General features: G+C 52.1%; 55 protein-coding genes and 1 pseudogene (2 of these 56 only partly in view). 31 read left to right on the forward strand and 25 right to left on the reverse strand.

Features of this window, described 5'->3' with window-relative positions:
• Positions 1–496: the 3' portion of an acyl-CoA desaturase gene (locus ACYVI1_RS18480; protein WP_460912340.1), read on the forward strand. Its footprint begins 254 nt before the window's first position; only the last 496 of its 750 coding nucleotides appear in the window; its start codon lies off the left edge, out of view; the stop codon is at positions 494–496.
• A 187-nt stretch (positions 497–683) separates the two neighbouring features.
• On the opposite strand, the gene ACYVI1_RS18485 is transcribed toward ACYVI1_RS18480, so the two are convergent.
• From ACYVI1_RS18485 to ACYVI1_RS18520, 8 genes are all read right to left on the reverse strand, one after another.
• Positions 684–1,205: a hypothetical protein gene (locus tag ACYVI1_RS18485; protein ID WP_460912348.1), complete on the reverse strand. Its 522-nt coding sequence runs from the start codon at positions 1,203–1,205 to the stop codon at positions 684–686.
• A complete protein-coding gene (locus ACYVI1_RS18490; protein ID WP_460912218.1) occupies positions 1,139–2,404 on the reverse strand; it encodes an ATP-dependent nuclease in 1,266 nt (421 codons plus the stop codon). Before ACYVI1_RS18490 ends, ACYVI1_RS18485 begins: the two co-directional genes overlap by 67 nt.
• Positions 2,405–2,522: 118 nt before the next feature.
• The gene (locus ACYVI1_RS18495; RefSeq protein WP_460912219.1) at positions 2,523–4,967 is read right to left on the reverse strand and encodes a heavy metal translocating P-type ATPase; all 2,445 of its coding nucleotides are present in this window, start codon (positions 4,965–4,967) and stop codon (positions 2,523–2,525) included.
• 623 nt (positions 4,968–5,590) lie between these two features.
• Positions 5,591–5,761: a two-component regulator propeller domain-containing protein gene (locus ACYVI1_RS18500; protein WP_460912341.1), complete on the reverse strand. Its 171-nt coding sequence runs from the start codon at positions 5,759–5,761 to the stop codon at positions 5,591–5,593.
• 146 nt (positions 5,762–5,907) lie between these two features.
• Entirely contained in the window at positions 5,908–7,542 is a 1,635-nt protein-coding gene (locus tag ACYVI1_RS18505; RefSeq protein ID WP_460912220.1) for a two-component regulator propeller domain-containing protein, read from the reverse strand.
• Between the two features lie 321 nt (positions 7,543–7,863).
• Positions 7,864–8,709: an NmrA family NAD(P)-binding protein gene (locus tag ACYVI1_RS18510; RefSeq protein WP_460912221.1), complete on the reverse strand. Its 846-nt coding sequence runs from the start codon at positions 8,707–8,709 to the stop codon at positions 7,864–7,866.
• A 45-nt stretch (positions 8,710–8,754) separates the two neighbouring features.
• Complete coding sequence (locus ACYVI1_RS18515; protein ID WP_460912222.1) at positions 8,755–9,849, reverse strand: response regulator; 1,095 nt, start codon at positions 9,847–9,849, stop codon at positions 8,755–8,757.
• The gene (locus ACYVI1_RS18520; RefSeq protein WP_460912223.1) at positions 9,827–11,443 is read right to left on the reverse strand and encodes a sensor histidine kinase; all 1,617 of its coding nucleotides are present in this window, start codon (positions 11,441–11,443) and stop codon (positions 9,827–9,829) included. The genes ACYVI1_RS18515 and ACYVI1_RS18520 overlap by 23 nt, the downstream gene beginning before the upstream one ends.
• Before the next feature lie 179 nt (positions 11,444–11,622).
• On the opposite strand from ACYVI1_RS18520, the gene ACYVI1_RS18525 reads away from it, so the two are divergent.
• The 11 genes from ACYVI1_RS18525 to ACYVI1_RS18575 all read left to right on the forward strand — a co-directional run bounded on the left by ACYVI1_RS18525 (position 11,623) and on the right by ACYVI1_RS18575 (position 22,042).
• Positions 11,623–11,955, forward strand: coding sequence for a thioredoxin domain-containing protein (locus ACYVI1_RS18525; RefSeq protein ID WP_460912224.1), 333 nt, complete (start codon positions 11,623–11,625; stop codon positions 11,953–11,955).
• Between the two features lie 98 nt (positions 11,956–12,053).
• A complete protein-coding gene (locus ACYVI1_RS18530) occupies positions 12,054–12,494 on the forward strand; it encodes a 5-fold beta-flower protein (RefSeq protein WP_460912225.1) in 441 nt (146 codons plus the stop codon).
• A 39-nt stretch (positions 12,495–12,533) separates the two neighbouring features.
• Entirely contained in the window at positions 12,534–13,352 is an 819-nt protein-coding gene (locus ACYVI1_RS18535; protein ID WP_460912226.1) for a universal stress protein, read from the forward strand.
• 33 nt (positions 13,353–13,385) lie between these two features.
• Positions 13,386–14,381 carry a 2-hydroxyacid dehydrogenase gene (locus ACYVI1_RS18540; protein ID WP_460912227.1) on the forward strand — a complete coding sequence of 332 codons (996 nt, stop codon included), beginning with the start codon at positions 13,386–13,388 and terminating at the stop codon, positions 14,379–14,381.
• Positions 14,382–14,440: 59 nt separating this feature from the next.
• Positions 14,441–15,436, forward strand: a complete 996-nt coding sequence (locus ACYVI1_RS18545) for a PstS family phosphate ABC transporter substrate-binding protein (RefSeq protein ID WP_460912228.1) — start codon at positions 14,441–14,443, stop codon at positions 15,434–15,436.
• Positions 15,433–16,317 (forward strand): phosphate ABC transporter permease subunit PstC, encoded by an 885-nt coding sequence (gene pstC, locus ACYVI1_RS18550; protein WP_460912229.1) that lies wholly within the window; start codon positions 15,433–15,435, stop codon positions 16,315–16,317. Before ACYVI1_RS18545 ends, pstC begins: the two co-directional genes overlap by 4 nt.
• Entirely contained in the window at positions 16,314–17,156 is an 843-nt protein-coding gene (gene pstA / locus ACYVI1_RS18555; RefSeq protein WP_460912230.1) for a phosphate ABC transporter permease PstA, read from the forward strand. Before pstC ends, pstA begins: the two co-directional genes overlap by 4 nt.
• Before the next feature lie 3 nt (positions 17,157–17,159).
• On the forward strand, positions 17,160–17,912 hold the full coding sequence (gene pstB / locus ACYVI1_RS18560) for a phosphate ABC transporter ATP-binding protein PstB (protein WP_460912231.1): 753 nt from the start codon (positions 17,160–17,162) through the stop codon (positions 17,910–17,912).
• A 90-nt stretch (positions 17,913–18,002) separates the two neighbouring features.
• Positions 18,003–18,842 carry a universal stress protein gene (locus ACYVI1_RS18565; RefSeq protein ID WP_460912232.1) on the forward strand — a complete coding sequence of 280 codons (840 nt, stop codon included), beginning with the start codon at positions 18,003–18,005 and terminating at the stop codon, positions 18,840–18,842.
• 15 nt (positions 18,843–18,857) lie between these two features.
• The gene (locus tag ACYVI1_RS18570; RefSeq protein WP_460912234.1) at positions 18,858–19,361 is read left to right on the forward strand and encodes a hypothetical protein; all 504 of its coding nucleotides are present in this window, start codon (positions 18,858–18,860) and stop codon (positions 19,359–19,361) included.
• 41 nt (positions 19,362–19,402) lie between these two features.
• Complete coding sequence (locus ACYVI1_RS18575) at positions 19,403–22,042, forward strand: cation-translocating P-type ATPase (protein WP_460912235.1); 2,640 nt, start codon at positions 19,403–19,405, stop codon at positions 22,040–22,042.
• Between the two features lie 30 nt (positions 22,043–22,072).
• On the opposite strand, the gene ACYVI1_RS18580 is transcribed toward ACYVI1_RS18575, so the two are convergent.
• The 6 genes from ACYVI1_RS18580 to ACYVI1_RS18605 all read right to left on the reverse strand — a co-directional run bounded on the left by ACYVI1_RS18580 (position 22,073) and on the right by ACYVI1_RS18605 (position 27,271).
• On the reverse strand, positions 22,073–22,654 hold the full coding sequence (locus tag ACYVI1_RS18580; RefSeq protein ID WP_460912236.1) for a DUF1003 domain-containing protein: 582 nt from the start codon (positions 22,652–22,654) through the stop codon (positions 22,073–22,075).
• 64 nt (positions 22,655–22,718) lie between these two features.
• On the reverse strand, positions 22,719–23,168 hold the full coding sequence (locus ACYVI1_RS18585) for a hypothetical protein (RefSeq protein ID WP_460912237.1): 450 nt from the start codon (positions 23,166–23,168) through the stop codon (positions 22,719–22,721).
• Between the two features lie 106 nt (positions 23,169–23,274).
• Positions 23,275–24,660, reverse strand: a complete 1,386-nt coding sequence (locus tag ACYVI1_RS18590; protein ID WP_460912238.1) for an alpha/beta hydrolase fold domain-containing protein — start codon at positions 24,658–24,660, stop codon at positions 23,275–23,277.
• Between the two features lie 250 nt (positions 24,661–24,910).
• Positions 24,911–26,026, reverse strand: a complete 1,116-nt coding sequence (locus tag ACYVI1_RS18595) for an Acg family FMN-binding oxidoreductase (protein ID WP_460912239.1) — start codon at positions 26,024–26,026, stop codon at positions 24,911–24,913.
• Positions 26,023–26,655, reverse strand: coding sequence for a hypothetical protein (locus ACYVI1_RS18600; protein ID WP_460912240.1), 633 nt, complete (start codon positions 26,653–26,655; stop codon positions 26,023–26,025). Before ACYVI1_RS18600 ends, ACYVI1_RS18595 begins: the two co-directional genes overlap by 4 nt.
• 10 nt (positions 26,656–26,665) lie before the next feature.
• Positions 26,666–27,271, reverse strand: coding sequence for a hypothetical protein (locus tag ACYVI1_RS18605; protein ID WP_460912241.1), 606 nt, complete (start codon positions 27,269–27,271; stop codon positions 26,666–26,668).
• Positions 27,272–27,457: 186 nt separating this feature from the next.
• On the opposite strand from ACYVI1_RS18605, the gene ACYVI1_RS18610 reads away from it, so the two are divergent.
• Positions 27,458–27,802 carry a hypothetical protein gene (locus ACYVI1_RS18610; RefSeq protein ID WP_460912242.1) on the forward strand — a complete coding sequence of 115 codons (345 nt, stop codon included), beginning with the start codon at positions 27,458–27,460 and terminating at the stop codon, positions 27,800–27,802.
• Between the two features lie 3 nt (positions 27,803–27,805).
• Here ACYVI1_RS18610 and ACYVI1_RS18615 read toward each other — a convergent pair whose 3' ends face one another.
• Positions 27,806–28,633 carry a DUF6544 family protein gene (locus ACYVI1_RS18615; RefSeq protein ID WP_460912243.1) on the reverse strand — a complete coding sequence of 276 codons (828 nt, stop codon included), beginning with the start codon at positions 28,631–28,633 and terminating at the stop codon, positions 27,806–27,808.
• Positions 28,634–29,015: 382 nt separating this feature from the next.
• Here ACYVI1_RS18615 and ACYVI1_RS18620 point away from each other — a divergent pair, with 382 nt between their 5' ends.
• Positions 29,016–29,885, forward strand: coding sequence for a universal stress protein (locus ACYVI1_RS18620; protein WP_460912244.1), 870 nt, complete (start codon positions 29,016–29,018; stop codon positions 29,883–29,885).
• A complete protein-coding gene (locus ACYVI1_RS18625) occupies positions 29,875–30,825 on the forward strand; it encodes a universal stress protein (protein WP_460912245.1) in 951 nt (316 codons plus the stop codon). The genes ACYVI1_RS18620 and ACYVI1_RS18625 overlap by 11 nt, the downstream gene beginning before the upstream one ends.
• A gap of 73 nt (positions 30,826–30,898) precedes the next feature.
• Here the strand turns inward: ACYVI1_RS18625 and ACYVI1_RS18630 are convergent, their stop codons facing one another.
• Positions 30,899–31,777: a universal stress protein gene (locus ACYVI1_RS18630; RefSeq protein ID WP_460912246.1), complete on the reverse strand. Its 879-nt coding sequence runs from the start codon at positions 31,775–31,777 to the stop codon at positions 30,899–30,901.
• 94 nt (positions 31,778–31,871) lie between these two features.
• A complete protein-coding gene (locus ACYVI1_RS18635; RefSeq protein ID WP_460912247.1) occupies positions 31,872–34,457 on the reverse strand; it encodes a cation-translocating P-type ATPase in 2,586 nt (861 codons plus the stop codon).
• Positions 34,458–34,589: 132 nt separating this feature from the next.
• Here ACYVI1_RS18635 and ACYVI1_RS18640 point away from each other — a divergent pair, with 132 nt between their 5' ends.
• From ACYVI1_RS18640 to ACYVI1_RS18650, 3 genes are all read left to right on the forward strand, one after another.
• A complete protein-coding gene (locus ACYVI1_RS18640; RefSeq protein WP_460912248.1) occupies positions 34,590–34,745 on the forward strand; it encodes a hypothetical protein in 156 nt (51 codons plus the stop codon).
• Between the two features lie 246 nt (positions 34,746–34,991).
• Positions 34,992–35,399, forward strand: coding sequence for a hypothetical protein (locus ACYVI1_RS18645; RefSeq protein WP_460912249.1), 408 nt, complete (start codon positions 34,992–34,994; stop codon positions 35,397–35,399).
• Between the two features lie 120 nt (positions 35,400–35,519).
• Positions 35,520–36,170 (forward strand): BON domain-containing protein, encoded by a 651-nt coding sequence (locus tag ACYVI1_RS18650; RefSeq protein ID WP_460912250.1) that lies wholly within the window; start codon positions 35,520–35,522, stop codon positions 36,168–36,170.
• Positions 36,171–36,593: 423 nt separating this feature from the next.
• Here the strand turns inward: ACYVI1_RS18650 and ACYVI1_RS18655 are convergent, their stop codons facing one another.
• Positions 36,594–37,730, reverse strand: coding sequence for a L,D-transpeptidase family protein (locus tag ACYVI1_RS18655; RefSeq protein WP_460912251.1), 1,137 nt, complete (start codon positions 37,728–37,730; stop codon positions 36,594–36,596).
• Positions 37,731–37,927: 197 nt separating this feature from the next.
• On the opposite strand from ACYVI1_RS18655, the gene ACYVI1_RS18660 reads away from it, so the two are divergent.
• From ACYVI1_RS18660 to ACYVI1_RS18695, 8 genes are all read left to right on the forward strand, one after another.
• The gene (locus tag ACYVI1_RS18660) at positions 37,928–38,737 is read left to right on the forward strand and encodes a universal stress protein (RefSeq protein ID WP_460912252.1); all 810 of its coding nucleotides are present in this window, start codon (positions 37,928–37,930) and stop codon (positions 38,735–38,737) included.
• Positions 38,738–38,773: 36 nt separating this feature from the next.
• Positions 38,774–39,676, forward strand: a complete 903-nt coding sequence (locus ACYVI1_RS18665; RefSeq protein WP_460912253.1) for a universal stress protein — start codon at positions 38,774–38,776, stop codon at positions 39,674–39,676.
• 26 nt (positions 39,677–39,702) lie between these two features.
• Positions 39,703–39,846 carry a hypothetical protein gene (locus ACYVI1_RS18670; RefSeq protein WP_460912254.1) on the forward strand — a complete coding sequence of 48 codons (144 nt, stop codon included), beginning with the start codon at positions 39,703–39,705 and terminating at the stop codon, positions 39,844–39,846.
• On the forward strand, positions 39,843–41,048 hold the full coding sequence (locus ACYVI1_RS18675; protein WP_460912255.1) for an acetate/propionate family kinase: 1,206 nt from the start codon (positions 39,843–39,845) through the stop codon (positions 41,046–41,048). The genes ACYVI1_RS18670 and ACYVI1_RS18675 overlap by 4 nt, the downstream gene beginning before the upstream one ends.
• 17 nt (positions 41,049–41,065) lie before the next feature.
• Complete coding sequence (locus tag ACYVI1_RS18680; RefSeq protein ID WP_460912256.1) at positions 41,066–43,495, forward strand: phosphoketolase family protein; 2,430 nt, start codon at positions 41,066–41,068, stop codon at positions 43,493–43,495.
• Positions 43,496–43,583: 88 nt separating this feature from the next.
• Positions 43,584–45,569, forward strand: a complete 1,986-nt coding sequence (locus tag ACYVI1_RS18685) for a heavy metal translocating P-type ATPase (protein ID WP_460912342.1) — start codon at positions 43,584–43,586, stop codon at positions 45,567–45,569.
• Positions 45,570–45,692: 123 nt separating this feature from the next.
• Positions 45,693–46,706, forward strand: a complete 1,014-nt coding sequence (adhP, locus tag ACYVI1_RS18690; protein WP_460912257.1) for an alcohol dehydrogenase AdhP — start codon at positions 45,693–45,695, stop codon at positions 46,704–46,706.
• A 278-nt stretch (positions 46,707–46,984) separates the two neighbouring features.
• Positions 46,985–48,352: an IS110 family RNA-guided transposase gene (locus ACYVI1_RS18695; protein WP_460912258.1), complete on the forward strand. Its 1,368-nt coding sequence runs from the start codon at positions 46,985–46,987 to the stop codon at positions 48,350–48,352.
• 204 nt (positions 48,353–48,556) lie between these two features.
• Here ACYVI1_RS18695 and ACYVI1_RS18700 read toward each other — a convergent pair whose 3' ends face one another.
• Entirely contained in the window at positions 48,557–48,733 is a 177-nt protein-coding gene (locus tag ACYVI1_RS18700; RefSeq protein WP_460912259.1) for a hypothetical protein, read from the reverse strand.
• A gap of 478 nt (positions 48,734–49,211) precedes the next feature.
• On the opposite strand from ACYVI1_RS18700, the pseudogene ACYVI1_RS18705 reads away from it, so the two are divergent.
• Positions 49,212–49,676 (forward strand): annotated as a pseudogene (locus tag ACYVI1_RS18705) (MBL fold metallo-hydrolase); the annotation flags it as partial.
• Between the two features lie 255 nt (positions 49,677–49,931).
• On the opposite strand, the gene ACYVI1_RS18710 reads toward ACYVI1_RS18705, so the two are convergent.
• The 6 genes from ACYVI1_RS18710 to ACYVI1_RS18735 all read right to left on the reverse strand — a co-directional run bounded on the left by ACYVI1_RS18710 (position 49,932) and on the right by ACYVI1_RS18735 (position 53,906).
• On the reverse strand, positions 49,932–50,384 hold the full coding sequence (locus ACYVI1_RS18710) for a YHS domain-containing (seleno)protein (protein WP_460912260.1): 453 nt from the start codon (positions 50,382–50,384) through the stop codon (positions 49,932–49,934).
• A gap of 12 nt (positions 50,385–50,396) precedes the next feature.
• Positions 50,397–51,314: an alpha/beta fold hydrolase gene (locus tag ACYVI1_RS18715; protein WP_460912261.1), complete on the reverse strand. Its 918-nt coding sequence runs from the start codon at positions 51,312–51,314 to the stop codon at positions 50,397–50,399.
• Between the two features lie 240 nt (positions 51,315–51,554).
• Positions 51,555–52,187 (reverse strand): LysE family translocator, encoded by a 633-nt coding sequence (locus ACYVI1_RS18720; protein WP_460912262.1) that lies wholly within the window; start codon positions 52,185–52,187, stop codon positions 51,555–51,557.
• Positions 52,188–52,216: 29 nt separating this feature from the next.
• The gene (locus ACYVI1_RS18725) at positions 52,217–52,717 is read right to left on the reverse strand and encodes a DinB family protein (RefSeq protein ID WP_460912263.1); all 501 of its coding nucleotides are present in this window, start codon (positions 52,715–52,717) and stop codon (positions 52,217–52,219) included.
• 49 nt (positions 52,718–52,766) lie between these two features.
• Positions 52,767–53,201, reverse strand: a complete 435-nt coding sequence (locus ACYVI1_RS18730; protein ID WP_460912264.1) for a DoxX family protein — start codon at positions 53,199–53,201, stop codon at positions 52,767–52,769.
• 231 nt (positions 53,202–53,432) lie between these two features.
• Positions 53,433–53,906, reverse strand: coding sequence for a YHS domain-containing (seleno)protein (locus tag ACYVI1_RS18735; RefSeq protein WP_460912265.1), 474 nt, complete (start codon positions 53,904–53,906; stop codon positions 53,433–53,435).
• Between the two features lie 647 nt (positions 53,907–54,553).
• On the opposite strand from ACYVI1_RS18735, the gene ACYVI1_RS18740 reads away from it, so the two are divergent.
• The 4 genes from ACYVI1_RS18740 to msrA all read left to right on the forward strand — a co-directional run.
• Entirely contained in the window at positions 54,554–55,330 is a 777-nt protein-coding gene (locus ACYVI1_RS18740; protein WP_460912266.1) for an NRDE family protein, read from the forward strand.
• Positions 55,317–56,432 carry a hypothetical protein gene (locus ACYVI1_RS18745; RefSeq protein ID WP_460912267.1) on the forward strand — a complete coding sequence of 372 codons (1,116 nt, stop codon included), beginning with the start codon at positions 55,317–55,319 and terminating at the stop codon, positions 56,430–56,432. The genes ACYVI1_RS18740 and ACYVI1_RS18745 overlap by 14 nt, the downstream gene beginning before the upstream one ends.
• Before the next feature lie 160 nt (positions 56,433–56,592).
• On the forward strand, positions 56,593–57,099 hold the full coding sequence (gene msrB / locus ACYVI1_RS18750) for a peptide-methionine (R)-S-oxide reductase MsrB (protein WP_460912268.1): 507 nt from the start codon (positions 56,593–56,595) through the stop codon (positions 57,097–57,099).
• A 16-nt stretch (positions 57,100–57,115) separates the two neighbouring features.
• Positions 57,116–57,671: the 5' portion of a peptide-methionine (S)-S-oxide reductase MsrA gene (gene msrA / locus ACYVI1_RS18755; protein WP_460912269.1), read on the forward strand. It continues 89 nt past the right edge of the window; only the first 556 of its 645 coding nucleotides appear in the window; the start codon lies at positions 57,116–57,118; its stop codon lies off the right edge, out of view.

Below are 57,671 nucleotides of genomic sequence, written 5' to 3' on the forward strand. Positions count from 1 at the left end.
GTTCGACATGATGTGGAAGACGCGGATTTTCTACAACGACATCACCAATAACCGCGACCATATCCCGGCGAATTTCAAAAAAGAGGTGCCCAACTGGGAATGGATGGAACGGTTTGGTGGTAGCTGGCCGGTGCGACTGGCCTGGGGAACGGCCTACACGCTGTTTTACCTCCAGTTTGCCCCGTCGCCCTGGTTCTTTTTGCTGTTACCGATACATTTTCTGATGGGACCCATCCACGGGGCCATCATCAACTGGTATGCCCACCGCTACGGCTATACCAACTTTGCCGTGGGCGATACGGCTAAAAACCTGCTGCCGTTCGATTTTCTTATGATGGGTGAATCATATCACAACAACCACCACAAATTTGGCGGTCGCCCTAACTTCGGCGGTTTCAGATGGCACGAGTTCGATCCGGCCTATCCCTTGCTAAAAGTGCTCAATGCCCTCCATATCGTGAAGCTACGATTTGGCCGCGACGAAGCGTATATGTGAAAAGGGCAAAAAAGAAACAGTGTTTTGTGGGGAAACCATAGTCTGAACGGAACACTTATAGAGTCATGTCAGGTTAAGGACTGTTTTCTAACATCAGTCGGCCCATCATGTTAAGCTTCTTAACATGATGGGCCGACTGATGTACAATTATCAGCAATTTTTTAACATGAATGGCATCAGGATGGCATCATTGGAGGGTAGTAACAATTGCGTTCAGTTTCTCTGCTATTTCCGGGTCAATCTCGTTGGGCCGTAACAAGCTGATAAGCTGGTAGTAATCTCGTTTGTAAAAGTTTTGTGGCAGGCTTAAGCGTTTGTAAAACTCAGGAAATATTATATCCAGCCAATCGTCGGATAGCTTGGTCGAGTTCCAGAAATTGTTTGATAAATCACGAAGCGCAACCGGTGCCGTATTTTCGTCAATTACGTCCTTCATTGTTTCTTTTAACTGTTCGCTACTAAATGACGGGTGTTTGACAGCGAGTAATCCGGCGTGTCGAATAAGCACATCCGGGCGGGCAAAGTAGTTTTCTAACTCTCGTTTCTGCCACCATTGTACCACAAGTGGTCCGGCGGGCATTTGCTTATCAACATTGTCGAACAGAGCAAACCCTTTCAAGTCAGGTATAAATTCTTTCAGGGCTAAAAAGCTATTGACTGCCGTTCCCGGTACGTTGTGAGCTGTGTATTGCACATTCGCTTTTTCCAAAAGCTTAGCGCATTGACATTGACCTTTTCGGCAAACCTCTTGAGCATCTCCAAATCTGTTGAACCTTCCAGATACAAAACATGCTTTTTTAACCGCGCCAGATAGTAGCGTTCCCAGCCTATTTCGGTCAAGGCTTTTTTGAGATAACCAACCTGCCTGCGTTTTTGACTCTGAGAAGGATTTAGTTCAATAGCCTGACTATCAATAATGGCGATAATATTCGAAGCCTCAGCGGCTTCATCGAGTACAACCTCAGAGTGAGACGCAATAATTAGCTGCGACTGCGTTTCGTTGGCAACCGTATTAATTAATTGAAACGCTTCGCGCTGCCTGATTACTTCGAGGTGAGCGTCCGGCTCGTCCAATAGCAAGGTGGTGCCGGGGTGAGCGTACATGTACGCTAACAACAGAAGCGTTTGTTGAAAGCCCCGTCCGCCGGACGAGATGTCATAACGAATATTGTTTTCGGTGTATTCAAATTGAAGCAGGCCCGTTGTCCGAATGTACTCCGGCTCTTGCAGTGAAGCACCAAACATTTTTTTGATAGCCGTACTCAAACTCTTCCAACTCGTTTGAGCAATTTCAGCGGCCTGCACTCGACTTTCAGGATGCAGAATGCTGTAGCAAATATTTCGTAATACCTCTGCTGTTCGTCCTTCACCTAATCGGCGGTCAACAGCACCTGTGGGCAAAAGGAATTCTTCGGTAGCCAAACCAGACATAGGTTGCAGAAAACCAAAATGAACGCCTTTATCCTGTTCATAAAATAGGGTAAGTTCTTTTAGACCACTAATCACCCGGCAACCGATTGATTCCGTATTAGACCAAGTAAAGACTGCTTTACATGACCATTTGGTGCCATCAGTTTCGCCTGATAATTCTACATTTAATCGAACATGATCAGTCCCTCCTTTATCGTTTTTCTTAGTTACTTGTCTGTTACGCCATAGAAACCGAGCATCAGCTATTGGACTGTTTAATAAGTCTTTCCGGTTGATTGTTACATACTCATCTTTCTTCAATGTACCCTTTTGCTGAGCCTCAATAAAATTAGTGACGCCAATTTCCCAGAGGCACAATGCCTGAAATATGGTTGATTTCCCTGCATTATTCGGCCCAATCAACACCACCGATTGAGAGAGCGAAAACTCAACCCGTTCTAATTTTTTAAAGTTTTGTATGGTAACCTTCGTAATCATGATGGGAGCCAACGATTAGTGCAGGAAGCATTGATTGGCCGTCCAAATTACAACCTGTAGGTGAAATAAGTGGTATTGGTATCCGACTACGTCATTTTCATTCCGGCATCACCATTGCCTATACTTTTACCAATCGCATCCCTACTGTTGCAATCAACAGCATCGTAGCGGAACTGATTGGCATCAGGATGGCGGCTATGACCGGCGATAAGTTGCCGGTCAGGGCGTAGGACAGGCCAACGAAATTGTACAACAGTGAAACGACGAAACTGCACCAGATTAGGCGCATTCCGAAGCGGCCATACCGCAGCATACCGGGTAGCTGACACAGTGATGACGCTTCCAGAATGGCATCACTGGCGGGGGTAAACTGGATGGTATCGTCGGTGATGGCGATGCCCACGTCGGCCTGTTTCAGGGCACCCGCATCGTTCAGCCCGTCGCCAATCATCAGCACGCGGTGGCCCTGCGCCTGTAACTGCCGTACCCGGTCGAGTTTTTGCTGTGGCTGGCAGTCGAACGTCATAGTGTCGGCGGCAAACCAGCGGGTCAGTTCGGGCCGGGCGGTGTCGTTGTCGCCCGACAGCAGGTAGGTTGTGTATGTGGCCCGGAGTTCGTCAAACAGCGCGTCGAGGCCGGGTCGGTACTGGTTCGGAAAGTTAAAATAGCCCCGATATTGCTGCTCGATGGCGACATGAACGGTGGCCCCGGCGGAATTAGCAGGCTGTGTCGTTTCCGTGGTCTGTGTCCCCACAGACCACGGAAACGACACAGCCCACGAACTCACAAACGAGCGGGACCCAATCCTGACTGTCCAGCCGTCTACCAGTCCCTGTATGCCCTGGCCGGGAACTTCCGTGAATGCTTCAACCGGCAAGGGTTGGTCGATGGCCAGATAACCAGTCAGTTGACGACTAAGCGGGTGGGCCGACTGCTGCACCAGCGATGCGATTAGCGAACGTTCGTAGGCGGTCAGTGGCTGAGTAAATAATTCCTGTACTGCCAGTTGCTTTGGGGTGGTCAGCGTACCGGTTTTGTCGAACACAATCGTATCGCAACCGGCCATCCGCTCAATCACGTCCGCATTTTTGAGGTATAGCTTCCGCTGACCAAGTTTCCGAAGGCCATTCCCCAGCGCAAACGGATACGACAACGAAAGCGCACAGGGACAGGCGATGATGAGTACCGCCGTAAACGCGTTGACGGCGCGGGACGGGTCGTGGGCGTACCAGTAAAGCCCGACTGCCGTAGCTAACGTAATCACGGTCAGCGTGAAATAGGTACCGATACCGTCGGCAAAGGTGCGAATATGGGAGGTATCGCCCTTGCGAAAGGCATCGTTGTTCCAAAGCTGAGTCAGGTAACTTTGCGACATCTCGCGCACCACTTCCAGTTCGATAGCCCCGCCAAGCTGCCTGCCCCCTGCGTAGAGTAGCGCACCCGGCTCCTTAGCCTCCGGCGCTGACTCACCCGTCACAAAACTGTAGTCGATATGGGCTTTGCCTTTGTAGAGTACGCCATCCGCTGGAATCAATTCGTGATTACGGACCCGGATGCGGTCGCCTTTGCGGAGTTGCCCCACCGGTAGGGCATGCTCTCCTTCCGATTTCAGCACTGTTACAGCAAGTGGGAAATACGCTTTATAATCCCGCTCGAACGACAAAAAGGCGTGGGTCCGCTCCTGAAACCATTTACCGCACAACAGAAAGAAAATCAGGCCCGTCAGCGAATCGAAGTAGCCCGCGCCGTTCAGAAACAGTACTTCATACGTTCCCCGGAAAAAAGCAACCAGAATACCCAGCAACACCGGCCCGTCGATGTTAACAATCCCTTTCCTCAAACTCATCCACACGGACTCGAAATAGCCCGACGCGGAGTAGAACACAACCGGAATTGCCAGCAAAATGTTGAGCAGCCCGAAGACCTGCCGAAAAGACGGGTCGTCGAGGCCGAGGTATTCGGGGAAACTGAACAGCATGATATTGCCCGAACAAAACCCCGCCACCGCCAGCCGGTACAGCAACGGGCGATACGACGGTTTTCGTTGATTAGTAACAACGTCGCTGAGACTGATGAGCGGTTCGTAGCCGATGGAACTGAGCAATTCGACAACCTGTCGGAGTGTCAGCTTGTCGGGTTGGTAGGTCAGGTGAACCTGCTTTTTAAGAAAGTCTACCCGCGACTGCCCAATGGCGGGGTGAATGCGGTAGAGGTGTTCGAGCAACCACAAACACGAGCTGCAATGAATCGTGGGGATGTAAAACGTAATCGTTGCCACGGACTCACTGCTAAATTCGAGCAACTGCGCGATGATGTCCGGGTGATCCAGAAATTCGAGTCGTGCGGGGTTTGCATGGCCCGGTTTTAGGCTACTGCCCGACCGGCCGCGTTCGTTGCCCGGCTCAATGGCGTAGTATTGACAGAGCTGGTGCTGACTCAGAATGCTGTATACTGTTTTGCAGCCCTCACAGCAGAAATGGTTGGTTTCGTATTGAATGGTATGTTCAGTGCAATCGTCGCCACAATGGTAGCACTTCGTTAATGAACTCGTTACCGTGGGCATACCATAAAATTTCGGGGCAAGTTGGCAACGGATAAGCTCATCTGCCCTGACGAGCGTCAGCGGTTGCCCTGATTAGGCTCATGAATAGACTCTTGTGGCTGGAAAACTGTAGTACTCTGCTCAGGCGATGCAGTGAAAATGAGACAGTGCGGCTGCCGCATTGATTGTTGAGACGACGATTTGATCGGACGGCACAGGCCGCTCTGCCCCGAAGCGGACAGTTTTTAAGGTATAGTGAAAGTGTCTACGAAAGCCTGGCCACCATCTTACAAAACGGGCGTTTAAAGCGACAGCTATACACCTTATTTCTGACCCTCTTTACGTTTAAAGTCCGTGATGGTTTTTCCATCATAACGATACACGCCACTTGTAGGCCCTAAAGCGCCAAACCAAATGCTTCCATCGTTCGCTTCCAAAAGCCCCAGAAAAGCCTTTCCTGACATAATTTCGGTTACCGTGGGCTTTTCATTGTACAGCGACTTTTGATCGTACCGTGAAAGTGCCCAGACCATTCCATTAGGAGGATTTACCGGACCAGTAGTCCAGATGTTTCCTTTTTTATCTTCGATTATTGCATAAGCACCTCTCTCTGATACCTTCGTAAAGCTACTGCCGTTATACCGCTAAAGACCATCATTGTCACCAAGCCAAATATGGCCTTTTTTATCTTCGATTATCGACCAAAGGTTGTTAAAGGCTTTACCATCTTTATTTCTGAAAACAGTAAATGTCTTTCCATCATAAAAACAGGGATCACCCCTTGTGCCAAACCATAATTTCCCGGTTTTGTCCACAGGAAGTAAGAAAAACAAACATCAAGAACAAAGTATAGACGGGAAAGTATTTTATCGTTTTAATTATTTAAGAATTTCAAAAACCTAAAAGCTCTTGTAACAGAATGACATGATCTGATCTAGTTGAAGTCTAATGGATTCAGATGTTATTTTTTTGCTACGATTTTCATAAAGAGTTTAAAGTCGTCCGAAATTCCATCACCAGACCGATAAAAGTGCTTTTCTGATCCATAATCGATACCCCAATCTGTTCGATCAAGGATCAGCGTACCATTAATCTCGACAGTTCCGTCCATTCCGTCCTTAAAATATAGTTGGGCTGGAAAAGTAACTGCCTTCGTGATACCTTCCATGGTCAGATTCCCTGTAACTTTTATATTTCCTTCATTAACTCTTATACTTCCATCATTCGGAACTTTTGTATTTCCATCATTACCTGTTTCAACCTTCGTAATTGCGAATGTAGAAACAGGGAATTTTTTGACATCAAAAAATGCAGGTAATTTATTGTATGAACGTTGATTATCAAATTTTTGCTCAATCGTATTCATGTCGACTTCAACGGCACCGCCCACCAGATGACGGTTTTCGATCAACAACTCTCCTTTTACTATATCGACGTCCCCTTTGAAGGAACCATCACTAACTAACTTAGAACCCTCCCAATAACCAAGTAGATAAGAACCTTTCCAGATGACAACACTTTGCTTCGTATCTATGCTATATTTTTTCTGGCCCTCTTTATTGTAAAAGTCCGTGATGGTCTTGCCATCATACCGATACACGCCGGTCGCATCGCCAAACCAAACACTTCCATCGTTCGCTTCCAAAAGCCCCAGAAAAGCCTTTCCTGACATAATTTCGGTTACCGTGGGCTTATTACTATACAAAGACTTTGCATCATAACGGGAAAGTGCCTGGACCGTCCAATTAGCAGGATTTACCGGACCAGTAGTCCAGATGTTTCCTTTTTTATCTTCGATTATTGCATAAGCACCTCTCTCTGATACCTTCGTAAAGCTACTGCCGTCATAGCGATAGAGGCCACCGGGTCGACGGCCTCCTTTAAAGCCGTTGTAACCGCTGAGCCAAATAGTACCTTTTCTATCTTCCATTATACCCCAAACGCCGAGAAAGGGTTCGCCTTCATGGATTAACGTGGTAAATTTTTTCCCGTCATAAACAAAGGCGTCGCCCCTTGTGCCAACCCACAATTTCCCTGTTTTATCTTCAATGATTGTATTAATTTCATTATTCCAATGCCCTTCTTTATAAAAAAGCGGAGCGTTCGGAGAGGTAAAATTTCGAAAAGATTTCCCATCGTAACGGCTTAGTCCATTTCCAGTGCCCAACCAAATAATGCCTGCCTTATCTTCATAAACAGACATAACCCGATTATCGGCAAGGCCCTCCGTAGTAGTGAAATGTTGAAAGGATTTTCCGTTGTAATAAAAAGCACCTGAATCAGTAGAAGCGAACCAAATATTTCCTCGTCGATCTTCCAGCACATCCTGGAATATGTGCTGACCTATTTTACTGGTAAGATTAGTAAACGATTTTCCATCGTATCGAAACACATCACCAAATGATACGTTGTTCGGGCCAGCAATCAAAATGGTGCCATTTCTGCCTTTTTTTATATTACGAACCATTATGTTAGGTCCTATATCTTTAATTTCGGACTTGATGTTATCTTTTGGTACGTTTGTTTGGTTTTGTCCACAGGAAGTGAGAAAAACAAGCATCAAGAACAAAGGATATACGTGCACGAGTTTATTCATTTCAATTTTTTGTTTTCAAGGATTTTAACAAAGCTAAAAGCTTTTATCCTGCCCTCTGTTAAGGACCTGTAAAAGAAGGTTAACGAAATGTAAAAGCATCTTTTACTGACTGCTGGGAATTTTTGCTCCTAAGTCGTTGGCCATATTGTACAAAAATGTTGCCTATACAACTGTCTTATAAAACCCTCCTTTCGTGAGACTATGGATCGTAACTCTTAAAGGCAAGTGACGGATTTTCGGGGCTACCCGTGCGGTACGATTCGGCCGGGCCGCGTTCGGCAAAACTACTCAGCTTTGATTAATAGGAAACGGCGATTATCCTCATTGCCAGCAAGATATATACTGGTCAATAAACTGAGTTAAGGTATTGGGTTGCCGTCCTGTCATGCGGGTGAAGTCAGGGCTTAGCAGGGGAACCTTCTGGAACCGGGGCAGAAAATGCAGCAGCAGCATCACCAGGATCAGCCTCGACGCGATGCCTTCCCGTCGTTTGGCAAAATAGTACCGGATAGGGTTGGGACTCTCGTAACGCACTTCATACCCAATGCGCTCACTGAGCAGCCTACTCACTTGAGCGAATGTCAGTAACTCGCTACCCGTAATCGTATACGCTTTGTTCTGGTGTTGTGTCCAATTGGTGAGAACCACCCCGATTGCCCGGCCAATGTCGGCTACGTCCACCCATAGAAATGGAGCCTGACCGGCGGGCAAAAACAGACGATGATGCCGCACAATGTCGTCTTTGAGCGTCGTTGTCAGATTTTGCATAAAATAAGACGGACGCATAAAGGTGTAGGCTATACCACTCCGGCGAATGAGCTTTTCCAGTTTGGCGTGGGGGATGAAGGACATTTGGTCGGCTCCCTGAACCGACAGAAAAACAATATGCCTGACGGTTGCCCGCTGACAAGCCGCAATAAACGGAGCAAAATAGGTGTTCACATCGGCCAGTTGGGGGGGTCTTAACAGAAAGACGACATCAATTTCCCGCAAAGCCGTGGCGAACGAATCAGGCTGCTCAAAATCAAGCCATCGCCCAGTTTCGGTGACCGAATCCTTGTGATACTCAGCCGTATAAATACAGTGATTTACATCCGCAGGGAAATGGGCAAGAACAGCAGCCCCCACATTGCCGGTAGCCCCCGTTATGAGGTAAGACGTGATCATGGTTATTAAAGAAAATCCGAAGCTTGCCTTATTCGCTTTGTTGGTTTACCAGTTGCCCCGGCGTAGCTTTTCGGGTTGCATAACCTGGATGCCGCCCGATGCGCTCATCTCAATCAGGCCGTCGTGTTTAAATTCGCTTAGGGTACGGATTAGCGACTCGGTCGCCGTACCGATCATGGCCGCCAGATCGTCGCGCGAAAGTTGAATGATGCCTTCGGGCTGTTGCCCATGCAGCCGCAGGAGCGTATCGGCCACCCGTCGCCGGAGGGAGTTGTAGGCCATGCCCAGCAATTGTTCTTCCCTTTCGGCCACCCGCCCCGCCAGCAACTTGATGAACTGGGTGCTCACCGCCGGATTGGCCAGCAGCAACTGCCGAAAGTCATCTTTGGGAATATAGATCAGTTCAGCATCATCCAGGGTCACCGCCGAGTCGGTGTAGTCGCTATTTTCAAGCAGGGCTAAATAGCCAAAAAAATCACCGGGGTTATACAGTCCCGTGACAAACTCTTTGCCATCGGCATTGGAACGCAGGGTTTTAACCTTGCCCGATTTGAGGAAATAAAGCCGGGTGGGTTCGTCGCCTTCCGAATAGACGTACTGCTTTTTACGAACGGCGTGGAGCTTTCGGTCGGCCGACAGGCTCTGCAGATTGCCCACCTGACGGGCGTCGTTCATGAACTGATCCAACCATTCTGCTGAAGCCGGGCTGCCGGAACGGTCGTACTCAGGGGATTGCCACACCCCTGGCGTTTCGGGTTGCGGGCGGACATTTTGGAAACGATTCAGGCGCCCTTCGATGGCGCTGAGCAGTTCCGACTCATCGAAGGGTTTGGTCAGGTAGTCGTCGGCGCCCAAATCCATGCCTTTGCGGAAGTCGGTTCGCTCGATTTTGGCGCTCAGGAAAATAAACGGCACGCCCGTTAGCTGCGGGTTTTTGTTGAAAATATGCAGCACCCCGTAGCCGTCCAGCACCGGCATCATAATATCGCAAATGACCAGATCGGGCTTCTCAGTAAGGGCACATTCCACGCCGATCTTTCCGTTTTCGGCCGTATGGACCGTATAGCCAGCCAATTCCAGAATCTCAGCGGTATTTTCGCGGATAAAGTCATTATCTTCAATCAGCAGGATCGTTGTCATAGGGAAGGGTTAAGGTAACGGTGGTGCCCTGGTTCAACGCGCTTTGCAGCGACACCTGGCCACCCATCAGTTCCACGTAGCGGCCCACGATGTGCAGGCCCAGGCCGGTGCCGGCAATATTGGCCACATTTCTGGCCCGGAAGAACCGCTCGAACAGATGTTCCTGATCGTCGATTGGAATACCCACACCCTGATCCTGGACGGAAAGAGTCAACTGATTCCCGGCACAGGTGGCCCGAACAGTCACGACCGACCCCGGCCCGGAATACTTAACGGCATTGGCCAGCAGATTGACTAAGATTTTTCGCAGCAGCGACGGGTCGAGCCAGACCGGGGCCGGACACGACAGGTGGGTTTGCACGGTTTGGGCCAGTTTCAGTATACTCTGCATATCGGCTACGGTTTCGCTCATCAATTGCGCCATATCAACTTCGGTAGGGTGGGCTTCGACTCTACCTTCTTCGATCTTGCCGACCGACAAAAACTCTTCGAGGATGTCGTTGAGGTGCTTGACGGACGTTCGAATGCGGTCGAGGTGCTTTTTTCGCTTGTCCTGCTGGTCGGCTCCGGCATACTTCTCGACCAACGTAGCCGAGGTTTGCAGGGCCGTCAGCGGGGTGCGAAACTCGTGGGAGGCCATCGACACAAACCGGGATTTGAGTTCGCCCAATTTCTGCTCGGCCACCAACGCCCTGGCCAGTTCGTCTTTCGACTGCTTCAACTGGTCGAGAGTTTCCATCAGGGCATGGGTGCGGTCGGCCACTTTCTGCTCCAGATCGGTGTTCAGCCGTTGGATATGGTCGCGGTGAGCCAGCAATTGCTGTTCCGCTTCTTTTTTAAGCGTGATGTCGATGATGTAAGCCACCGCATACAGGTCGGCTTCCAGCCGAAAATAACTCAGACTGATCTCGACGGGAAACACCGACCCATCTTTGCGCTGAGCGTGCAGATCGCGGTTGCGACCCATCACCCGCACCTGGGGCGTTGTGTTGAACGATTGCCGGAGTTTTTCATGGTAACTACTCACGCCCGTTGGCACGACCTGTTCGATGGTCAGCGTCTCTAACTCACCTACCCCGTAGCCAAATAACTGGTCGGCCAACTGGTTAGCGGATACGATTTGCCCTCGCTCGTTGCAAACGACAATGCCAATGGCCGCATTGGAGAAAATCGCTTCGTAGCGTCGAACACTATGATCGAGTTCGCGCTCGGCCTGGTGAAGCCGTCCCTGATCGATGAGCCGGGTGAGGGCGAAGGGGCAGCCGTTTTCGGTAAACACGTTGATAATCAGCCTACCCCAGAACAGTTGACCGTCCTGCCGCTCAATCTGGGCCGTTTCTTCGTGCTTTCCGGCCTGAACGATACGCTCAATCAGGTTGGTCCGATATTTTCCCTCCAAGGGGGGCGTCCGCAACGACCGGGAGCGGACGGGATCGGTCAGTAAAGCCTGTTCCGAGGAGAAGCCAAGCATCCGCACACCGGCCTGATTGATTCGGACAAACCGCTCATCGCTCAGGTTGTAGAGGCCGATAAAATCGTCGCTTTCTTCAAAAAGCAGGCCCGTCAGGGGGTTTGAATACAAGGCGGTCAGCATAGGGTAAAAAAAGCCCCATTGGCACCTGCCAACAGTATTTCTATGCTAAGTTAACCCAAATTAGCAACAACAGTTTATTAATCAGGCTGACACCTGACGAATATCAGTCCATTTGAGGGGCAGAACCCCCACTTTTGGTGATTGCCTTTAAGCTCCCGAACGCGAAGGGACACCACTCTATGAAATCCGACGATCTGCCGAACCCTATTTTACTTACTCCCCAATCGGCGGTTCTGCTCATCTTTATGCCCCACAAATGGGCAGACCACAGGCAGCAAGCCTCGTTGACAGCCCTTGCCGATTCGCTGAAAGTACAGTTCGGCGGCTTGCTGCGGGTGCTCCGGATCGATGAGGCCACCCACCCCGATGTTGTTCGGAGTTTTGCCATAATCCAAACGCCTGCTTTTGTACTGGTTCGGCGGGGCATCGAACTGTGGCGGCATGAAGGCATGGCCGATGAATCGACGTTCATGTTGCTGATTGAAAGGCTGCTCACGGAAAAGAGCCAATAAGAATCAGGTAAGGAGCTGATTCGCGTCAGGATAGATCTACGCTTACCATTGTTGTTTTGTAGTTGAATACATCGTCAATAGTTTCAATCATCAATGCCATGAAACAACTGCAAACCTTTATTATCGCTTCTGCCTTGTTGCTGATGCCCTTATTCGTTTTTAGCCAGTCGGCTAACTACAAACAGCCCATGACGATCAATGCCGCCGGTCAGGTTAAAGACGCTAAAGGAGTGGCCATCGGGTTAGTCACCAAAGACCGGATGATTAAAGACGCTAAAGGCAACAAAATAGCCTTCGTTGATGGCCAGGGCAATTTAATCGACGCGAAGACCGGCAAAAAAATGGGCCGTATGGGCAAGGACGGAAAAACGTACATGGATGCCAACGGTGATTTGATGTTTACTATAAAAGACAATGCCGATGAGACCTGCGACATCTTCGACGCGAAGGGTAACAAAATCGGCAATGTGCATGACAGCTTTAAAGGAACGGCCTGTGCGCTGCATTGCTTTCAGGCGGGTCATACACACATGAATTAATTAACGTTACCTGTCGTGTTAACTAACAAAGACTTATTCATGAAAACCATTGTTCTTGCCACCGATTTTTCGCCCAGCGCCAACCGGGCAGCCCACTTTGCGGGTCATCTGGCCGTTGACCAGAAAGCCCAATTGATTTTACTGCACGCTTATCATGTCTGGCCCGATAATCCGGCCAAAACAGGCGACTTCGCGCTGTCGCTGGAAGCCACGCGGGAACGCAGCTTAACGTCCTTACAACAGTTGGCCGATAAGCTGAGCGCAGAGATTGGCGCGGACCTGCCAATCCGGTGCATTGCTCAGGAAGGCCACACCATGAATGCTATACGCAGCGTAGCGAAGGACGAACACGCCGATCTGCTGATTATGTCGACGGTTGGCACGGCTCCGCAAAGTACCCAATTAATGGGAAGCGTTGCGACGGGGATGGTTGCTGAGACGGAGGTGCCGCTCCTGCTGATTCCGCCGGGCATTACCTATGCCGGGGTAAAAAACGTGGTGCTGGGCATTGACCTGTCGACACCCCCTAACGCAGTAATCTTAGATACGGCACTGAACTTCGCCCGGTCGTTCGGCAGCGTCATCAATGTGCTGTGCATCAGTGATAATCCCGACGACACCGACACGCGGAAACACGCGGAGCATATTCGGCACCTGCTGAATCCGACCCCCCATACGCTGACCATTAAAACCGGAGATGAAATTTACGATACCCTGCTGACCTTTGCCCACGAAAACAAAGCAGACCTGATTATGATGCTGCCGCAGATGCGGAACTGGCTTCAGAAATTGATTTTTGAAGGCGAAACCCAACGCATGGCCCGTCTGACGGACATACCCCTGCTGGCGGTTGTCTGATTCCAGCCTACCTCAACGTAAACACCGCCATCAATGAACATCGCTTTTTTTAGCTGCCATCCCTACGAGCAGTCCTTTCTGGAAGCCGCCAACCCCAACCAACGGCATACGTTGACCTTTCTGGCCCAGACCCTGACGCCCGAAACGGTTTCCTTAGCGGCTGGTCATCAGGCCATCTGCGTATTTGTCAACGACCGGCTCGACGCGCCGACGCTTCAGGCGCTGGCCGGGCAGGGTATTCGGCTGGTGGCTCTGCGCTGTACGGGGTCAAATCAGGTCGATATACCGACAGCGCAGCAATTGGGTATCCGCATTCTGCGCGTGCCAACTTACTCGCCCCACTCCGTAGCCGAACACGCCGTTGCCCTATTGCTATCGCTGAACCGGAAGACTTATTTGGCGTACCAGCGTACCAAACAAAATAACTTTACGCTCGATGGTCTGATGGGGTTTGACCTCTACGGCAAGCGGGTTGGCGTCATCGGTACGGGCAAGATTGGTGCCGCTTTTGCCCGCATCCTGCTTGGTTTTGGTTGCCACGTATTGGCCTACGACAAGGCGCCCTCGGCCGTATTGCAACAGTTAGGGGTGGAGTATCTGCCGCTGGATGACGTATTGAGGGAGGCTGATGTTATCTCGCTCCATTGCCCGCTCACGCCCGAAACGCATCATCTGATTGACGCCCCCGCACTGACCCGTATGAAACCCGGTGCGTACCTGATTAATACCAGCCGGGGCGGTCTGCTGGATACGCCCGCCGTACTGAACGCCCTGCAAAGTGGCCACCTGGGCGCGTTGGGGATCGACGTGTACGAACAGGAAGATGATTTTTTCTTCGCCGACTGGTCGGACAAAGTCCTTCCCGATGCAGCTCTGAACGCGCTGACGCATCTGCCCAATGTGCTGGTTACGGCGCACCAGGGGTTTTTCACCACGGAAGCTATGGAACAGATTGCCCATACGACGCTCAATAACCTGACGTATCTGGAGCAGGAGCTTTTGCCGACGGATGGCGTCGTGGTTGGATGACAACAATTTGGTAATGAGCGTACGAATGGGGTTGGTTTGCGTAAGTCGTACCTTAACGCATGATGTGGACAATCAGAGCGGTAAGGAATGCGGTGGAGCACCGATTACGGTCACTTAGTTATGCCTGTCTGGTGGGGTTGATGCTGTTCGACTGCCGCTCCAACCCCGCCAACCCGGACACGATTCACATCGACGGGTCGAGCACGGTGTTTCCGCTGACAGAAGCCGTTGTCGAAGAGTACGGAAAGCAGCACCCCGACCAAAAAATAACGGTCGGCATATCCGGGACGGGGGGCGGGTTTCAGAAGTTCTGCCGCGACGAAATCCAGATTGCCGACGCGTCGCGCCCAATTACCAAACCCGAACGTACTCATTGCGGGCAAAACAACGTCCGGTTTCTCGCTGTCGAGGTAGCCTACGATGGGCTGGCCATCGTGGTGAACCCGGCCAATACCTGGGCCACCAGCATAACCGTGGCCGAACTCCGACGGCTTTGGGAACCGGCGGCTCAGGGTCAACTTACCCGCTGGAATCAACTCCGCCCCGGCTGGCCCGATGCCGAAATTCACCTGTTTGGCGCGGGGATAGCGTCGGGCACCTACGATTATTTTACCCAGGCTATTGTCGGTACAGCCCACGCCAGCCGGGGCGACTACACCGCCAGCGAAGACGATAACGTGCTGGTGCAGGGCGTGGCTACCGACAAACTCGCGCTGGGTTTTTTCGGGCTGGCCTACGTAGACGAAAATAAAGGCAGGGTCAAACTAGTACCCGTCGATGATGGCAATGACCAGAATGGTAAAGGCCCTGTTCGGCCAACTATCGAAACGGTACGAAATAAAACGTATGCTCCGCTGACCCGCCCGCTGTTTCTGTACATCAATCAGGCTGCCGCCCGGCAGCCGACGGTGCAGACGTTCGTCGCTTATTATCTTGACAACATTGCCCGGTTGGCTCAACAGGCCGGGTACGTACCGTTGAGCCAGGCCGAAAGTACCCGCCAGCGCGTTGGGTTCGGGCAGTTCGCGGCTATACCTGCGCCCCTGACGCGATGACAACCCGCCAGCTTCGCACCGAACGTATTATCGAAGGCACCTTAGCGGCCTGTGCGCTATTGACCGTACTGATTACCCTGGGTATTATCTGGACTCTGTTTTCAGAAACGATTTTGTTTTTCCGGTCGGTTAGCCTGTTCGATTTTCTGACCGACACGGAATGGACACCCCTGTTTGCCGACAAACATTTTGGCATTCTACCCCTGCTGACGGGTACGTTGCTAACGACGCTCATTGCTATGCTGGTGGCCGTACCGGTGGGCGTTATCATTGCCGTGTACCTGCGCGAATACGCTACCGCCACGTTCCGGCGGGTGATGCAGCCCACCCTCGAACTGCTGGCCGCCGTGCCAACGGTGGTCTATGGTTTCTTCGCCCTGACCGTGGTGACCCCATTTTTGCAGCAGATTATTCCTGGCTTAGGCGGCTTTAATGCACTCTCAGCGGGCATCGTGATGGGCATCATGATTATTCCGCTGGTTTCCTCCCTGAGCGAAGATGCGTTGATGGCCGTACCCGAACGACTGCGCGAAGCTTCCTACGGCCTGGGAGCTACGCGGCTGCAAACGGCTTTCCGGGTGATGGTGCCAGCAGCCTCGTCGGGTATTCTGGTGTCGCTGATTCTGGCATTTTCGCGGGCCGTGGGCGAGACGATGATCGTGGCCGTAGCCGCCGGTCAGCAGCCCCGCCTGACGCTCGATCCGCGCGTTCCCATCGAAACCATTACGACCTATATCGTGCAGGTGAGTCAGGGCGACGTACCGCGCGATTCGCCCGAATTCAGGACGATCTACGCGGCTGGCACGGCCCTGTTCCTCGTCACGTTCGCCCTCAACAACGTTGGCTACTGGATTCGCACCCGTTACTCCAACTCGTTATGAGGAATCGAAACGATACACTTTTCAGGATCATCGGCATCATCTGCACGTTTGTGGGGCTGTTGCTGCTCGCGTTATTTCTGGTCGACATTATCCGGCAGGGTGCCGGGCGGTTGAGCGGCTCCTTTCTGACCAACCTGCCGTCGCGCTTTCCCGAACGGGCGGGTATTTATACGGCATTGGCTGGGTCGTTCTATATTCTGGCACTAACGGCTTTACTGGCTGTTCCGGTGGGCATTGGGGCGGGGCTATATCTGGAAGAATACACCAAAAAAAACTGGCTGGCCACCCTGGTGGAAATCAACATCCTGAACCTGGCCGGTATCCCGTCGATCATTTACGGACTGCTGGGACTGGGGTTCTTTGTGCAGACGTTGCAGTGGGGAAGCAGTGTATTGTCGGCGGCTGCCACACTCTCCCTGCTGGTGTTGCCCACCATCATCGTGGCTACCCGCGAGGCTGTCAAAGCTGTTCCCAACTCTATCCGCGAGGGGTCATATGGGCTGGGGGCTACGCACTGGCAAACGGTGTGGTTTCAGGTGTTGCCAGCCGCAGCGGGCGGTATCATGACGGGTGTTATTCTGGCCCTGTTGCGGGCCATTGGCGAAGCAGCCCCGCTGGTCGCCATTGGGGTACTGGCCTACGTACCGTTTGCCCCAACGAGTCCGTTCGATGCGTTTTCGGCCCTGCCAACGCAGATTTTCAACTGGATCGACCGGCCGCAGGCGGGCTTCAAAGCCGCTGCCGCAGCCGCCATCATCGTGCTGCTGTTTGTTACGTTCCTGCTCAACGGCATCGCCATTTACCTACGCAGTCGCTGGCAACGGCAGAATAGATCCTAAGCTATGGCTATCCTGGAAAGTAAATCCGTCAACGTGTTCTACGGCACTAAACAAGTACTCGATCAGGTGTCGTTGAGCATCGACGAACATTGCATCACGGCTCTGATTGGCCCGTCGGGTTGCGGCAAATCGACGTTTTTACGGCTATTTAACCGGATGAACGACTTCATCGGCGACTTCCGCAAAGAAGGCGACGTGCTGGTGGAAGGGGAAGAAATTTACGCCCCGGACGTGTCGACCGAAGACCTCCGCAAACGGGTTGGCATGGTATTCCAGCAACCCAATCCGTTTCCCAAATCTATTTTCGAGAATGTAGTCTACGGCCTTCGGTTGCAGGGTGTTTCGCAGAAATCAGTTCTGAACGAAAAAGCCGAACAGGCCCTCCGCCGGGCCGACCTGTGGGACGAAGTGAGCGGCATCCTGACCAAATCAGCCCTGTCGCTGTCGGGTGGGCAGCAGCAGCGGTTGTGCATTGCGCGGGCGTTGGCGGTTGAACCGGCCATTCTGCTGCTCGATGAACCAGCTTCGTCGTTAGACCCCATTTCGACGGCTAAAATTGAGGAACTGCTGCTCGAACTCAGGCAAACCTGTACACTGGTGATCGTGACGCACAACATGCAGCAGGCCAGCCGCATCAGCGACAAAACGGCGTTTTTCAACCTCGGCAAACTCATTGAACATAACGATACAAAACGCTTATTCGAGCAGGCCCGCGAACCCGAAACACAGCGGTATCTGGCGGGTAAGTTTGGGTGAACTGACGCAAATCAGGTCGGGAACTGACCAGTCTCATGGGTTGGCTGGAGCAGATGCCGCCATCTTTACAGGTGAACAAACCCGTGTAGTATGAAAACCATATTGGTTCCAACTGATTTAAGTCTACTATCTGATAGTGCCCTTCAGGTGGCTGCCGACTTAGCCCGTACCTACGGGGCCGAAATCCTGCTGGTGCATTACGTGCCGTTTTCGATAGCCCGCGCCAACACCGTTGAAGGCTCGATGGCTATGCTCAGCTACCTCGATGAGCAGGAAGATACCGATGAAGCCGAGTTGAAGCAACTGGCGGAAAACCCGGCTTATCAGGATGTCTCCATTACCCCAATCACCTGCCGGGATGCTGACGGCCTGTATGAAGCCATGACCGACCCGCACCGGCGGACCGGAAACGTCGATTTATTGGTGCTGGCCACGCATGGGGCATCGGGCTGGGATGAGTGGCTCTTTGGTTCCAATGCTGAACACATCGTTCGGGATGCCCACTGCCCGGTCCTGGTGCTGAAACAGGCGGTCGTGCCCTTTGCTCCGACGAATGCTGTTGCTGCTATCGACATGGACGATGCCCTGAAGCAACACTGGCCTCTCTATCCGTTCGGCGCGACCGGGAACAGCCTGAAACAGTTCCTTTACGTGAGTACGCCCAGTGATAGCCGCGCTCCCGAAGGCATACATGCCTGGATGGATGAACTGGCTGGGGAAAAAGGGTTTACTGACTATGAACTGCATATCCGCTACGCCCGCAGCGTTGAGGACGGCATCTTAAACTACGCCACCGAACGGCAGGCCGATTTGATTGTGCTCTATACCCACGGACACAAAGGCCTGCGTCATTTGTTGCAGGGCAGCGTCGCCGAAGATGTGTTGAATCATGCCACCATACCGGTGCTGATTATGCATCTGAATAAATAGCTGATAGGAAATAGCATGAAAACGCTCAATACCCTGATTATCATTGCCTATGTAGTGGTCAACGTAATCGCTCTGGTCCAGGTCATCGGCAGTTACCGCTGGCCGGGCGTCACCCGCGTGGTGTTCTTTTTCATTTTTGCCTTAGCCGCCGTTGTCAACACAGGAACGGTACTCGATTCGCCCTGGGTCTATCAGAGTTACGAGGAATATGCCATTCCATTGTACGGTCGGTTTATTCTGGGCCCCTTCGACACCATCATTCAACCGATGGTGCTGAGCATTGTTGTCGGTCAGGTTTTCATTGCCGCATCGATGTTCATGAACCGGCATTGGTTTCGGGCGGGGTGCATAGGTGGTATCCTGTTTTGCCTGAGTATTGCACCGCTTGGGATGGGGGCCGGTTTTCCATGCACCTTGTTGCTGGCGTTTGCCTTCTACCAACTTTTCAGACACGAAGGCCGTAAAACAGTACGTGGGGTTTTCGACAAAAATCGGATTTCATTGCCTGCCACCTATTAACACTGGACCCAATTCATCCCCCATTCTCAACGGCTCTCTGTATGGATTATCACGTTGCGTCGGTTGCGGACGTAGCCCAATCGCTGAACACCACACCTGCCGGGCTTGACTCCGCCACGGCCCAGCAGCGGCTGGCCGAATCCGGTCCTAACCAGATTGCCGACGCCCGAAAGAAGACCGTCTGGCTCATCCTGCTGCACCAGTTCACGGATGTCATGATTCTGGTGCTCATTGCGGCTGCTATTATTTCGGGGGTAGTGGGGGAGGTGAAATCAACCTACGTCATTCTGGCCATTGTGGTCCTGAATGCCATCGTTGGGTTTATTCAGGAGTACCGGGCCGAAAAGTCGATGGAAGCTCTCAAAAAGATGGCCGCCAATCAGGCCCAGGTGTTGCGGAACGGGCAGACGCTTTCAGTAGCTACAGCAGATTTAGTGCCCGGCGACGTGACGCTGCTCGAAGCGGGCAATATCATCCCTGCCGATGTCCGGTTTATGGACACTCACGCTCTGAAAGTCGATGAGTCATCGCTGACCGGGGAGTCGGATAACGTCGAGAAAAATTCAGATGGGCTACCCCCCGGTGAGTATCCGCTCGGCGACCGGCTGAATATGGGCTACAAAGGCACGTTCGTGACCAACGGGCGGGCTACGGCCTATGTCGTGGCAACCGGCATGACCACTGAACTGGGAAAAATTGCCAAACTGATTCAGACCGACGAGACGACGACGCCCCTGCAAAAACGGCTGGCTACGTTTGGTAAGGGGTTGTCGGTTGGGGCATTAGTGATTTGCCTGCTCTTTTTCGGGGCGGGGTGGTTGCGGGGTGAGCCGTTGCTGAATTTATTGCTGGTTTCGATTTCGCTCGCCGTGGCCGCCATTCCCGAAGCACTGCCCGCTGTGGTTACCGTCGCCCTGGCTTTGGGTGCGAAACGGTTGGTAAAAAGCAACGCACTCATTCGCAAACTGCCCGCCGTAGAAACGCTGGGGTCGGTCACCTACATCTGCACCGACAAAACGGGCACGCTGACACTCAACAAAATGACAGTTGCGGAAATCGACCAATCGCCAACGTTCACCCTTCCTGTTTTGACGAACGGCGACGGGCTGCTGACGGCGATGGCGCTGAATAACGACGTAACCAAAGATACCGACGGAAACTGGCTTGGCGACTCGACCGAAGTGGCCCTGACGCATTATGCCGCTGACCGGGATTACGACCGAACCAAACTTGAAGGCCAGTTTTCGCGCGTTGCCGAACTACCCTTCGACTCGGAGCGCAAGTGCATGACTACGCTGCACCAAACCGAGCAGGGGTTTCTGTGCATCACCAAAGGAGCGGTGGGGTCGCTGTTCAAACAGCTTGATGCGAGCCAGCAGGCGGACGTTGCCGACCTGCGAAAGCGCGTCGATGCGATGGCCGAACGGGGCTTCCGCACGATGGGCTACGCGGCTAAACTCCTGCCCAAACTGCCCCCGGACGTTACGCCCGCCACTATCGAATCTGGCTTATCTTTTATCGGCTTCGTTGGCCTGATGGACCCGCCCCGCCACGAGGCCCGGCAGGCCGTAGCCGAGTGCAAACAAGCCGGTATTATTACCGTCATGATTACCGGCGACCATAAACTGACCGCCAAAGCCGTCGCCCAATCCTTAGGTATCATTTCGTCGGCCGATGAGTTGGTGCTGACCGGGCCGGAACTGACGAAATTAGATGAACCGGCTTTTGATAAAATTGTGGAAAAGGTGCGGGTGTATGCCCGCGTCGACCCGGCCCAGAAACTACGGATTATCAGCGCGTTGCAGGCCCGCCACCAGTTCGTGGCCATGACCGGCGACGGTGTCAACGATGCCCCAGCCCTGAAGAACGCGGATATTGGTATTGCGATGGGCATCAACGGCACGGAGGTATCCAAAGAAGCCGCGCACATGATTCTGCTCGACGATAACTTCGCCACTATTGTCAAAGCCGTCAAGCACGGGCGACGCATCTTCGACAACATCCTGAAGTTTATCCGCTACATCATGTCGGGCAACGCAGGGGAGATTATCGCCCTCTTTTTCGCGCCTTTTTTCGGGCTACCCGTTCCCTTGCTGGCGATTCACATTCTGTGGATTAATCTGATAACGGACGGCCTGCCGGGTCTGGCGCTGGCCTACGAACCTGCCGAGAAAAACAGTATGCAACGGCCGCCCATCGACCCGAAGCAAACCATTTTCGCCGATGGATTAGGCTGGTTCATTCTGTGGGTCGGGCTACTGATTGGGGCCGTCACTATCGGTATGGAAGCCTGGGCGATTCAGAGCAAAATTCCACACTGGCAAACCATGACCTTTACGGTGCTGTGTTTTTCTCAGTTGGGCAACGCCATTGCCATCCGTTCCCGCCGGTCGTCGGTATTTAGTATGGGGCTGCTGGCCAACAAACCCATGCTGGGCGCAATTACGCTAACTGTCGCACTGCAACTGATGATTATCTACGTCCCCTTTTTCAATAACCTCTTTAACACCCAGCCGTTGACGTGGTCCGAACTGGCCATCACGGTCGGTGTGTCGAGCCTTGTTTTCTGGGCGGTCGAGATTCAGAAGTTAGTCATCCGGCAGCGGGGTAGTAGGCGTGAATCGGCTCCGGTAAAATCCACCGTTGCCGCCTTGCCTGCCATCCCCACTGTTACTGGCTAATCCTTCTCTAACCAGATAGGCACAACGGAGTTATTTATGAGTCACAGGCACTACCATCTCCTGTTTAATCAGAAGATTGTCGAGTTTGTCGTTTATGGCTTCCAGCAAAGCGAATTGCTTTTCCTGCGTATCGAATAGGGTTTTGATTTGCTCTTCCAGCAATAAATCGACCTTCTGATTCAGGCTGCGGATTTGCATTTCAGCTTTCAGATTTATCAGGTAATCATTTTCGCTCCGCATCCGGTCTTTTTCTTCCTGCCGGTTCTGGCTCATCATAATGATGGGGGCCTGCAACGCAGCAATGCAAGACAAAATCAGGTTCATCAAAATGAAAGGATAGGGGTCAAACCTGTAGTGGCCAATAGCCACTTCATTAAAAATAATCCAGCCCGTCAGGATAATGCCGAACAGGATGATAAACCGCCAGCTTCCGCCAAATCGGGCGACTTTATCCGAAAGCGCCTGACCCCGCGTTAGTGTCTCAAGCGGGGGATTAACGAGGTTATGAACGATGAGTTCTTCGGCGGCAAGCGTGTCCCTGACAATCTTGTGCAGCTTTTCGAGGTGCGCGCTTTCATCCGATAAAAGCTGGTCTATTTCGGTGTTGTTCATTTTCGTGTTTTCTAAAAATCAGTAAGCAAAATATTGATTACAAAAGACGGCCTAAGCGACTTATCTATTTTTTGTACATGCTTCTGACAGTCGGCAATAGCGCGACAAAGAGGATGGCTATGGCCAGAAACATATAGACCGTGTGCAGACAATCGACGGCCTGGAGAAAAACCATTTCGACCTGTATCCAGATGATAAGCGCGAAAGCCACATAAATACTGCCCGTCCAGGCCCAGTGCATGTCGGGGTAAAAATTAAATTGCTCGGCCAACTTACTTTTAGGCTTTTTCAGCAGGGCGAATACCAGGCCACAGGGAATTAGGCCCAGCACGACGAACAGAATGATTCCCGGTATCAAAAAATTGGTAAAGGGCGATTTCGCTAACATCGAAAGGGGCATACCAAACAAGGCACCGCTGGGAGAAATGATGAATGCGCCCCCGCCCCCAATAGCACCAAGACCGAGAAATGCCAATAGAAACAGTAGATAATTTTGTGATACTTGGGTCTTCATAGCGTTGTCTTTACAGGAGGATTTGGAAACTTCTGTTTATCTATCTTTTTGGTGTTTGCCACGCCAAAAATGGACAGTAACAAAGAGCAAATCATTTTGATACTTGTTATAATGGATATTCTTCAATCTTTTCTGTAATTACCTCTGACTTCTCAACGTTTTTGATTTGTAACGCCAGGAATCGTTCCACATCATAAATTGCCGTATGTGCTGATGGGGATATTTTGGGCAATAAAAGGTCAAATGCATGGTCTGTTTGTGGTAAAATATGCATGACCGTTTGCACTTTTTCCTCCACCAAACGGGTGTGCAGAATACGGGTGGTATTTACGGGGGCCATCAGGTCATGTTCACCCTGTATCAGGATTGTGGCAGGGCAGTCAGCATGTACATGCGTGACCGGTGAGAAAAGAGCGTATTGTTCAGGGCACTCATCCGGATGCCCACCCAGAAGAGAAGCAAAAACCCCTGCATTGGCAAAGTCTTTATCAAAGTTAAAGCGGTAATAGGCTTTCCCCATTCTTTTAATCAGCCATTCGGGCATTTGAACAGGCAACGCTTTTTTTGCCGAGCCCGGAGTTGAGCGGGTAGTAAGATGCTGGTTAGTGTGGTAGTACATTGCGGCTAAATCTGTTGGACCATAGAGGGAAACCACTCCGCATACGCTGATGTCCTTCCCTACCAGTTCTTCTGGCGTAAACTGCGGGTTGTTGGCTGTATAGCCTGTCATCAGGGCAAGATGACCTCCCGCAGAACCACCGCCCACAACAATTGTATCAGGATTTATTCCGTAAGTGCGTGCATTCTCTTTCATCCATGCGATGGCTCGCTTTACATCGTTTACCATTCCCATCATGTCCGTTTCAGGCGCAAGGCGATAAGCCACGTCCATAATCACATGACCCTGGGCAGTTAGGTGACTAAAAAATGGACGAGTACCGACATCTTTATCGAGCAGAGACCACGCACTGCCATGCATATATATAAACGCCAAACCCGAAGGGGTGACAGTTGCATTTGGTTGCCATACATCACACAAAAGTTTTCGGTTGCTGCCAGGAATAGTTGCAAACGAAATGTCTTGTCCTATGCGTGGAATTGGAACGGCGGGTAATTTTATTATTATTCGTCCGGGGAGAAAGTTATTTTTTTGTTCGGTACTTATGCGGTTTTTCCAATTCAAACCGAAAGTTCGTTCAAAACTGCTTGAAAAAACAGGTGGCCGCGTAACGCTAACGATATGTATGGAAAAAATCAAAACGTCATATAGGCCAATCAAACTAATAAAGACCGAACCCGTTGTCAGTCCTACAAAGACGCTCAATACACCAACGAGGACAAGCAACGTTGATAATGCAGAAACAAATAGTTTTACTATCCACAAAACCGGCGCAGGCCAATGTAGTCGAAGGAAAATCGGAATGCTCATTAGTGCAGCTAAACAACCTAAAATCGTTGCAAAAATTTGAATGACTAATATTATAATTTCCATTTGGATTTCTTTAAAATAATTTTTAATAAAAAGTCCTTTTCTTAAATTGTATTTACAGTAGCAAAGTAAAATACCTGATTAAAAAAAGAAAATGATGGATGCCCGAAAAAGAACTGATTTATATCAGTTAAAAGCGATGCATGAAATAAAATCAATAAATGGCTGTTGATTTATGCTTATATTATTGAACCGAAAGGCATAACGCATAACCATCGTAATCTGAATTAAATGGTAGATAATTTGACATTCCTCACGCCCGCACGAACCAGTCGACCGACCGCCGGAGCGAAACCGGTTCGGGATATGTTTTCACGTAGCCGACGCGCAGGATAAATTGCACCGTATCGCTGATGCCGATGGATTCATTTACGGTTTGATTCGTTGGTGACTCCTCAAGAATCTGCGTCATGGGATGGATGGCAATGCCCCGGTTCCGCACGGTTAAGAACAGCCGCTGCATTCGTTTGCCCGTTTCGAGCAGCGTTGTTACGGCGTTACCGTTGCTGGTAATCAGTAGCCAACCCGCCGATTGGGAGACCTGCCTCCTCACGTTGTCAATGGCTTGGTCTCTGAAATCAGACTTCATTACGGCTGATTTTCCGTAAAAATTTCGCACAACCCAGCCGGGAATTCCATCTATTTCCATGCCTGCCGTGGTGAGTCCGTCCCGATATTTATCGGCATCCTGGCTGGAGAATCGAATCCAGTCGGCCAACTCCTGTTGAGCCTCATCCCGGTACGACTGAATCCGGTTGGCTTCAATGGTTTGTTCGTTCAGCCACCGATTTTCTTCCGCCCTGTTTGGGATGAAGTGGACGAAATCAGGTTCGCCGTTGACCAGATAAGCAAGGTCTTCCTTTTTCAATACCTCACCGAGGTAATTTGACCGCACGGTTCTGCGCCGTATTATTTTTTGGGTGTCATATGCTGGCGTATTACCTGATTTACTGAGCTTTACCTCGACCATGTCTTCATCCTGATTGCTCGTGGCAATCGTATCGAGCTGGCAGGTATACCCTAAGCTACTGGCGGCATACTCAAGATTTTGCAGGAATGCACCTATCGACAGGATGGTTTCCCGCTGAATTGGGTCAACACCGGGAAGCCATCGGCTTTTATCGTTGCCGACGACCCAATGATTCGGTTCAAGGTGTTTTATGAACCAGGGTTGGGTGTTGTGCCCGCTCGGTGCGAGGGACGCCAGGAACAAAATGGCCCGTTCATCAGCGGTCAATTGAGTAGTGCCGGTGCCGGTTAGCCCGCTATCTGCCCTCGTGAAATTACGCCTGTCGCTGAGTAAGTAATACGTGCCGCTGGCCAGAACAATAGTGGCTCCGGCGATGCCTAAAATTTTCCGTCTGTTCATGGCTGATTTGTTGGCGTCAATTGGGCCGAAACCGCTGACCTGGTGAGGTGACGCTTCGCAATTTCTTCCCCCCACAAATAGGCCATCGACACCGTAACGGCGATGTTGGATTCTGTCCCGCGTGATTCGTCATTTGGCCTCAGTAGCCACAGCGAACGGGAGTCCAGCAGGTTAGCCTTTCTGTTTAGAATCAACTTTTCCAGTGCTTTTTGGGAAGCCCCTGTCGAACCGCCCCCGATGGTAATGGCCACGACAGATTTGCCCTCCAGCGTCACTTGTTTTTCGATAAAATGGCTCACAGCCCAATCAGGCCTCCAATTGTAGGTGTTGGCGCAAAACACATACAAATCAACTGGCTGATTTTCAACGTCGGGGGCTGCTTCAACGGTGGCAATGGTCACCCGCATACCCCCATCGGCGAGGGCCTGACCAAACGACCGGCTTATCTGCTCATCCAAATTGTAGAACGGGTCAGGGTCATACACAATCAACGCCCTCTTTTTTGCGGTCTGACTGCCCAGTGTCCAGCTTCGTTTTGGTCCGGCCCGTTCTGCCCAGAGTGTCAGGAGCGTCCAGGCACCCCCAATCACCAGTACGGCAATGCCTGTTAATCTGAATAGCTTTTTCATGATTCACGTGTCAATATTTCTGCCAGAGTCTGGCTCCAATTCGGATGACTGGCGAAATATCAGCGTTGGAAATGTTGTAACGGACATCACCGAAATCCACGCTATTGTTGCGCCGTAAGTACAGGTGCACACCCGGTTGCACGTAAAAAACCCGGCCAATGAAAAACTGGTAACTCAGGCCTAATCCGGTGTCAATACTCTTAATATCTTTTTTGATGCCCGTGCTTTGCTGTTCGATGCCGAACGTGTGACTTTCGAGATAGGTGTAGAGTTCCAGGTTTTTCCAGACGTTGTAGCCAAAGAAAATGCCGGGCGAGGTGTTGTAAAATCGTTTGAAGGCCGGTGATGAATTATTCAGGCCAACCGTCTCTGCATTGTAGGTGCCGCCGTTGATGACACTGACCCGTACCCGGAATTTTTTATAGCGATAGCCAACGGCGAAGTGATACCCGCCGAACAAAAACATCGGCACCAGGCTCTCGACTTCCAGTGCTTGCTTCACTTCGTAATTGCGGGGATTTGGATGCCAGAACGAACTCACAGACCCATCAGTCTGTGCAAATAGGGTTGTTGCCGTAAGTGATAGCAAAGCAAAGAAGGTCATGTATTTTTTCATAGCTTCTGACGGTTGAGTAGCCAATCCATGACCTGTTTTTCGCGGCCCGGATTTGATGCAAACCTACCATTGGCAGACTTGTCTCGACATGACCGAAATCAGCCCGCCGTATGAGTTTCGCTATATCCTTTCGCCACTGCCTTGCCGTAGATTTGGGGTCTAATGGTGTCGTGTAACAAACAGCCGATGACTAACACGCTCAATCTATTTTCGATAAAACTGGTCCATACCATCATCTGGCTATTCATGGTCAGCGTGATTTTCTACGTGCTTTATTGCGGACTTGCAGACGACATAAATGTTTACACCTGGATTGCCATTGGGCTGGTCATCGGGGAAGGACTGGTCTTGCTCTTATTCAGGGGTCGGTGCCCACTAACGATTATGGCCCGAAACTATTCGGATTCGGACCGGGATAACTTCGATATATTTCTACCCAACTGGCTGGCCCGTTACAACAAACTGCTGTTCACCACCGTGTATGTCGTTGGTCTGATTATGGTTGGATACCGACTGTTTCACCGGGCTTAGTGCTCAATAGGCCTGGGGCTGGTCGTACTCGATGTCGCGCAGGATGAAGCGGGCATACGGCTTTTCCTCGCCGTCTATAACCCAGGCGGCACTGGCGCGGGTTGGCACGCGCAGGCCGTGCATCTGGCGGTAATCGGACAGATACCCAATCCAGGTTTCGATGTGCGTTTCGTCGCTATACCGTTGCGCCTGGTACCGCACGATTTCGCCTTGCTTGTTAAAATTCATCAGGCATGATACAGTTAGGCCGTGGTCGGTGAGGGTAAGTGTGGCCGAGTCGTCGTCTACCGGCGACCAAACGACCTGACCGCCAGGCAGCAAACTGGTTGGAAACCAAACGGCTTCGGCCAGCCAGCGCAGGAGTTCGCCCTGATCGTAGCTGGGGCCGCTTCCCCGCACAACGGGCAGCACACCCAGCAGCCGTGCTGTCAGGCTTCCCCGCCCGGCCACGTACTGGTCGCAGGCACTGAACCAGGCTGTAGTGCCGATCCAGATGTAGCCGGGGGTATCGGCCAGAAAGTATTCCTCGCCGGTAATCGCTATCCAGTCTTTTTTTAGATCGGTTTTGAACTGGCCACCGTGCCGAAGCCGGGCAACTCGTACATACGGCTGGCCGGGTTTCAGTACGTGCCGAAAGTACCGCTGTACGGGCGCGGGAAGGTCGGTCAGTTGAGCTGGATGATAGGTTTTGACCGGCCCGGTTTTGGCCGATAGAAATAAATTCGCCACATCCCGGCGCGACTGACGGGCCACGAGCCACCGCCCGGCCAGCAACGCGACAACAGGAACGGCCAGGGCCGATAGGATCAGGAAGTTAGTTTGGCGTGTCATGGCTGATTTTGATTATGATCTCCACTAACGTTTAGTCGTTTGACTGGTGGAAGTTGCAAAATTGAAGGTATTTCGGGTACGGATTAGTGATCTATAGCCGCCCCATTGACTGAGTTTAATCAAGCCGTTACCTGACCCCCGTCATACCTTCACCGACCATGAGCGCCCATACCTGTACGCTTCAGCTCAACCTGAGTTCAATCAGCGTGTTGGATGACGGGCATCATGGATTGGCCAACTTATCCCGCCCATCTTTGTCGTGTGGTGTCATTTTGCTTTAGGCCATGCCATACCGCAAAGCCCGGCCTGAACAGGGGTGAATGAACCTGCATTCTGTCGGCAATGAATAATTAGCCGACTGCTTTTAATCAGCCAACACAGTATGAAAAAGATTCTCCTGCTGACCGACTTTTCGGAGGCCTCCCATAACGCGATTACGTTTGTCCGCTCATTCTTCAGCGATTCCGTTGTCGATTTTCACCTGTTCTGCGCCAGGTCATTGGAAATCCATGACATGGACAACTCAACTAACGACTCCCGAACAACACGCACGAGTTATGCCGATCAGCTTCACGAGGTGGTGACCGGGTTGCGCCGGGAGGCCACCAACGACTGGCATACCTTCCGCTCGTCGGCCTGGCCAGGGAAGCCGCTCGACGTCGTCGAGCAGGCGGTTAACGCGGAGGTGTATGATTTTGTGGTCATCGGTCCCCAGGAGGACGAAACCAACGAGTTGTTTGGCAACAGTGCCATCACTCTGGTTCGTCAGCTCAGGGCCAACGTGTTGGTGGTGCCGGGCGATGCCCGCCCCCGGCCAGTTCATCAGGTCGTGCTGGCCGCTGATTTCGCCAGGTTGAAGAACAGCAAATTACTCAGTCCCGTCAAAGAGTTGGTGACGCTCAAAGGGGCAGCCCTCACTCTGCTGAGTATCAACACGCCTAACAAGAACGTTCTACACGCGGAGCGGGAAGCCCACATTCTGCAGTTTCTAAAACCGATTGTACCGAACCTGGTTCAAATGCGGTTTCCCAACGCCAAACGGGGCATTGATGCCTACTTAGCCGCGCATCCAGTCGACCTTTTAGTGACGATCCCCAAATACAACGACCGAACCGAGACGTTAACGAGTAGCCGGGTTACCCGCCTGCGGGCCTTCACCCCGGCCGTACCGCTGCTGACGCTCTACGATGATGGCCGCAGCGATTTGCCCCAACTGATCGAAGACCTGTCGAACGCCGATTATGCCCTTTGACCATACCGGCATTTCCCGCCCGGCGCACTGGCCATTTACCCCGACAATCATGTATAAAATCCTGATACTGACCGATTTCTCCCCGGCCTCGCACCATGCGCTGGCTTTCACGCAGGCGCTCTTTGCCGATACAGCTACCCAGTTCTGTCTGCTCCATGCGTTTTCAGCCGAACCGACCGAGGGGTTTACCGGGTCCTTTTTGCTGGCCGAACAACGCCAGTTGGCCGAGGAGTCGCTACAGGAACTTGAGCGCAGCCTGACGCAGCAGCCGGCACCGACCGAACATACCTATCGAACACTGGCGATGCTGGGCAATCCGGTAAGTGCCGTTGAGAACCTGCTCGCTCAGGAATATTTCGATCTGGTTGTGGTAGGAGCTACCGGTTTTGGCCGTACTGAATTCTTCGGCAGCGTCGCGACGGGTATGATCCGGGCCGCCAACACGAATGTGCTGGTGGTGCCGGTTTCCTCACCCATCCGGCCGCTTGAGCGGGTCGTGCTGGCAACGGACTACCGGTCTGTCAATGATGCGGAGTCATTTGTATTCTTGGCAGACCTGGCCCGTCGAAAAGCGGCTCAACTCACGCTGCTCACCATCGAAGACCCCCGGCAATTAGATACGCAAGCCTCCGATCTGAGTCGCCAATACGTACTCAGGGCGTTTGAAGACCTCCAGACAGATACCTACAGCATCCACGACGAGGATGTACGGCAGGGCATCAATGCCTATTTAGACAACCATACGGTGGATTTATTCGTCATGCTGCCCCATCACAAAAGTGTCTTCGATGTGTTGCAGAACAACAGCGAAACCCGCCCCCTGGCCTACCACCCGCGCGTTCCGCTGCTGACCCTGTATGATTCCCCAACAGTTACCCTGTCTCCCGCGAATGAACCCGCTTCAGAACTGGATGACATTCCGTTCACTACCTACCTTTAATCAACTACGGATTGGGTACGCAAAACCCCGGTAACGAACAATCGTTACCGGGGTTTTGTGTTGGCCGACTGGTTTAGACAGGTGTTGGAATAAACCCTTTTAAAAATACCATCGGCACGTGTTCGGACTGAAGTGGCAAGGTCAACACCGGGATGAGCGCATGATTAGCGACATCCTCGGCGATACTCCCCTGCAACAGGTGCCGAAGACCCCGCCGACCGTGGGTACCCAACACAATCAGGTCCGCTTTTTTGGCTTCCGCAAAGGCCAGTAACCCCGTCTCGACATCAAACTCATCCTGTTGGTTCAGGGTGTAGTTGCCCAGTTTATACCGGTCGGCAAACGCTTCCATGCGCGGTCTAATCTCGTGGGTCGGCACAAACCGGTTAATCGTGTTGACAAACAGCAGGTGAATGACCGGATGCCCGAATCCATCGAACAGGGTTTTCAGAAACTCAATCGACTCATCATACTGGTCATGGAAATCCGAGGCAAAGACCACCGTTTTGAGGGCAAGGTGATTGGTCAAGTTCTTCAGCACCAGCACGGGTATGCTGGCCCGCTGGATAAGGTGTTCGGCGTTGGACCCCGACAGGGTTTCTTTTAACCCACTGGCTCCCGTGGAAGCCATCACCAACAGGTCGGCATCGGCGAAGCGGTTGTCGTCCAGCAAATCCACCGGGTCAGTACCGGTCAGTACGTGGGTATGCACCCGTAGGCCGCTCAGATAAGGCAGCGTTTTCAGGTCATCGAACGCCTGGTCAATCAGCTCCGATGCCTGGTGGTAGCGCGACTCGGCATCCTGCAGCCGGGGCGTGAAACCCGGCATCACCGGCGACACTACATGAATTAAATGCAGGTCAGCATCGAATAGCCGGGCCAGTTGCGCGGCCACCGGTAAGGCGTTGGTGGCCTCATCGGAGAAGTCGGTTGGGAACAGGAGTTTTTGCATGGTTCGAAAGGTTTTTACCGCATATCGTACCGTAAAGATACCCGGCTCGTTATGCCCTGACTATGATACAAGTTTGCTGCGAGGCTGATTGGTATCATGCCGGGTAGCCAGGTGAGCTACGTTTGCTCCATCTCTGAATAGCTTTGTAAACTTCAATCCAGCCTACACCAACCAGCGCGGCTAATGCACACCATCCGAACGCCGAAGCTGAAACGGGCGCAAAACCGAACAGTTGCCGCGCGTCTGGTACGAACAGGGTGGTGAGCAGCAGCCCGAACGTCAGGCCCAGCATTAGCGAGAGCACCGGATTCGGCACCCGAATCGTTTGGAAGACCGACTGCGTAAACGACCGGTTTACTAAAGTCAGCATAATATTGCTCAGCACTAACGTCGTGAAAACCAGCGTTCGGACCACCGCGACGGATTCACCCTGCTGCATGGCTGCGTAATAAACGCCCAGCACGGCCAGCGAAATGCCCAGCCCCTGGGCGATACTCCGGCCCAACTCAGGTCCGGCCAGAAAGGTGTCGGTCAGTGGCCGGGGTGGTTTCTGCATCTGCCCGGCTTCGGCGGGTTCATTCTCGAAGGCGATGGAGCAAGTCGGCCCCATCACTAATTCCAGAAAAATGACGTGAATCGGACTGAACAGGTTTTCCAGCTTCCAGTTCGCCAGTAGCGGCACGGCTACGGTCAGAATAATCGGAATATGAATGGATACGACGTAGGCAACGGCTTTTTTGAGGTTCTGATAAATCCGGCGGCCCTGTGCGACGGCCTCGACCATACTGCTCAGGTCGTCGTTGACCAGCACGAGCGATGCTGCCTGACGCGCTACTTCGGTTCCGCGTTTTCCCATTGCCACACCGATATGGGCCGCTTTCAGGGCCGGGCCGTCGTTGACGCCGTCGCCGGTCATCGCGACCACCTCACCGTTTTGCTTCAGGGCGTTCACAACCCGTAGTTTGGCTTCGGGAAACATCCGGGCGAATACGGTCGTTTGCGCGGCCTGCTGCCGCAGCGTCGATTCGTCCATAGCCATCACCTGCTCACCCGTTACAAACCTATCGGCACCCGACAAGCCCACCTGCCGGGCAATGGCCTGGGCTGTTTCGGGGTAATCGCCGGTTATCATTTTCACCTGAATACCCGCATTGGTAAACGCCCGAATGACCGCACCTGCATTCGGTTTGGGTGGATTTTCGAGCGCAATCAATCCCAAAAATGACCAGGTGAACTCGTCCTGACCAGCCGGAAAATCGGGTAGTGAATTCATTCCCTGCGCTACGCCCAACACCCGATAGCCTTCCTGCGAGAGTTGTTTGGTAATGCTGCGTATTCGCTCGGCAACCCCTCCTTCAGGGCGACAGACAGCCAGAATATGCTCAACGGCCCCTTTTCCGGCTACTACCACCTCACCGTTGGGCGACTTACGGACGTGGGTCATCATAGGAGGTGTTCCGGCTAACGGGTATTCCTGTACCATCGGATAGGGGTCGGCGGCTGTTTTTGGGTCAGTTTCAGCGAAGGCCGCAACGATGGCCTGCTCCATCGGGTCGAAAGGGTCGGTTTCGCTGGCCCAGCGGGCATAAGCCAGCACCAATGCGGCTGTCTCAGACAACGTACCCGGCGTGGATTCGCCCGGCAGAGTAACGAGCGAATCTGTCGCGCTATCGTACAATTGCCGAACGCTCATGCCATTCTGGGTTAGGGTGCCGGTTTTATCGGTGCAGATTACCGTAGCCGAGCCGAGACTCTCGACCGTCTGCGGCTGTTTAGTCAATACGCCCATGCGGCTCAGCCGGGCGGCTCCCAGGGCCATAAAACTGCTGAAAGCCACCGGGATTTCTTCGGGCAGGATGGACATCGCCAGCGTCAGGCCGAAGAGCAGGGCCGTGACCCAATCGCCGGAGCGGGCGTAGTTGATACTCCACACCAGCGCGAATGCACCTGCCCCAATCCAGGCCATGCGAATCACAAACTGATTAATCTGTAGTTGGAGGGGCGTTTTTTCGGTCTGTATGGTGGCGATACTGTGCCCAATTCGGCCCAGTTCAGTTTGTCCGCCAACGGCCGTCACGGTTAGCCACGCGCTGCCCGACGTTGTGTTTGTACCCGCATAGACCGGGTCGCCAGGCATTTTGGCGACCGTCACCGACTCGCCAGTCAGAATGGATTCGTCCACTGAAAAGTCGCTGGTCGTATCAATCGTGCCATCAGCCGGAATGCGTCCCCCTTCTTCGACAAGTACCGCATCGCTCACGACAATATCTTCAATTGGGACACTCGTCAGGGTGCCATTTCGCCGAACCTGCGCTTTGGGCTGGGTCAGTTCGCGCAGGGTGCTTAGTGCCCGATTGCTGCGAATGGATTGGTAGACCGAAATTCCTGACACCAATAGCAGAGCCACGATAAGAGTGATGGCTTCTTCAGTCCGGCCCAGACTAAAGTAAATCGTACAGGCTACCAGCAGCAGTAAAAACATCGGCTCACTGACGACTTCTTTCATCGTCACGAATAGGCCCGTGCTGGCATCCGTTGTGAGCACGTTACGTCCGTGTTCAGCCCGCGACCGGGCGACGGCTTCGTCGGTTAGTCCTTGGGCTGGCGGGGTAGCTGTTTGCATAAGTAGACGAGAAATACCGTATCCGGCGAGGTGGTGAAGCAACAGAATCAGCCGCAAATTAACTCAGGTAACCCGGCCTGTTACCTGAGTTAAATCAGAGCCGTCACTGAGTTGAATCATAGGGGAGGCAGCAGGTGGTACGTAGTTTTGTGCTGGCTCTAAACGGAGCTGCTTAAACTCTGATTAGTTATGAAAGCCAGTGAAAAAGTAATGATTACCGACATCACCAGTGCTATTGAATTAACCATGAATCCAGCCGGGGAACAGCCTAAAAAAGTCATTGAAGCGATTGAAAAATCGGCTAAAAAACTGGCGCACAAACTGATTAAGGAACAAAAAGATTGAACAGGCATCTGACATAATGCTTACTTGTACTAACAGGGCTTTCTTATAAAAATGTAGTAACGCCAGCAGAAGTGCATCGATGTGGTGTCGGTTTTGAGAAACCGACACCACATCACTAAGCCCTACCTGGCTGATTAATAATTGGTTAAGTTTTTATAAGAAAACCCTGCTTGTCATAAAACGCTGTTCCCTAAATCGACCAGCGGTATCGTTAACTTAAATAGAGGTAAACCTTAACAAAACGTCATGAAAACAGCAAGAAAAATAGGCATCTGGATGGACCATGCGAGTGCTAAGTTGATGGAATTTACCCGCGACCCGATTGAAGAAACGACCATCGAATCGGAATTTACGCATGATGACAAAGTGCATACCATGAACCGAAGTGAAAACATGATGCACAATAAGGAACAGCATGAAGAAGCGGAGTATTATAAAAAATTAGGCGAGGCTATCCGGCCATACGATGAGGTACTTCTCTTTGGCCCGACGGATGCAAAAATTGAGCTATTCAACCTGTTGAAAGTAGACCATCGCTTCGAAAAAATAAATTTTTACTTAGAGAAAACGGATACGATGACTGACAATCAGCAACATGCTTTTGTTAAAGCGTATTTCTCGTTAGAACCCAAACGCCCGGTAACGACTCTCTAACCAGGGTCAGCTCATGGGGGTCCGACTGAGCCTAATCATACCCTTTACTGAGACAGGTCATGGGTGGCCCAACGGCCCTCCGGTAGCTTTGCCCCGGTAGTAAACAAACCCAAAACGATTATGAAAACCAACGAAAATTTGCAGCAGGACGTTGAGGATGCCATCAAATGGGAGCCATCACTGAACGCAGCCGAAATCGGTGTCACGGCTAAGGATGGCATTGTTACCCTATCCGGCATTGTTAACAGTTATGCCAAAAAATTAGAAGCGGAAGACGCGGCTAAGAATGTAGCCGGTGTAAAAGCGGTGGTCGAAAAAATTGACATTAAGTTTGGTGTCACGGGCGTAAAGAACGATAACGATGTCGCCACCGAAGTAGTCAATGCGTTTAAGTGGAGTTGGGAAGTTCCCGACGACAACGTAAAGGTAAAGGTCGAACACGGCTGGGTTACCCTGGAGGGAGCTGTCGAGTGGAACTATCAGAAGGAAGCTGCCAAAAAAGCGATAAAAAATCTGGCGGGCGTAAAGGGCGTAACCAATAACATCACCATCAAAGCTCAATCCCGCGATGAGATTGAACGGAAAGATATCGAACGCGCATTTGTGCGTAGCTGGGCACTCGATGACCGGGATATTCAGGTTGAGGTTTCAGGCAATCGAGTGACGCTCAATGGTACCGTCGATTCACTGTACCAGAAGGACGAAGCCGGACGAATCGCCTGGAATGCACCGGGTGTCTGGAATGTTGATAATGAACTGGTTATTGATTAAATGACAGATAGGAACGGGCAGTAAAACGGGATGATACTCTTTCCGCTTTATTGCCCGTTCCTATCTAATTAGTGCCTGTAGCGGGTAAAATCAAGCATATCTATACCGAGCCAATGTTTGAGAACCCCACAGAAAGATGACAACAACACCAGTGAGGGCAAGGAGTGAATAGTGAATACCGGGATAATCGACTAATGGATTATGGTACTGATCTTTGGGGAATAAAACCCGGCCAATGTTAGCCATCGAATCAAAGACAATGCACGCAAATACACTACCGCCCGTGTTGTTATAAAGCCAGACGATAAGTACCCGCACACCAACCGTACCCAGCGTTCCCCAGGCTATCCATTGCCACTCGTAACCAAGCCAAGCGCAAAAACCAGCAAAAAGAACGTAAACGATTTCATAGCCGGAAACTAATCACAGGGCCAGCCGCCACCAGCCGTACACATCCTGATACACCTGCACCGCTCCGGCTTCGTCCATATCCACGAGGCTATAGGTTATGATAACTGGAACATCAACAGGCAATTGTATCGTTTTTGGACGGGCGTTTATGGGACACTTGGTCAGATAATCGGGACCAAAGCGGGTATAACCCAACAGCAGGTTGGCCAGTTCAGCGGGCTTTTCGACCCGGATGCACCCGTGGCTCAACTGCCGATTCTGCTTTGTGAAGGCCTGTCGGGCATTGGTATCGTGCAGATAAATGTCGTAAGGGCTGGCCACATTGAACCTCAACACGCCCAGGGCGTTGTCGCAGCCGGTCGATTGTCGCAGTCGATACGGAAATGAACCTGTCTGGACGGACCTGGCTGGAACCGTCCAGTTAATGGTCTTTGGGTCCACTATCTGCCCGTTCGCATTGATGACCTGTAAGTTCATGGCCTCCAGCATGGCGGCTGGATTTTTTCGGATTTTGGGCAGTAGCTCCCTCACCATAATCGAGTGCGGCACGTTCCAGTACGGATACAGGACTACGCTGGGAATGAGGGCCGTAAACAGGGGCGTTGGCGTATCGGCTTTTCCCACAACAACCCGGCTGCTGAACAAGGTAGTACCCTGCCGGTCGATGACCCGCAGGGTGGCCGAGGGAATATTGACGATGACACGTTTGTCGGCGGCAAAGCGGTTTAGCCAGCGGTACGTGTTGAGCGTTTCCTGCACCTGTTCAATCGTGAGCGAGTCAGCCATGTAATCATCGACCAGACAGCGCATACAGTAGGCGGTCAACTGACGATAGTGCCGATCAGGCGATTCGAGCGAATCCAGCAACGGGCACCAGTCGGCTCCTGACAGAAATTGGTGATTCAGTCGATTGATGCGTACTGTATCAAGGCGCTCGGCTACCCCCTGGTAACTCATCCGCCGGGGTGTCCGGCCATAAACAATCTGGGTAAAATAGCGGGTCACACAAGCCGAATCGGGTTGGGCGCACAGGCTGTCCACGCCGATGGCATGGGCGTACTGACGCAGCCGGGACCAATCATCGGCCATCTGGGCATCCACCGGGCGGTTAGGTACATACAGCAGTGAAATAAGCAGGAGTAGACGCATAGGTGACAGCCGGTACGGTGAGCTTAACGATGGACAAAGGTGCAGCCTGCCCGATGCCCCGCCCGTGATGGCCATCAGCCCCTGACCTGAGTTCAATCAGCCCGTTGACTGATGAGCGTCATGCATCGACCCGCCCTTACTGACCACCTTTGTCGTATCCTTTCACGCGTGAGCCTAATTCACCTAAAAACCCTGCTATGACCACGATTTTAGTCGCCACTGATTTTTCGGCCAATGCCCACTGGGCGACGGACTATGCCCTCGAACTGGCCAACCAACTCCACACGCGCTTAGTCATTATTCATGCCTACGATCCGAATCCCAACACGTTTTCGGACGGGATAGCCGCTACGACTGAAGGACAGCAATTTTTGGCGATGCGCCACCTTAGTAAGCTTCGATCCCAGATGATGCGGGTAACCAAAGGCAGCGTCGAGGTTGAAGTGGTGGCCCGACCTGGTTCAGCGGTTGCCAGCCTTGTCGAGGAAGCGGCCAACCAAAAAGCCGACCTGCTGGTGATGGGTGTAGTGGGCGATGAGCCGTTAAAAGCCCGTCGATTAGGCAGTTTAGCCACCGGCATGATTCCCCAAACCTCGATACCGATGCTGCTGATACCACCCGGTGCGGTTTTTCAAAAACCGCAAACGATAGTGCTGGCCGTTGACCTGTCTCAACCCCTCAATACTCTGTCCATCGATACGGCCCGGCAATTTGCCCGCATTCTTCAGGCATCAGTTGATATCATCTGCATCGAAGATGAACCCGACGAAGCGCAGCAAATAGCCGCCCGCCACATGCAGGATTTATTCCGGGATCAGCCCCATACGTTCCGCTTTGTGCCCGGTTACGATATCGCCACTGCCCTCGACACGTATTTGAGCCAGCACAAAGCCGACCTGCTTATTCTCCTGCCAGGGCCGCACAGTCGACTTCGCCTGTTTCTACTTGAATCCGACACTCAGGAAGTGGCCCGATTGGCCACCATACCCGTGCTGGCGGCCGTTTAATGCCTTAATCATCTGCTTTTTAAGACCCATCAACCGATGAAAAAGATTCTTTTGCTGACCGACTTTTCGGAAGCCTCCCGCAATGCGCTCAAGTTTGCCCACTCATTCTTCGGCGATACCGTTGCCGACTTTCACCTGTTGTGTGTTCACCCGGTAGATCCTAAGAGCAAACACAATCCCCTGCTCGTCGTTGAAAGGCCCCGTTCGCCCTATGCCGATCAGCTTCAGGAGGTGGTGACCGAGTTGCGCCGGGAGGCCACCAATGACTGGCATACGTTCCGCTCGTCGGCCTGGCCAGGGCAGTTATTGGAAGTAGCCGAACAGTTGCTTGACGCGGAGGTGTATGATTTTGTGGTCATTGGGGTCGATCAGGATGACACTAACGGCTTGTTTGGCAACAGCGCCATCGCCCTGATTCGTCAGCTTAAGGTGAATATACTGGTGGTGCCCGTCGACGCCAGCGCTCCATCGATCCGCCAGGTGGTGCTGGCGGCTGACTTTGCCAATCTGAAAAACGCCAAACTACTCAGTCCCGTCAAGGACTTCGTAACGCTCAAACGGGCAGACCTCACCCTGCTCACCATCGATACGCCCGGCAAAAAAGTCATCCCTGTGGATCAGGAAATCCACCTCCGGCAGTTTTTGACTCCCATCAAACCCAGCGTAGCCCGTTTGCAGGCACCGACTGCCAAACAGGGCATTGACGACTACTTAGCCGGGCATTCGGTCGATCTGCTGGTTACTATTCCCCGTCCCATCGAATGGGCTGATGCGATGCCCGAGAGCAGCGTAACCCGTTCGCTGGCCTTCACACCCGCCGTTACCCTCCTGACGCTTTACGATGACGGCAGTACCGATTTGCCCCAACAAATTGAAGACCTGTCAACGGCAGCTTATGTCCCTTCGAGTGTTTCTGTGATAGCTACATCTGCCTTATGAAGATTCATCTCTAACCTGATTTAATCATGGCTAACGATCCCAAGAATGCGAAGAAAGCAGCGACCAAAGCCGCTAAAGTGGCAGGCGTGGCTAAAGTGCCCAAGTATGCCCAACGGGAAGCAGATTCGACACCACAACCCCTCAAACCTGCTCCCAAAGGGAATAAATGACAGCAGTACAGGAACACATTTTGACCGTCAATGGGGGTTCATCAAGCATTAAGTTCGCGGTCTATCAAGCGGGCGAATCCCTTAAAAGCGTTCAATCCGGGCATATTGACCGGATTGGCCTGCCCGGTACGACGCTGACGTTTGCCGCCACCACTTCTCAACAACCGACTATTTGCCCAGTCGATGCCGCCGATTATCCGACAGCGGTGACTTTTCTGGTCGACTGGCTGGAGAAGCAACCGGTTTTTAGTTCAGTCAAGTCAGTTGGGCACCGTGTCGTTCATGGCATGATGCACACTAAGCCGGAACGCATTACGCCTGAGTTGGTAGCTGAACTCCAACGCATTAGTGCCTATGATCCCGATCACCTGCCCGGTGAACTGGCCCTGATCGAAGCCTTTCGACAGCGGTATCCGAACCTTCTCCAGATTGCCTGCTTCGATACGGCTTTTCATCAGACAATGCCACGCGTGGCTCAGCTACTGCCCATTCCCCGGCGATTCGATGCGAAAGGCATCCGGCGCTACGGATTTCATGGCCTATCCTACGCGTATCTGCTGGAAGAACTCACTCGAATTGCTGGTGTGGAGACGGCGGAAGGCCGGGTTATCCTGGCACACTTAGGCAGTGGAGCGAGTTTGGCGGCTGTTCGGAATGGGAAAAGCAGCGACACCAGCATGGGTTTTACGCCCACGGGTGGTTTGCCGATGGGAACGCGAACGGGCGACCTTGATCCGGGGGTAGCCTGGTACCTGATGCAGTCGGAGCAATTGACTCCAGAGCAGTTCAACCACCTCATCAATCACGAATCGGGCTTGCTTGGAGTATCGGAAACGAGTTCCGATATGCGGGATTTGCTGGAACGACAGTCGGGCGATCTTCGGGCGGCTGAAGCGGTCGAGCTGTTTTGTTACCAAACTAAGAAAGGAATTGGTGCTTTTTCAGCCGTACTCGGCGGACTGGAAACGCTGGTATTTTCGGGCGGCATCGGAGAGAAGGCCCCCGAAATACGCGCCCGCATTTGCAGTGGCCTGGAATTTCTGGGTATTGACATAGATAAACACCGAAATGGGGTCAATGCGGGCGTGATTTCCACTAACTCCAGCCAGGTCACCGTCCGCGTCATTCCGACCGATGAGGAGCAACTGATTGCCCAATTGGTCTATGGGCTTTTGAAGCCGACAATTGATAAGAAAAACTAACTCAACCGAATGAAAAAATGGAGACCATCGTCAGTCAACAACCGAAACAAAACAACGTAACCGATACACCGCTGTCAACGCTGCAGCTCCAACGAATACACGCTTACTGGCGGGCTGCCAACTACCTGTCGGTTGGCCAGATGTACCTGCGCGACAATCCATTGCTTCGTGAACCCCTCTTACTGGAACATATCAAGCCCGTGCTGCTGGGACACTGGGGCACCACACCGGGGCAAAACTTCATCTATGCCCACCTGAACCGGGTCATCAAAACCGATGACCTCGACATGATTTACATTGCCGGTCCCGGCCACGGTGGTCCGGCGGTAGTAGCCAATACCTACCTCGAAGGCACCTATAGCGAGGTTTACCCCGCTATTAGTCCCGATGAAGCCGGATTGAAAAAGCTGTTCAAGCAGTTCTCATCCCCCGGCGGCATTTCGAGTCATGCGTCGCCCCAAATCCCTGGCTCCATTCACGAAGGGGGCGAGTTGGGCTATTCCCTGAGTCATGCCTTTGGGGCCGTCTTCGACAATCCCGACCTGATTGTTGCCTGTGTGATTGGCGATGGTGAAGCCGAAACCGGCCCGCTGGCCACCGCCTGGCATTCCAATAAGTTTCTCAGTCCGATTAGCGATGGGGCCGTACTGCCGATTCTGCACCTGAATGGCTACAAAATCGCCAATCCGACGGTGCTGGCCCGTATTAGCCACGAAGAATTGGACCAACTCCTGCGCGGCTATGGCTGGACACCGTATTATGTGGAAGGCCACGACCCGGAACTCATGCACCAGGCAATGGCCGCTGCGATGGATAAGGCCATTACCCAAATCAACCAAATTCAACAAAATGCCCGAATAGAAGGCGATACGACGCGTCCCCGCTGGCCAATGATTGTTCTCCGGTCACCAAAGGGCTGGACGGGACCAAAAGTGGTCGATGGGCGGCCCAACGAAGGCACCTTCCGGTCGCACCAGGTTCCCCTTTCCGTGTCGGCCACCACACCCCCGGAGCATCTGGCCCAACTGGAAAGCTGGCTACGCAGCTACAAACCCGACGAGCTTTTCGATGAACAGGGTCGGCTGTTGCCCGAACTGGCGGGACTCGCCCCGCAAGGCAACCGGCGGATGGGAGCCAATCCCCAGGCGAATGGAGGTCTGTTACTGCGCGACCTGCACCTGCCGGCTTTCGGTGAGTATGCAGTCGGTGTGCCATCGCCGGGAGCAGCAAAAGCCAGTGATACAAACGTGGTTGGGCAATTTCTGCGCGACATCCTCCGGCAGAATCAAACTCCGCGAAACTTTAGACTCTTTGGCCCCGACGAGACCCTGTCCAATCGACTGGAAGCCGTTTTTGAGGGAACCAATCGGCAGTGGAATGTCCAGACCGCTGAGAACGACGAGTTTCTGGCCGCCACGGGTGGTGTCATGGAAATGCTCAGCGAACATCAGTGCGAAGGTTGGCTGGAAGGGTATCTGCTGACCGGGCGGCATGGCCTGTTCAACTCCTACGAAGCATTCATCCACATTGTCGATTCGATGGTCAATCAGCACGCCAAATGGTTGAAGATGACACGGGAAATCCCGTGGCGGAGGCCCATCGCTTCGTTGAACTTTCTGCTGACGTCCACCGTCTGGCGACAGGACCATAACGGCTTCACCCACCAGGACCCCGGCTTTATGGATCACGTCATCAACAAAAAAGCCGATATCGTGCGCGTCTATTTGCCCCCCGATGCGAACTGTTTACTATCGGTGATGGATCACTGCCTGCGCTCCCGGCACTACGTGAACGTGATTGTAGCGGGCAAGCACCCGGCCCCCCAATGGCTGACGATGGACGCGGCCACGAAGCACTGTACGGAAGGCATTGGGATCTGGCCCTGGGCGAGCAATGATCAGGGCATTGAACCGGACGTGGTGATGGCCTGCTGTGGCGATGTGCCAACGCTCGAAACGCTGGCGGCTGTTTCCATCCTGCGGGAGCATTTGCCCAGCCTCAAAATCCGGGTGATCAATGTCGTCGATCTGCTGAAACTACAGCGCCATACCGAGCACCCGCACGGCCTGAATGACGCCGATTACGATGCCCTGTTTACGCGGGACAAGCCCGTTATTTTTGCGTTTCATGGCTACCCCTGGCTGGTGCATCGGTTAACCTACAACCGCGCTAATAACAGCCACCTGCACGTGCGCGGCTATAAAGAAGAAGGCACCATCACGACGGCCTTCGACATGACGGTACTGAACGAACTGGATCGCTTCCATTTAGTGATGGACGTACTGGATCGCCTGCCCCAATTGGGCAACACGGGCGCTTACCTGAAACAACTGCTGAAAGATAAACTCATCGAACACAAACAGTACATTGGTAGGAATGGGGAAGACATGCCCGAAATTCAGAACTGGACCTGGACGAGCCAAAAACAGCATGACGAACAAACCTAAAATGCCCCAGCCCGATTCTGCCCCCGGTAAGGCTCACCAGTCCATGCATCATACTGGCGTGCATTTTGAGTCGATGGATCACAGCAACATGGGTCATGGTGAAATGGCCGGTCATAATGTGCACGGAGGACACGACCATGGGGTCATGATCAACGATTTTCTGAGCCGGTTCTGGGTGTGTCTTGTGCTGTCGGTGCCAGTCGTCGTGCTGTCGATGATGTTCCGGAATCTGACGGGCTATCATCTCGATTTTCCGTTTCGCAACCCCGTTATGCTGATCTTGGCCACGGTTATTTACGGCTATGGCGGCTGGCCGTTTCTGACCGGAATGAGTGGCGAATTACGTACCCGAAAACCCGGAATGATGACCCTGGTGGCGATAGCCGTTACTACGGCCTACGTCTATAGCGTGGTCGTCTCGGTGGGATGGTTGCGGGGCGAGGACTTCTTTTTTGAACTGGCTACCCTGATCGACATTATGTTGCTGGGGCATTATTTCGAGATGAAATCGGTAGCCGGGGCGTCGCATTCGCTGGAACTGATCGTACAGATGCTGCCGTCGGATGCCCACAAAATCGACGGCACTAAAATCAACGACGTAAAAGTCGCGATGTTAACCATTGGCGATGTCGTACTGGTCCGGCCAGGTGAGCGCGTCCCCACCGACGGCGAGGTTATTGAAGGCGACAGTGCCGTCGATGAGAGTATGCTGACGGGTGAAAGTGTACCAGTCCAGAAAACTGCCCGCGATACCGTTATTGCCGGAGCGGTCAACAGCGAGGGGTCACTCACCATCAGGGTGACACACAAGGGCGAAGACAGCTACCTCAACAAAGTGGTGAAGATGGTCGGGGAGGCTCAGAACGCCAAGTCGCAGACGCAGACCCTGGCCGACCGGGCAGCGGGCTGGCTAACGCTGCTATCGCTATCGGTGGGTTTGCTAACACTGGTGGCCTGGCTTTGGGCAGGAAAGGACGTGGCCTTTGCCATCGAAAGAATGGTTACGGTCATGGTCACTGCCTGTCCGCACGCGCTGGGGGTGGCGATTCCACTCGTAGTAGCCATTTCGACCGGCATTTCGGCCCAAAAGGGTTTGCTTATTCGTAACCGAACTGCCTTTGAAGAAGCCCGCAAAATTACGGCAATGGTATTCGACAAAACCGGTACCCTGACCGAAGGGGCATTCGGCATTACCCGCATTAGTGTACTCGCTGCGGAGATGGATGAAATGACCCTGCTGGGTATTACCGCATCCCTGGAACAACAATCCCAACACCCCATTGCACAGGGTATCGTCCGGGAAGCGAAGAAACGCAACCTGGATTTACCCGCCATCCAGGATTTTCAGTCCATCACTGGCAAAGGCGTTTCGGCTACCGTGAATGGTCGGCGGGTCGTCGTCGTCAGTCCCGGTTATCTGAAAGAAAAAGGAATTGAATTACCAAAGGATTCATTTAGTGATGTAGCTGAAACGGTGGTTTTTGTGCTGATCGACGACAAACTGACAGGCTACGTGGCCCTGGCCGACCGAATCCGGGATGATTCCAAAGAGGCAGTCCGTCGATTGCAGGAGTCGGGTATTAAGGTTTACATGGCGACCGGCGATAACCAGAAAGTAGCCGATTCGGTGGCGAAAGTACTGAGTCTGGACGGTGTTTATGCCGAGGTTTTGCCCGACCAGAAAGTAACCCTTATGAAAGACTTACAGGCGCTGGGTCAGTTCGTGGCCATGACCGGCGACGGGGTGAATGATGCCCCGGCTCTAACGCAGGCCAACGTAGGGATCGCCGTTGGTTCCGGTACCGATGTGGCCGCCGAAACCGCCGACATTATTCTGGTCAACAGCAAACCCACCGACATCACAAACCTGGTCGATTTCGGCAAAGCCACCTACCGCAAAATGATTCAGAACCTGTTCTGGGCCACGGGCTACAACATCATTGCCATTCCGCTGGCCGCTGGTGTGCTGTACCCGCATTTTGTGCTCAGCCCGGCCGTGGGAGCTGTATTGATGAGTGCCAGTACCGTCATTGTCGCCCTGAACGCGCAGTTGCTGAGACGGTCGTTGAGGTAAGGCCCAGTGGAATGCATGACAACGATTGGCTCCTGGGCTGACTGTAATCATACCGGGTCGACGGGCTGTTATCTACGTTTGTCTTCTTATCATTTACTATTCCCAATGATGATTCCAACAACAATGAAGGCAGCGGTCCTGCATGGGTATGGCCAGCCGTTACAGATTGAGCAGGTCCCCGTCCCGTCCGTAGGCCCCGGACAGATTTTGGTGCAGGTAGCGGCCTGTGGTGTTTGTCATACCGATCTGCACGCCATCGATGGCGACTGGCCGGTTAAAGCGACACTCCCCCTCATTCCTGGCCATGAAGGGGTGGGCACGGTCGTGGCTGCGGGCGCAGGCGTCACCCATGTCCGCGAGGGTGACCGGGTGGGTGTGCCCTGGCTATATACGGCCTGCGGGCACTGCGAATACTGTTATTCAGGCTGGGAGACCCTGTGCCACGCCCAGCAAAATACCGGCTATTCGGTTCAGGGCAGTTTCGCCGAGTATGTCCTGGCAGATCCGGCTTACGTCGGCCTTATTCCCAATGCCCTGTCGTTTATGGAAGCGGCCCCTATTCTGTGTGCGGGGGTCACGGTGTATAAAGGGCTGAAAGAGACGGAAGTCAAACCAGGTGAATGGGTCGTCATCTCCGGCATTGGCGGCTTAGGGCATTTAGCCGTTCAATATGCCAAAGCCATGGGTATGCACGTAGTTGCCGTTGACATCAGCCCCGAAAAACTCCGGTTAGCGCAGGAAGTGGGAGCCGATGTAGTCATCGACGCCACGCAAGAAGATCCCGCTGCGGTCGTTCAGGCCAAATTGGGCGGGGCACAGGGTGTTTTGGTGACGGCGGTCTCGCGAACGGCTTTTGCCCAGGGGGTTGGCATGTTACGTCGGCGGGGAACGCTGGCCTTAGTTGGCCTGCCACCGGGCGACTTTGCTATCAATATTTTCGATGTCACGCTGAACCGAAAAACCATTCGGGGGTCTATCGTTGGCACGCGCCAGGACCTGACGGAAAGTTTAGCCTTTGCCGCTGACGGAAAGGTTAAGGTTCACTACCATACCGAGCGGCTCGAAAACATCAATCAGGTTTTCACGAACCTGAAAGCGGGCCAGATCGAAGGACGAATTGTTCTTGTCTTAGCCTGAAATCGAATGATTGTGCGGGTACCATCGAATACCCATGACAACAGGAGTAGGGAAACTTGTGCCTTTTCGTATCTTGGCATGACTTCAGCCATAAGCTCGTCAACCTATAAATGGTACGTATCAGTCCTTCCTGAAATCTGGGCTGGAATGGATTATGCCTCCCTAAAAGGCACTTGTTGAATTCACTGGTGATCTCTTCCCGAGAATCCCGTATAGAAAAATCCTGATTCACCGATCCATTCCCTGAAGCCATTTCACTCCTATAATCGTCAACTCGTATGGGAAAGCAAACTGCAACGCTTCCAGTTGTCAATGCGCAGGCCGCTGGCATTGATATTGGCTCCCGCAACCATTGGGTAGCCGTCGATCAGAATAAAGAAAACGTAAAATCGTTTGGCGTTTATACCCAGGACCATCAACTGCTTATTGACCATTTGCGGCAGTATGGTATTATATCAGTAGCGATGGAAAGCACCGGCAGTTACTGGCAAACCCTGTTCAATGCTTTACAGAAAGCGGGCTTTGACGTGCTATTAGTAGGCGGTAGCCAGACTAAAAATGTACAGGGGCGTAAAACCGATGTCATTGATTGTCTGTGGATTCAACGGCTCCACTCCCTAGGCTTGTTGTCCGGTAGTTTTTTACTGAGCGATACGCTCCAGGAACTGCGCACTTACTACTATCATCGTCAGCACGTCATCGAACAGCAGGCTACCTATATCCACAAAATGCAGAAAGCGCTTCGATTGATGAATATTCGCCTGGATGTAGCCATTCGCGACATCACGGGTAAATCCGGCCTGGCCATCATTGAAGCGATTCTGGCTGGCAACCGCGATCCGCATGAATTAGCCTCTCTGGTAGACATTCGTATGAAAAAATCCAAAGAGGAAATCGCCCAATCCCTCCAGGGATGGTGGCGAGCGGAACAATTGTTTGAATTGCAGGCGTCCCTGGATTTTTATAAGCTCTACCAGAAAGCGCTGCTGGACTGTGATAGGGTCATCGAAGAGGCCCTACGTCGCAGTGTACCTGCGGAGCCCGTTTCGAAACCAGTCGAAAAAATACCGTCAGAAAACAAAAAGAAGAGCAGCAAGAATATGCCTGCTTTCAACGTTTCCCAGATTGCTCTGACTTATTTTCAAACCGATCTGTTTGCCATCTCTGGCATTAGTCATAGTACGGTGCTTTGTCTGATGACCACTTTGGGCAAGGATATCCATAAGTTTGCCTCAGCCAAAAGCTTTGCCAGTTGGCTGCGGTTAGTGCCCAACAATAAAATCAGCGGTGGACGTATCCTTAGTCATCGTACACCCGCTGGGAAATCCTATATCGCTACGGCCTTACGGCAGGCGGCTAACTCGATTGGCAATCAGGCTAATCATGAACTGAGTGGCTTCTTCAAACGAATTGCCTATAAGAAAGGGCGAGTCGCAGCCATCACCGCTACCGCCCGAAAACTGGCGATGATTATTTGGAACATGATTACTAAAGTGGAGCCTTACCGGAAAAGTCAGGTCAAAGACATAGCTCAAAAAACGAGGGAAGCTAACGTACGGCAAGTAAAACGGCGTTTGACGGCTCTGAATTTAAGTCAAGACGAATTGAGTAGACTGTTTTCAAACTATTATATATCAGTAAGTTAAGTGGGTGTTGTATAGAAATATTGACCATCTCGCCAACTCAACCGAGTCGGAAGGGCAGTCCCGACACTCGATTGTCTCGACAGCCGCGACAGGGGGAAGTCCGGAAAACTTTGCCATTAGCTCCGATGGGCGCTGGGTAGTTAGTCTGGATATGGAACAAAGCTACTTTCCGCCGAACTCCCCTTTTATACTCCCTACAGTGCATTAACGCTCTATCAGTTTAATGCATAAACAGGTCGCCTGCGCGTCGCCGACCGGGCGCGTTTCGATGGCATTCTGCCAGAAGGCATCACGTTCGATGGAGCCAGTAAGTATGTAGCTGTCGCGGTTTTTGATCACCACAATCCGCAACGGGCCGGTGGCACGGTTGATTTCTGGCAACTGCTCACAGACGGGGAGCCTAAACTACTTAAACTGGATTACGCGCTATCAGTGATGCGGGGAGCACATATCGTCAAGCGCATCGATTAATTGATGACGAACCTACTACACATTTTTGCTTGAGTAGCTACCATAAATGTGCAGACCATCAATTAGAAAAATCTCCTAACGAATCGAAGTAAACGTAAACTACATGCATTCATGGCTCACTCGTCGGCAAGCCCTTGCAGGGCTTGCTATGGCGGGTTCTACTCTCTCACTCCCAGCCTTATCCACCCCCCCGCTGTGCCTTTTAAAAACGCCCCCTTTTCTCTTTTACTATAGGCGACCTTGACGCTATCGTTGTTTCTGACGGGCATACGTTTTTTACGCCATTGCAACCAATTTGGGCACCACAGGCTGCGTTGGCTCAAGTACAGGCGGTGCTACGTAATGATTTTTTACGTACCGATGATTCGGTATTTAACCAGCCGATGTCACCGCCGTTCTACTCACCCATGCTCACGCTGACCATATCGGAGGGCTACTTGATGTGACCGGACAACTCACTTTTCCCAAAGCAGCCGTCTGGATGGCTAAGATTGAGTATGACTACTGGATGAATATCAGATTGGAATCGAGAAGGGACATTCCCTTTCGAAATCTGACAGCAATTAGGGGTAAATTGACTTTTTTCGCTGATAATGAAACGTTATTCGGCTATATTCAAACACGCATAGTGCCTGGCCACACACCGGGCCATACGATAATGACTATCCGGTCGGCTTTCGATACCGATCCGTCCGAGGCTGTTGTGGCCCGTAAGCAGATTTTTGCCGATTTAGCAGTCACTCGGCAGCAAGTGTTCGGTTATCATTTACTGTGGCCGGGACTGGGGCACATTCGGGCCGTGCAAGACTACTGCCAGTGGGTTCCAGCCGCCTTTTTTACCCCTCTGACATAACTGCTTATTTTTGTTTTCCGGCCAGGCTAATACCTGAGCACAGTAGTCGAACTATGCCTGGTCTGACTCTACTATTAGTAAATGAAAAGCCGTGCCTTTTGAATCACGACGCGGTTTTTTACTGCTGATTAGTATGATGCTACAATCACCTGTTAAGCAATAGAAGGACATAATAACTGGTGCCTGTAGCTGTCCTATCTACCACCCTTTAAAGGCTCTTAGCCGCTGGCGCAGGACCGGCCCTGACAGGTCAACTCAATGGCTGTCTTTATCTTTTATTGTGGGCCAGTTCGTATCAGCTTTCTGGATATTGCCCGTCCGGTCTTTATTCCACAGCGTTTGTACTTTCTTATTGTAGTTGAGGTACAGCTTTCCGTCATTAATCGTCCAGGCATCAGCTTCAGTGGGGGCTTTGTGGCCCTGCGACGTACCGTAGGCGCAGTAACCGCCGTATTGAGGAGCGTATTTATCGGGGTTGGCTTTAAAAGCATCCCGGTTTTTGGTATTGGCGAAATACCAGGTGGCTCCCTGATAAGTAGACGACAACGTAGAATCGCCCACAACGGGTTTCCCGTCGGCGAAGTAGGCAACAGGGTCGTATCCCCGGATGGCTTTGCCCGCTGGAGCAAATACGGGCGATTGCTGGGCAAAGGCCGTTGTCATGGAAAAGAAAACAAAAACGGCCAGACGCAAAATGGTCATATTCATGATTAATTGATTTTACTTGGTTAATTGATTGGTTTTTAGTCGGTTGATTACCTGATTTATTGTTAGTTGATGAAGAATGGCATCGTGAATCAAATCGGGCCGGCTCCAGGGAATGAAGTGGTTCATCTTCGGTATCATCTGAATCGTTACTGGCGCATTGATAAGCATTCGTTTGGCAAACAGGGCATTGCCGGGTGGCACTAAAGGGTCATCTTCGCCCTGAATAACAATGACCGGCACCCGAATTCTGGCCCAAAGCGGCATCATCTTTTGCAACTCGCCCCTGAGGGGCAGTATTTCCTGATTGCTGACATCAAGCTCGGTTGGCAGCCACTGCCGGAATGGAAACACATTGCCTATGGGCCGATACCATTCTTTTTTTTCCAGGTCAGGGTCAATTGAAGGAGCCACTAAAATTAGTCCACCGATGTCATCCGGGTAATCCATCGCTATACGAGCGGCCACGGGACCGCCCAGCGAATGGCCCACCAAAATCGGTTTTCGGCTGGACCGACTCAACCGGAGCAACGGAGCAAGAACAGCCGCCTGTGCCGACAGCGAACGTTCCGATTCGCCCAATTCCGATTTGCCAAACCCTGGCCGGTCTACCGAAATCAACTGCGCCCGGTTGTAAAGCGAGGAATCGGCAAAAAAGCCGATAAACGCATCCCACGCGCCCGGCGACCCGTGAATAAACAGCACCGTTGGTAACGTATCGTGGCCGATGCGGGCGTAGTGAATCGAACGGTTATTTACGGTCACTGTCTTAAACGTAGGTTTCACAGGGCGGTTGGCAAAATACCCGGCGATTTTTTGGTCCGACATCCGTACCGAAACACATTGGGGAAGCAGGGCTGCCAATAGCAGCAGGATGAACCACAACGTATGCCAGCGAAAAATAAGCGACCACCACGGAGTTGATTCAGTCATGGGTTTTGGTTTGATGGCAGTGGTTTGTAGTTGGCCAATCACAAACTACCAGTAGGTTAAAACCGGGTTGACGTCGTCGTGTGTCGTGGTGTCGGGTTCTCGATGCGGTGTCGGGTAGTGGTGTCGGGTTCTCAAACCCGACACAGTTGCTGACGCGAGATGTCGGGTTTGAGAACCCGACACCACTACCCGACACCGCATCGAGAACCCGATACCACTACCCGACACCACTGTACACCACTACGTCACAGCCTGAACGGTTTGCCAGATTGCCATGCCCATAAACAGACTACCCGTCAGCCGATTAACCCACGCGCCGTTTAGATACTGCACAATGCGCTGCCGCTGCCAATCGGCCAGCCAGGCGACCAGCACCAACAGGCCAAAAGCCCCCGCTGACGTACCGAGCGCAAATACCCACTGACTGGCATATTGACCGGCAGGAACCAGCATATGACTGCCTACCGTGGCCTGGCTCAGATAAAGCCACACCGCCGACCAGAAGGGAAGCAGTTGGGGGTTCGTACTGGCTAAGACAACACCCTTCCAAAACGGGAACGATAGGCCATCGGCGGTAGAAACGTCCAGAACAACCGGCTTTTGGCGGAAGGCCGCAATTCCTGCTCCCAGCAACACCGGGATGGGTGCATACGTCAGTAAAACCGCCCAGCCCGAATCCATTGGAATCAGCATCAGACCGCCAGCCGCCAGCCCACTGTAAGCAATCTCGGGAAGACTTCCGCCCAACGCCAGCCATAGGCCGGCGCGTCGGTTTTGGCTGAGGGTGGTTTGCACCACAGCCAGGTTCACTGTGCCAGGATGAATGGACCCGGCAAAACTAATAAGGCTGACGATGACGAATAACAGGAGCATGGTTATGGCATTCAAAGGTTATGAATACATCAGTGCGATTGGTGCTGAACGGTTGAATAGGCAACGCCAAAATGCTGGGGTAACTCAACCGCTGGGAATTCATTCTGAACCGCGACCTGAATCAGGGCCATATGGTGAATAGCGTGCTCGACGTTGTAAAGCAACTCACGGGCAAACGACGAGGGAATCTGAATCGTCTCGTCGCCAGAAACGGATAAATCGGCTTCCAGATGAAGCGACTGATTCAAATCAAGCCAATGAATGGCCCGGTCGATGCTGCCAATACGCCGAAGCGCTTCGTCCGTATCGACTTCGAGCCGCAGGTCTCGCTGCCGGCGGTCGTAGTTCAACTGCCCGGTTTGCGCGCTATTGACCAACAGTTCGTAAAATTCAAGAATATGACGAACATGCTTGCCGATGGTGTTGCCCGAAAGAACAGCCAATGGGCGGGCGTAATCCTCATCGGTTAGCTGACCGATTACCTCGGCGAGTTGCATCATAATATCGGTACTGGCAGATTTCAGAGACATGGGGCGGGTGAGTAATGGATAATGAAGAATGAAAAATGGCCATGTTGATTCAGGCGTTGGCCCGAACGGATTTCCTGCTAAATACGGATGGGAACCACCCGGTCAGCACTGGAATCCACTGGTTTCGAGTCAGGAACAGAATAGTTGAGCAGCTAAGGGCTACGGCTAATGCCAGAAAGAACAGGTAGCCCCCGTCGTTCTGAACGGAAATACCCAGCACGGTCAGATGAGACAGGATAGCCCCTGCCATAACACCTACCCCCAGACCGGCCCCAATCCAGCTTGTACGCGGAATCAGGATAAGCACCGACGCGACGAGTTCGACAATCCCGGAACCGATACGTCCCCAGGGTTCAATGCCCAGCGTCGAGAAGATATAGACCGACTCCGGCTGACCTAAAAATTTGAAATACAGCGTCTGGAGCATGATGATGGCGGCTACTAAACGGGCGGCCCACAGAATATAAATTATTGGTTTGCTCATGATTGGTAAGAGTTTAGTGTTTTTGGGTTGTGGTTTTTGTGGTGGGGTCGGGTTTGATTAAGTTGAAGTAAATAAGCGCCGAAATGTGGTGTCGGGTTCTCAAACCCGACACGAATTGCTATCGCGAAATGTCGGGTTTGAGAACCCGACACCACGACCGCCGACCAGGGCTTATTCGGCGGTTAATTGATTCAACTCAATCAAACCCGACCCCACACCAAAACACGTTAATTAAGACTGGGTGAATTTGGACCAACTGGCATCCGCTTTTTTGTGCAGATTAGGCTCGTCTTTATTCCACTTAGTCAGTGTATTGTTGATGAAGGAGTGATAAAACAGAAACAGTTTACCGTCTTTGATTTTAAAGGTTTCGGGGTCAACCTCTACCTTCTCGCCATTAGCACCCATTGCGTAGGCACACCAGCCACCGTACTGCGGTTCGTATTTGTCGGGGTTTTCCTGGAACGCCTTTAGGTTAGCAGGCGTAGCGAAGCGATACGTAACATTTTTGTAGAGGAAGGCATTAGCCGCCGACCCTTTTACGGCCTTATTCTGGGCGAAGTAAGCAACGGCATCATACCCTTGAAGAGCGAGGCCGTTTTCGAGGTTGAACTGTTGTTTGCGGGTGGCTGGATTGGATTGAGCAACAGCCGGATTGACTTGCAGTAGAGCAAAAGCGATAAACAGGAACGAAAGCGTTTTCATGCGACAGTTTATTTGGATGTTAGTTGCAGTTGGGGCGGCCAAATTGGAGCGACCCGTTATTGACCTGGTCTGATAACTTACTTGCCAAATACCATTCCAATTCCAGAAATTTTGAAAAAAACCGCCTTCAGACGTTCGAAAAGGCATAAAATCAACTATTAACTGTGCCAAAGCAATGCTATGACAGGTTGCATTTTCCCGATATTTCGTAAACTTCCCGAAATAATAGCGAAAAAGCGGATTGATGGTTTTTGGTGTATTTAACGTGCTGTCAGATTCGTGGTAACGTGGTGTCAGATTCTTAAATCTGACACCACGTTAAGAAACCTTCGTGTCGGTTAGAAGCAGGGCTTTCTTATAAAAAATGTAGTAACACCCGCAGACTTGCCTAGGAGTGGTGTGGGTGTGGTGTCGGTTTCTTAAAACCGACACCACTAAACTATAGAAACCTCACGTGTCGGTTAGAAGTAACCGACATCACTAAACTCTGGCAACAGCCCGAAGAAATCGGTCAGTCAACAACCGGCATCATTTACGCATGGCCGTAACATTCACGAAATATCGTAAATAGATTTTTCTGGCATCATTTCATAAAGTTGATAACCCGTTGATAATCATAGAGTTTACTCTTTTTCAGATATTGGTACGTGACTTGTAGGTATAAGGGCAGGTGTATTATTACAATTATGTGTACCGCAACGTATTTACCATTTGGCTCAACCGGTTTTATTCTTACCCATAGTCGGGACGAGAAATCAATCCGACCAGCCGCCCGGCTCCCCAACGTATTCCACATTGGCGAATGGGACGTAACGTTCCCGCAGGACCCGCAGGGAAAAGGTACCTGGATTGCATCCGGCCATCGGACGGACGGAACGCAAACGACGGTTTGTTTGCTCAATGGTGCCTTTACGCCCCACCACGCACAGCCGCCGTATAAACACAGCCGGGGATTGGTTATTCCCCACTTTTTCAGCTATCCGTCTCTCAGAAATTTCGCCGAATCGTATGATTTCTCTGGCATCGAGCCGTTCACCCTGCTTAGTATCGAGGAGAGCCGATTGAACGAACTCCGCTGGACTGGAAGTCGGCTATTTATTCAGGGGAAAGACTCGCAACAACCGCATATCTGGTCATCGGTAACGCTCTATACACCCCACGTGATTCAGCAACGGGAAAACTGGTTTCAGCGGTGGCAACAGCAGATAACGAACTGGTCGCCCAGGGCGATTCAAGCCTTTCATCTGTCGGCAGGTGAGGGTGACTCTGAAAATGCCGTTCGGATGAACCGACAGAACAACTACCTGACCGTCAGCCTGACACAGGTGATTCAGAAGGACGGACAAACCGAATTGCAGTACAAAGATTTGATGCAGACTACACAAACCCACCAAACCATCTCTCCCGATTATGCAACCGTATAGCCCGACATTCACGATTGAATCTGCCACCCCTGCTACGATATGGCAGGCTATAAAAGCCAATGTTCGGGAGAAGTTCAGCAGCCCTTTTTTCATCCGGCTGCGGCACTGGGAATACTGGCCGTTTGAGGTAGTATATGCCCCCGTGTTTTTTTATCACCTCTGGTTGTCGCTGAAAGCCCGGTCGTTATTTTTCTTCTCAGCGTCAAATCCATTCATCGAAACGGGTGGCCTGCTGGGTGAATCGAAAGCGAGTATCCTTGACCAAATCAGCGATGATTTCAAACCGAAAACGTTGTTCGTGGCCGCATCGTCACCCATTGACACGATGGTTGGACAGATAGCCACGCACGGCCTGACGTATCCGATAATTGCCAAACCGAATGTGGGCGAACGCGGCTGGCGGGTCGAGAAAATCGAGAACGAGCAAGGATTGGTCAACTACGTCCAAAGTAATTCCGTCGATTTTCTGATTCAGGAGTATGTCGATGAACCGCTCGAACTGGGTGTGTTTTATTACCGAATGCCGGGACAATCGCAGGGTGTGGTTTCGTCTATCGTACAGAAAGAATTTCTGACCATACGGGGTAATGGCCGCAACTGCATAGAAGAACTTATTGGGCAGAACGAGCGGGCAGTTTTGCAACTCCCGGCCCTGCGCGAAAAGTACGGCAACATCTTCCACCAAATTCCGGCACCGGGCGAAACCATTACGCTGGTACACATTGGAAACCACAGCCGGGGCACCAAATTCTTAGATGCCAACTACCTTATTACGCCCGAACTGACCCGCGTATTTGACCGCATCAGTCAATCCATCGACGGTTTTTACTTTGGCCGTTACGACCTGCGCTGCCGCAGCGTGGCCGATTTATACGCCGGTAAGCACATTCGGATTCTGGAACTGAACGGCGCGGGGGCCGAACCGGCGCACATCTACCAACCCGGTTTTTCGCTTCGCGAAGCCTACCGGGTACTGTTTCACCACTGGCGCGTTCTGTACGACATCAGCCGCGAAAACCACCGCCGGGGAGTGGCTTACATGACCCTCCGCGAAGCCGTTCATATTTGGAAACGTACTAAAACCAACAGGGTTTTCTTATAAAAACTTAACCAATTATTAATCAGCCAGGTAGGGCTTAGTGGTGTGGTGTCGGTTTCTCAAAACCGACACGAATGCTGAAGCGAACATGTCGGTTTTGAGAAACCGACACCACATCAAGTTTGACAAACCAGTAAAAACCATCAATAAACCAGTAAAAACCATGAATCGACAATCAATTTTTCAGAGCCTGATTGGGCTGTTATTAATCAGTGCAACGGCTATCGGGATGGCCGCCTTTAAACCGACTGCTACGGGTGTCAACACCGAAAAACCACCGCGCCGGGTAGAGAAAACCGAAGCCGAATGGATGAAAATCCTCACGCCCGACCAGTTCGCCGTGGCGCGAAAACAAGGCACCGAACGCCCGTACAGCAGCCCGTTAGCCAGTAACCACGAACACGGCACGTACCGCTGTGTTTGCTGCCATGAACCGCTGTTTACTTCCGATACCAAGTTTGAATCGGGAACGGGCTGGCCGAGTTTCTACGCCCCCCTCCGCAAAAACGTAGTGAAAGATATTACGGACTCCAGCCACGGTATGGCTCGGACAGAAGTGCAATGCGCCGTGTGCGATGCTCATCTGGGCCACGTCTTTAACGATGGTCCCGCACCAACCGGTCTCCGGTATTGCATGAACGGCGTTGCCTTAGAATTCATCAAAAAATAACAAACTCATAGAAACCATGCGATTTATTCAGATTGCGTTAGTAGGATTCTGGCTGTTGACGGGCTGTGTTCAGGGCCAGGATGTAGATACTGCACCTGCCCGCTTGCCCAAATTAAAACCCGGTGAGGCCGTAGCTACGTTTGCCGGAGGCTGTTTCTGGGCACAGGAGGAAGGGTTCAACCAGCTTCGGGGTGTTCGGGAAGTCGTTTCGGGGTATTCGGGCGGCAACGTTGCCAACCCAACCTATCAACAGGTCGGTACAGACGAAACCGGCCATGCCGAGTCAGTGCAGGTGTATTACGACCCCAGCGTGATTAGCTACCGGGATTTACTCGATGCGTTCTTCGCCGGGCACGACCCAACGACCCTCAACCGGCAAGGCCCCGATGCTGGACGCGATTATCGGTCGGTAGCGTTTTACCGCACCCCCGCCGAAAAGCAGGAGATTACGGCCGCTATTCAGCGGGTTAATGCCTCAAAGCACTACGCCAACCCGGTTGTCACGGAGGTTGTCCCGTTCAGCTTGTTTTATCCCGCCGAAAAATACCACCAGAATTACTGCCAGTTGCATC

The organism is Spirosoma areae (genome assembly GCF_054781775.1).

Bases quoted from the DNA above. Each gene is read 5' to 3' on its own strand.
- ACYVI1_RS18510 (WP_460912221.1), bottom strand. From the start codon at position 8,709: ATGATCACGTCTTACCTCATAACGGGGGCTACCGGCAATGTGGGGGCT.
- ACYVI1_RS18645 (WP_460912249.1), top strand. From the start codon at position 34,992: ATGAAAACAGCAAGAAAAATAGGCATCTGGATGGACCATGCGAGTGCT.
- ACYVI1_RS18515 (WP_460912222.1), bottom strand. From the start codon at position 9,849: ATGACAACGATCCTGCTGATTGAAGATAATGACTTTATCCGCGAAAAT.
- ACYVI1_RS18570 (WP_460912234.1), top strand. From the start codon at position 18,858: ATGAAAACGCTCAATACCCTGATTATCATTGCCTATGTAGTGGTCAAC.
- ACYVI1_RS18675 (WP_460912255.1), top strand. From the start codon at position 39,843: ATGACAGCAGTACAGGAACACATTTTGACCGTCAATGGGGGTTCATCA.
- ACYVI1_RS18685 (WP_460912342.1), top strand. From the start codon at position 43,584: ATGGGTCATGGTGAAATGGCCGGTCATAATGTGCACGGAGGACACGAC.
- pstA (WP_460912230.1), top strand. From the start codon at position 16,314: ATGAGGAATCGAAACGATACACTTTTCAGGATCATCGGCATCATCTGC.
- ACYVI1_RS18745 (WP_460912267.1), top strand. From the start codon at position 55,317: ATGCAACCGTATAGCCCGACATTCACGATTGAATCTGCCACCCCTGCT.
- ACYVI1_RS18565 (WP_460912232.1), top strand. From the start codon at position 18,003: ATGAAAACCATATTGGTTCCAACTGATTTAAGTCTACTATCTGATAGT.
- ACYVI1_RS18545 (WP_460912228.1), top strand. From the start codon at position 14,441: ATGATGTGGACAATCAGAGCGGTAAGGAATGCGGTGGAGCACCGATTA.
- pstC (WP_460912229.1), top strand. From the start codon at position 15,433: ATGACAACCCGCCAGCTTCGCACCGAACGTATTATCGAAGGCACCTTA.
- ACYVI1_RS18715 (WP_460912261.1), bottom strand. From the start codon at position 51,314: ATGACTGAATCAACTCCGTGGTGGTCGCTTATTTTTCGCTGGCATACG.
- ACYVI1_RS18605 (WP_460912241.1), bottom strand. From the start codon at position 27,271: ATGAAAAAATACATGACCTTCTTTGCTTTGCTATCACTTACGGCAACA.
- ACYVI1_RS18640 (WP_460912248.1), top strand. From the start codon at position 34,590: ATGAAAGCCAGTGAAAAAGTAATGATTACCGACATCACCAGTGCTATT.
- ACYVI1_RS18585 (WP_460912237.1), bottom strand. From the start codon at position 23,168: ATGAAGACCCAAGTATCACAAAATTATCTACTGTTTCTATTGGCATTT.
- ACYVI1_RS18490 (WP_460912218.1), bottom strand. From the start codon at position 2,404: ATGATTACGAAGGTTACCATACAAAACTTTAAAAAATTAGAACGGGTT.
- ACYVI1_RS18695 (WP_460912258.1), top strand. From the start codon at position 46,985: ATGGGAAAGCAAACTGCAACGCTTCCAGTTGTCAATGCGCAGGCCGCT.
- ACYVI1_RS18670 (WP_460912254.1), top strand. From the start codon at position 39,703: ATGGCTAACGATCCCAAGAATGCGAAGAAAGCAGCGACCAAAGCCGCT.
- ACYVI1_RS18630 (WP_460912246.1), bottom strand. From the start codon at position 31,777: ATGCAAAAACTCCTGTTCCCAACCGACTTCTCCGATGAGGCCACCAAC.
- ACYVI1_RS18580 (WP_460912236.1), bottom strand. From the start codon at position 22,654: ATGAACAACACCGAAATAGACCAGCTTTTATCGGATGAAAGCGCGCAC.
- ACYVI1_RS18710 (WP_460912260.1), bottom strand. From the start codon at position 50,384: ATGAATATGACCATTTTGCGTCTGGCCGTTTTTGTTTTCTTTTCCATG.
- ACYVI1_RS18575 (WP_460912235.1), top strand. From the start codon at position 19,403: ATGGATTATCACGTTGCGTCGGTTGCGGACGTAGCCCAATCGCTGAAC.
- msrB (WP_460912268.1), top strand. From the start codon at position 56,593: ATGAATCGACAATCAATTTTTCAGAGCCTGATTGGGCTGTTATTAATC.
- pstB (WP_460912231.1), top strand. From the start codon at position 17,160: ATGGCTATCCTGGAAAGTAAATCCGTCAACGTGTTCTACGGCACTAAA.
- ACYVI1_RS18525 (WP_460912224.1), top strand. From the start codon at position 11,623: ATGAAATCCGACGATCTGCCGAACCCTATTTTACTTACTCCCCAATCG.
- ACYVI1_RS18495 (WP_460912219.1), bottom strand. From the start codon at position 4,967: ATGCCCACGGTAACGAGTTCATTAACGAAGTGCTACCATTGTGGCGAC.
- ACYVI1_RS18620 (WP_460912244.1), top strand. From the start codon at position 29,016: ATGAAAAAGATTCTCCTGCTGACCGACTTTTCGGAGGCCTCCCATAAC.
- ACYVI1_RS18680 (WP_460912256.1), top strand. From the start codon at position 41,066: ATGGAGACCATCGTCAGTCAACAACCGAAACAAAACAACGTAACCGAT.
- ACYVI1_RS18625 (WP_460912245.1), top strand. From the start codon at position 29,875: ATGCCCTTTGACCATACCGGCATTTCCCGCCCGGCGCACTGGCCATTT.
- ACYVI1_RS18505 (WP_460912220.1), bottom strand. From the start codon at position 7,542: ATGAATAAACTCGTGCACGTATATCCTTTGTTCTTGATGCTTGTTTTT.
- ACYVI1_RS18520 (WP_460912223.1), bottom strand. From the start codon at position 11,443: ATGCTGACCGCCTTGTATTCAAACCCCCTGACGGGCCTGCTTTTTGAA.
- ACYVI1_RS18665 (WP_460912253.1), top strand. From the start codon at position 38,774: ATGAAAAAGATTCTTTTGCTGACCGACTTTTCGGAAGCCTCCCGCAAT.
- ACYVI1_RS18595 (WP_460912239.1), bottom strand. From the start codon at position 26,026: ATGAACAGACGGAAAATTTTAGGCATCGCCGGAGCCACTATTGTTCTG.
- ACYVI1_RS18725 (WP_460912263.1), bottom strand. From the start codon at position 52,717: ATGTCTCTGAAATCTGCCAGTACCGATATTATGATGCAACTCGCCGAG.
- ACYVI1_RS18735 (WP_460912265.1), bottom strand. From the start codon at position 53,906: ATGAAAACGCTTTCGTTCCTGTTTATCGCTTTTGCTCTACTGCAAGTC.
- ACYVI1_RS18720 (WP_460912262.1), bottom strand. From the start codon at position 52,187: ATGCTCCTGTTATTCGTCATCGTCAGCCTTATTAGTTTTGCCGGGTCC.
- ACYVI1_RS18655 (WP_460912251.1), bottom strand. From the start codon at position 37,730: ATGCGTCTACTCCTGCTTATTTCACTGCTGTATGTACCTAACCGCCCG.
- ACYVI1_RS18590 (WP_460912238.1), bottom strand. From the start codon at position 24,660: ATGGAAATTATAATATTAGTCATTCAAATTTTTGCAACGATTTTAGGT.
- ACYVI1_RS18535 (WP_460912226.1), top strand. From the start codon at position 12,534: ATGAAAACCATTGTTCTTGCCACCGATTTTTCGCCCAGCGCCAACCGG.
- adhP (WP_460912257.1), top strand. From the start codon at position 45,693: ATGAAGGCAGCGGTCCTGCATGGGTATGGCCAGCCGTTACAGATTGAG.
- ACYVI1_RS18600 (WP_460912240.1), bottom strand. From the start codon at position 26,655: ATGAAAAAGCTATTCAGATTAACAGGCATTGCCGTACTGGTGATTGGG.
- ACYVI1_RS18650 (WP_460912250.1), top strand. From the start codon at position 35,520: ATGAAAACCAACGAAAATTTGCAGCAGGACGTTGAGGATGCCATCAAA.
- ACYVI1_RS18615 (WP_460912243.1), bottom strand. From the start codon at position 28,633: ATGACACGCCAAACTAACTTCCTGATCCTATCGGCCCTGGCCGTTCCT.
- ACYVI1_RS18540 (WP_460912227.1), top strand. From the start codon at position 13,386: ATGAACATCGCTTTTTTTAGCTGCCATCCCTACGAGCAGTCCTTTCTG.
- ACYVI1_RS18610 (WP_460912242.1), top strand. From the start codon at position 27,458: ATGACTAACACGCTCAATCTATTTTCGATAAAACTGGTCCATACCATC.
- ACYVI1_RS18730 (WP_460912264.1), bottom strand. From the start codon at position 53,201: ATGAGCAAACCAATAATTTATATTCTGTGGGCCGCCCGTTTAGTAGCC.
- ACYVI1_RS18530 (WP_460912225.1), top strand. From the start codon at position 12,054: ATGAAACAACTGCAAACCTTTATTATCGCTTCTGCCTTGTTGCTGATG.
- ACYVI1_RS18660 (WP_460912252.1), top strand. From the start codon at position 37,928: ATGACCACGATTTTAGTCGCCACTGATTTTTCGGCCAATGCCCACTGG.